Genomic DNA, 57,671 nt, shown 5'->3' on the forward strand with positions numbered 1-57,671 from the left:
GCTCCCGCACTTGCCGCAGCTCATCGTGGTCTGAATCATACCGCTTGTACGTAAAAACCACGCATTAGACCACCGCCCGGGAGTTTTGAGCCCGCAGAAGGCGCAGAGGGCGCTGAGTTGTTCTGACATTGCATTACCAGAACGTCCTCTGCGCCTTCCGCGAAAACTTCTGCGCCTTCCGCGGGCCAAAAGACGCCTGCTTTTAAATCAGGAGCGGACAACTACTTTCGGCTCGCTATGCCGAAACCCCTGCTGCTCCTCTGCCTGCTGCTGGCCACCCTGGCCGCCCCCGCCCAAACCCTGCCCGAGCCCGTCGACCTGGTCAGCCCGCTGATGGGCACTGACTCCAAGCCGGAGTTGTCGAACGGCAATACCTACCCGGCCATTGCCCTGCCCTGGGGCATGAACTGCTGGATGCCGCAGACCGGTAAGATGGGCAGCGGCTGGGCCTACCAGTACGCGGCCGACAAAATCCGGGGCTTCAAGCAGACCCACCAACCCTCGCCGTGGATGAACGACTACGGGCAGTTTGCCCTCATGCCCATCACCGGGCAGCGGCGCTTCGGGGAGGACGAGCGGGCCAGCTGGTTTTCGCACAAGTCGGAGGAAGCCCGCCCGTATTACTACCGCGTGTACCTGGCCGACCACGACATCACCACCGAAATAGCCCCCACCGAGCGGGCGGCCCGGTTCCGCTTCACCTTCCCCCGCACCGACAGCGCCTACGTGGTGCTCGACGCGCTGGACCGCGGCTCCAGCGTGCAGGTGCTGCCGGGGCAGCGGCGCATCACGGGCTACACCACCCGCAACAGCAAGGGCGTGCCGGCCAACTTCAAGAACTACTTCGTCATCGAGTTCGACCACGATTTCACCAGCACGGCCATCTTCCAGGATAAAGTACTGGATGCCGTCAGGCTGGCGGCCGAAGCCAATCATACCGGCGCGGTGGTGGGCTTCAAGACGCGCAAGGGCGAGCAGGTGCAGGCCCGGGTGGCCTCGTCGTTTATCAGCCCGGAGCAGGCCCTGCGCAACCTGGAGGAGGTCGGGCCGGATGACTTCGAGACGGTGAAGCGCAAGGCGCGGGCGGCCTGGGCGACGCAGCTCGGGCGCATTCAGATTGAGGGCGGGACCGAGGCCCAGCAGCGCACGTTTTACTCCTGCCTGTACCGCTCGTTGCTCTTCCCGCGCAAGTTCTACGAGCTGGACGCCCAGGGCCAGCCCGTGCATTACTCGCCCTACAACGGGCAGGTGCTGCCCGGCTACCTCTACACCGATACCGGCTTCTGGGACACCTTCCGCTGCCTGTTTCCATTCCTGAATTTGATGTACCCGAGCGTGAACAGCCAGATTCAGGCGGGCCTCGCCAATGCCTATAAGGAAGGCGGCTGGCTGCCGGAGTGGGGCAGCCCCGGCTACCGCAACATCATGATCGGCAACAACTCGGCCTCCGTGGTGGCCGATGCCTACCTGAAGGGCGGGCGCGGCTACGACATCAACACGCTCTACGAAGCCCTGCTGCACGGGGCCAACAACGCCAGCCCCATGACGGCAGTGGGCCGCGCTGGCGTGGAGTACTACAACAAGCTCGGCTACGTGCCCTACGACGTGAAAATCAACGAAAGCGCGGCCCGGACGCTGGAATACGCCTACGACGACTTCGCCATCAGCCAGCTCGGCAAGGCCCTGGGCCGGCCCAAAAAGGAGTGGAGCCTCTACGCCCGGCGCAGCCAGAACTACCGCCATCTGTTCGACAAGCAAACCGGCCTGATGCGCGGCAAAAACCAGAACGGCACCTGGCAGGCTCCCTTCAACCCATTCAAGTGGGGCGACGCCTTCACCGAGGGCAACAGCTGGCACTACACCTGGTCGGTCTTCCACGACATCCACGGGCTGATGACGCTCATGGGCGGCCCCAAGCCCTTCGTGGCCACCTTGGACACGGTCTTTACCCTGGCGCCGGTGTTCGATGCCTCGTACTACGGCGAGGTTATCCACGAAATCCGCGAGATGCAGATTGCCGGCATGGGCAACTACGCCCACGGCAACCAGCCCATCCAGCACATGACCTACCTCTACAACTACGCCGGCCAGCCCTGGAAAACGCAGTATTGGGTGCGCGAGACGATGAACCGCCTCTACCTGCCCACCCCCGACGGTTACTGCGGCGACGAGGACAACGGCCAGACCTCGGCCTGGTACGTCTTCTCCGCCCTGGGCTTCTACCCCGTCTGCCCCGCCACCGACGAGTACGTGCTCGGTGCCCCGCTCTTCCCCCGGGCCACCCTGCGCCTGGAAAACGGCAAAACCATCGTGCTCAACGCCCCCGGCAACCGCGAAGCCGCCAACCGCTACATCGGCGGCCTGCGGCTGAATGGGCAGGACTACCCGCGCAACTTCCTGCGCCACGCCGAGCTGCTGCAGGGCGCCACGCTGGACTTCGACATGACCAGCCAGCCCAACCGGCAGCGCGGCACCCAGCCCCAGGACGCGCCGTACTCGTTCAGCCGGCAGTAGGAGGGGGGGAGGTGCGGCCCTACAGCCGCGGAGCGGCGCCATATTAGTAGCATTACCAACCCAGTAGAACGACCGAGCTGCAGCGCAGCGGCATGGCATTGAACGGGACGTGTAAACGTCAGCAATGCTGTGCCGCTGCGCTGCAGCTCGGTTTTCGGCCATCCGTTAGACTACTAATATGGCGCCGCTCCGCGGCTGTAGGCCCGCACCCATCCAGAATCGTTGAACGCACCCCCTCTCCACTTTCGGAGAGGGGGCCGGGGGGGGAGGCGCCCCGCCCGCGCGGCCTCACTGTCCCTTCGGAATCATCCTTCACCGGTGAAAAACGGTTCCGAAGGGCTCAGCAGTCATCCTTCACCGGTGAAGAGGGCCTCCAAAGCCCTCATGAAGCAATCTTCACCGGTGAAGGACGTATCCGAAGGGCTCATGGGTCATCCTTCACCGGTGCAGGGTGCCTCCGAAGGCCTCATGAGTCATCCTGCACCGGTGAAGGGTGCTTCCGAAGGCCTCATGAGTCATCCTGCACCGATGCAGATGGCATCCGAAGGCCTCATGGGGCGTCCTGCACCGGTGCAGGCATTATCCGACGGGCGGTCTGCCTTGGCTTCAGGCCATAACCCCGGCCCCGCGCCGCCCGTTAGCCTATTCTGTTGCCCGCTACGCCATCTATTTCACAACCAACCCCCATTCCATGAAAGCCTTAGTCTTCCACGGCATCAAGGACGTGCGCGTCGACACGGTCGATGACCCGGAAATCGTCGATTCGCGCGACGCCATTATCCGCGTGACGAGCACGGCCATCTGCGGCTCCGATCTGCACATCTACAACGGCGGCATTCCCCAGCCCCGGCCCATGGTGCTCGGCCACGAGTTCATGGGCATCGTGGAAGAAGTGGGCAAGGGCGTGGGCGGCAAGCTCAAGGTGGGCGACCGGGTGGTGGTGCCCTTCCCGGTGGCCTGCGGCTGCTGCTTTTTCTGCAACCACGACCTGCCCGGCCACTGCGAGCATTCCAACCCCGACCACTACGGCCCCGAGGGCGGCGTGCTCACCCAGAAAGGCGGCGCCCTCTTCGGCTACACCGACCTCTACGGCGGCTACAACGGCGGCCAGGCCGAGTATGTGCGCGTGCCCTACGCCGACTACGGCCCCCGCGTCATTCCCGACTCGCTCACCGACGAACAGGCCCTGTTCCTGACCGATATCTTCCCCACCGGCTACAGCGGCATCGACTGGGGCGAGGTGAAGGGCGGCGAGTTCGTGGCCATTTTCGGGGCCGGGCCGGTGGGCATCATGGCTGCCAAGTCGGCCTGGCTGCGCGGCGCCGCCCGCGTGGTCATCGTCGACGTGCTGCAGTATCGCCTCGACAAAGCCAAAACCGCCGCCAACTGCGACACCATCCTGTGGGAGGACCGCCAGCAGGTCATCGAGGAAATCCGCAGCATGAGCCAGGGCCGCGGCGCCGACGTGTGCGTGGAGGCCGTGGGCTTTGAGCCGGAGCGCGACCTGCTGGACCGCGCCAAGGCCGTCATCAACTTCGAAAAAGGCTCGCCCAAGGTCCTCGAGGCCTGCATGAGCGCGGTGCGCCGCGGCGGCATCGTGTCGGTGCTGGGCGTGTACGGGGCCTACTTCGACAACTTCCCCCTGGGCCAGTTCTTCGACAAGGGCATCACCCTGCGCGGCGGGCAGGCCCCAGCCCACAAGCACATCGACCAGCTGCTGCAGTACGTGGTGGAGGGCAAGGTGAAGCTCGACGACGTCATCTCGCACCTCCTGCCGCTGAGCGAAGCCGCCCACGGCTACGACATCTTCCGCAACAAGAAGGACAACTGCACCAAAGTGGTGCTCAAGCCCTAGCCCCCACCGGGCAGCCGGCCCATGCCGGCCGCCCGATCCGGTACCACGCCGCCCGACCTGATACCGCGCTGCCCGGTCCGGTTCCGCGCCGGGCGCACGTGCCGGCATATTCCGACCCACGACCGCGCCAATGCTAAAGGACCTGCCAGCCGGCAGGTTCTTTTTTTGCATTTGTCGCCCCGAAGGCACCCGGAAACCAAGCCGCAACTGCAGCCGCTTTAGTATCTTTCATCGACTGCCCCCGACCCGCCCGGCTGCCCCGGCAAGGCCGCGCAGACTTGCCGCTATCCGCCTCCTCCCAACCAGAACACCGTCCTGAAAACTACTTTTCTACGTGCCGTCCCCGCGCTGCTGCTGGCGGTGCTGCTGCCCCTGTCGGCCGCCCAGGCGCAGGCACCCGCCGACCGCGCGGCCCCGCTCAGCAAGCTGGCCCCGCCGCTACAACTAGCTTCGCCGGCCACGGCCCGCTCCTCCGCCGCTTACCGCGTGCAGGTGACCGACGCCGCCGCCTTCCGCCGCTGGGCCCGGCAGTACCTGCCCGCCGCCCGGCTGCAAGCCGTGCCCGGCCAGCCCCAGCTGCTCACCGTCAACGGCCCGGCTACGCCCGCCGCGCTGGCCGCCTGCCCCTACGTGCGCTTCGTGGAGGCCGCCGACCGGCAGGCCCGCCCGGAGCGTCAGCTCAACGGCGCCGACCTCACCGCCAACACCATCACCGCCGTGCACGCCCGCTACCCCCAGCTGACGGGCCAGGGCCTGACGGTGTCGGTGAAGGAAGACCCAATTGACATCACCGATATCGACTTCAAGGGCCGCCTCGTCAACCCCGACCCGCAGGCGCAGCTTCTCAACGCGCACTCCACGATAATGACCACGCTCATTGCCGGGGGCGGCAACTCCTCGCCCAACGGCAAAGGCGCGGCCTGGCAGGCGCGCATCGCGCAGTCCAGCTCCGGCAACCTGCTGCCCGACGACGGACCGGGGCTGGCGGCGCAGGGCGTGTCGGTGCAGAACCACTCGTACGGGGTGAGTGTGGGCGTGGAGAACTTCTACGGGCTCGAAGCCCGCGCCTACGACGCGCAGGCCCGGCAATACCCGGCCCTGGTGCACGTATTTTCGGCCGGCAACGTCGGCAGCCAGCCCGGGCCTGCCGCTACCGCCTATGCCGGGCTGGCCAGCACCGCCAACCTGACCGGGGAGTTCAAAAACGCCAAGAACAGCCTGAGCGTGGGCAACACCGATGCCCTGGGGCAGGTGGTGGCGCTCAGCTCCCGCGGCCCCGCCGCCGACGGCCGCGTCAAGCCCGAGCTGGTGGCCTACGGCAGCGGCGGCTCCTCCGACGCGGCGGCGCTGGTGTCGGGCATCAGCCTGCTCGCCCAGCACGCCTACCGGGAGCGGCGCGGCACCCTGCCCCCGGCGGCGCTGGTGCGGGCCGCCCTGCTGAACACCGCCGACGACGCCGGGCGGCCCAACGTGGATTTCGTGGCGGGCTACGGCCAGGCCGACGCGCTGGGGGCGGTGCAAACCATGCTCGACGGCCGCTTCGTGGAGGGCAGCGTGGCGCAGGGCCAGGAGCAGGTATTCCCGATTACGGTGCCGGCCGGCACTCACCGCCTCAAGATTACCCTGGCCTGGACCGACCCCGAAGCCGCCGCCAACGCCGCCAGCACCCTCGTCAACGACCTGGACCTGGCCCTCGTGCGGCCCGCCGATGGACAGCGCTGGCTGCCCTGGACGCTCAGCGCCTACCCCCACCTCGATTCGCTGGCCCGCCCGGCCCGCCGCCGCCCCAACCACCGCGACAACGCCGAACAGGTGACGCTGGATCTGCCCGCCGCCGGCACCTACGAGCTGCGCGTGCGGGGCTACCAGCTGGGCCAGGGGCCACAGACCTTCAGCGTGGCCTACGAGCTGGAAAACGGCCTGACCTGGATTCATCCTTCGAAAGCGCGCAACCTGCGGGCCGGGGAAGAGGCGCTGCTGCGCTGGCAGTGGGCCGGCCCGGCTACGACTGCCCGGCTGGAATACCAGCCCTTGGGCCAAACCGCCTGGACCACCGTCAGCTCTTCCCTGGATTTAACCCAGCAAACCTGCCGTTGGATGGCCCCGGCTACCCCGGCCGCCGCCCGCCTGCGCCTGTTCACCGGCACCGGGGCCGTCGTATCCGACACGTTTTTCGTGGCCCGGCCGCTGACGCTGGACGTGGCCTATACCTGCACCGATGAAACCCTGCTGACCTGGCCCCGGGTGCCCGGCGCCACCCAGTACCAGGTGTACCGCCTGGGCGCCTCTCAATTGGAGCCCTACCGCCTGCTGCCCGATACGGCCCTGCGCCTCACCGCCGCCGAAGCCGCCGCCCGCTACTACGCCGTGGCCCCGGTTCTGCAGGGCCGGGCAGCAGAGCGGGGCAGCTCCATCGACGTGACGGATAGCCGGTACGGCTGCTACGTGCGCTCCTTCCTGCCCCGGCAGCTGGTGATGGATACCATCCAGTTCAACCTCACGCTGGGCACCACTTACCGCCTCCAGGCCATTGCCCTGGAACGCCGGAATGCCGACGGTAGCTTTTTCGCCGTGCAAACCCTGACTTCCAACTTGCAGCTGGCCACCCGGCTCACCGATCCGCAGCCACGGCTGGGCCGGGCCGAGTACCGGGCCCGCCTGCAGCTCAGCACCGGCCAAACCTTGTACAGCCAGGTAGAGGCCGTGAATTATGTGCCCGCCGTGGCCGATGTGCTGGTGTACCCGGTGCCGGTAGCTGCCGGGGAGCCCCTAAGCGTAGTAGGCCCCCCCGACCAAATACTACGCGTGCGGCTGTTCGACGTAGTCGGCCGTGTGCAGCGCGACGAAACGACCGACACCAGCGTCATCAAAGAGCTGGATACGCATGGTCTGCAGCCCGGTACTTACCTGCTGCGCGTAAGCATACCCGGCGGCCGCGAAGTCACCCGGCGCATCCTGGTGCTGTAAAAACGCGTGACTGCCGAAGCCGCCATTCCCAAGCCGTGCCAGCTCGATAAGTAGGAGTGCTGGTTGAGCTGGCGCGGCCTGGGAATAGGGGAAACGTGTAGAGGCCGAGGCATACCTGGCTTCCAGGCCAGCCGAGGAAGCGCCCTTGGCAGGGGGTGAATATGCGGCTACCCGCTTTGTAGCCCAAGGGGCAGGCAGAGTCGAGCGGTGCGCGGGGCAGCGCTTGGGTAAAGGAGGTCAATTACGGTGCAAAGCCAGCTGAGCAAGATTCATTGGTCGTAACCGGTACGCGCCCTTCACTACCGCAGGCCGGCTGGGCAAGCAGCACGGTAACCGGACAATAAAAACGTCCCCTGGCTCAGCTGAGCCAGGGGACGTTTGCGGTTCTGCTAAGCGGTGAGGCTTAGTAGAGGTAGTTGAGGGCAATTTTGTCGTTGGCGTTGAAGTAGCGGTTAACGCCGTTGCCAACGCAGGCCAGCATCCACGAGTTGGGGTCGGCGCCCGAGGGCGTGCCGGGGATGAGGATAGCGCCTACCGAGCTGGCACCTTCGTTCGAGGCCGAGCCCCCGCAGCTATACGCGCGGTTGAAGTAGTCGGTGTGGCGCAGGCCGATGCAGTGGCCCATTTCGTGCGCCATGATGGTGGCAATGTAGTTGACGTTGGTGCTGTTGATTACGGTCGGCGAGAGTTTGAAGCCGGGAGCCGGGTTGCCGTTGGAGGGGAAACCACCCGATTGGCCCAGGATACCAGCGCCCAGGTACGCCGACGTGATGGGCAGGTCGGCCGTAGCAGTGCTGGTGATGCGCGTAAAGTGCAGTTGCAGATTTTCCGCGTTGTAGCGGCGAATGGCCTCATCGACGGCCGATACGTAGGCCGAGGGGAAGCTGCCGATCAGCTTAACCGTCAGCGTGCGGGGCAGGCGCTGCACCAGGTTGGTGGTGCGGTACTGCTCGTCCTGGCCAACGCGCAGCAGGCTCTGATCCGGAGCACTGGCCAGCATTTCGTTGGTCAGCAGGATGTCGCCTTCCACAACAACGCCGCCGTCCACTTTCTGGGCGCCAGTAGTAGTAAAGCCTAGCGCCTTAATTTGGTTGATAGTGGCGTCGGCAATGGGGCCCTTGGCTTGGACATTTTCCTTTTTGGAGCAGCTGGTCATAGACAGCGCCGCGAAGGCGCAAACAGCAGCGGTCGACAGTACTTTGTTAAACTTCATTGGTGGTTTGGTTGGGGAGTTGGTTGAACAATGCGCAAAAGGTAGAAGGATTTTTTAAAAACATCAAATAAAATTCATCTAAACCTCATTATTTATTCATCGTATCGCGCGTTCATGCAGGCGCCTGTTCCTTATAGTAGCCGGGAAGACCAGGCAGAAGATTGAGTGTGGGCTATCTTTTAACGGATTTTAGGGTAGCCATCAGACCGGGCGCGAGAATAAGTTGCGTTGTTTATTTTGGTAATATTCTAATAAACGCGTTTGGCTAAAGAATGGCCGAGCGGACGATTATTAGGCGCGCCTAATGAATCGGGCTGATATTGCTAAAGTCCAGTATTGGGAATAGTCCGGCGTGCCGTGGTAAACCAAGGATAAGAAGGGGGAATTGGCCGCCCAAAGTGGGAATAAGAAAGGTCGGTCGGCGTGCTTCTCAGGCCACTTGCCGAATTACGTATCTTTGTTTGAAACCGAATTGTTCTTCGCGGGCCCCACTCCGGTGGCCTGCTTGTTAATAGATCTTCATTGTGGCTTGCACTTCATGTTCCAGTGGGGGCGGATGCTCTACCGGTGGTTGTGGCTCGAAAGGGGGCTGCTCGTCAGGTGGCTGCACGCGCCTGAATGTATTCGACTGGTTGCAGGACATTGACCTGCCCGCTGGTTTTCAAGAATTTGACCTCGTCGAAATCCGCTTCAAGGGCGGCCGCAAAGAGTTTTACCGCAACGATAAGCGCATCCATCTCACCACCGGCGACGCCGTGGTGGTGGAGGCCGGCGGCAACGGCTGGCACCTGGGCTACGTCTCGCTCAAGGGCGAGCTGGTGCGCCTGCAGATGAAAAAGAAGAAGGTGCCGCAGGACTCCAAGGACATCCGCGGCATCCTGCGCGTGGCTACGGAGCAGGACGTGGAGCGCTACGAAGCCGCCCGCGAGCTGGAGCTGAACACCATGTTCCGGGCCCGCTCGGTGGTGGATGAGCTGCGGCTCAAAATGAAGCTCTCCGACGTGGAGTACCAGGCCGACCGCACCCGCGCCACGTTCTTCTACTCGGCCGAGGACCGCGTCGACTTCCGGGACCTGATCAAGCGCCTGGCCGAGGAATTCCGGGTGCGCGTGGAGATGCGGCAGATTTCGCTGCGCCACGAGGCCGGCCGCCTCGGCGGCATCGGGGCCTGCGGGCGCGAGCTGTGCTGCTCCACCTGGCTGACGGAATTCAAGAGCGTGAGCACCACCGCCGCGCGCTACCAGAACCTGAGCCTGAACCCGGCCAAGCTCTCGGGCCAGTGCGGCCGCCTGAAGTGCTGCCTGAACTACGAGCTGGAAACCTACCTCGACGCGCTGAAGGACATTCCGCAGGTGTCGCGGCCGTTGCAAACGCAGCTGGGTGAAGCTTTTCTGCAGAAGACCGACATCTTCAAGAAGCGCATGTGGTTTGCCCTCCGCGGCGACAACAACTGGGTGATGCTGCCCACCGAGCGGGTAAAGGAAATCCTGGCCCTGAACAAAGCCGGCGAGAAGCCCGACACCCTGCTGGCCCCCGTGACGGAACCGGTGGTGGAAGTGAGCGTGCAGGAGCACGTGGAAGGCTCGCTCGACCGCCTCGACGACAAGATCAAGGCCGGTAAACGCACCAAGCGCAAAAAGAAAAAGGAGAAGGAAAAAGGCCCGCTGACGCCGGCAGCCGGTGTGCAGCCCAAGCCCACGGCGGCCGTGCCCAAAGACGCCCCGCGCCCGCGCCCCGAGCCCAAGCCCAAACCGCCCGTGGAAGCGGCCCCGGCGGCAGCCGAAGGCGGCGAGGCCCGCGGTGGCAAAGCCGGCAGCCGCAGCGGCAGCAACCGCCGCGGCCGCGCCAACGTGAGCACCGACGCTCCGCGCACCGACCGCCCGGCCCCGCGCTTCGACCCGCGCTTCCGCAACAACGCCGGCGGCGACAACAGCGGCCCGGACGCGGGAGCCGCCCGCCCGCCACGCGAAGAAGGCCGGGGCGAGCGAAGCGGCCGCTCGCGCCGTGGTGGACGACGCGGTGGGGGGGAAAGCGGCCCCGGCGCGCCCGGCAATTCAGCTCCCTCCGCTTCCTGATTTTTACCTGCGATGATGCACCGAATGCTGAACAACTGGCGCCGGGCCGCGCTGCTGCTGCTGCTGGCCCCGGCCCTGGCGGCCTGCGACCCGAACAGGGTGTACGAGGACAACGCCGACCTGAAAGCCAACGGCCAGCCCTACCTGTGGTCGGTACAGGACAAGCCCGCGTTTGAGTTCGAGATTACCGATCCGGCGCAGCTCTACAACGTGTACTTCAACGTGCGCAATGCCATGGGCTACGGCTACTACAACCTCTACATGAAAGCCACGCTGACGGGGCCCGACGGCAAGCCGGTGGGCGCCCCCAGGCTGCACCAGATGATTCTGATGGACCCGAAGACCGGGGAGCCGCGCGGCAACGGCACCGGCGACATCTACGACCACCAGTTTCTGGCCATGCCACGGCAGCGTTTTGCGCAGGCCGGCAAGTACCGCGTGGTGCTGGAGCAGTACATGCGCCAGGACGTGCTGCCCGGCATCATGTCGGTGGGTGTGCGGGTGGAGAAAGTAGCGGCTGAGGGCGCTGCAAAGTAGAAGCCAATCAGCTATTTGAACAGGTGAAAGCCGCTCCGAAACCGGGGCGGCTTTTGCGTTTCGGGCTACGCCGATATCGGTGCGAAACCGGGGCCAAGCAGGACGGGAAATGTATTCGTTTGGACAACTCCGTCGGAAAAGGCGGCGTATAGTTTTGACTGCTTTCCTACTTCTCACCCTAATCAACCAACACCTTTCACAATGGCTGACAACACCAAAAATCCGAACAGCGCCCAGAACCCGAACTTGGGTTCGACCCAGGGCACCACGGGCTCGACGGGCATGAACGCCAATGCCGGCGGTATGCAGGGCAACACCAGCAACCAAGCCGGTTCTTCTACTTCCACTCCCTCGGGCCTGACCAGCGGCAACAGCAACCGCCCGTCAGGCTCAACTACTTCCAGCCAGTCGCTGGCCAACTCGGAAACGAGCATGGGCCAGGGCGGCCTCACCGGCTCGACCTCGGGCAGCAAAACGGGCAGCACCGCCAGCAAGTCGGGCAGCGCCAGCAGCAGCAAGAGCAGCGGCGCCAAATCGGCCACCGGGGCCGCTTCGGCTTCGTCGTCGGCCAGGAAAACGGGCAGCAGCGCCACGAAAGCCTCGTCGGGCAAGAGCGGCTCGTCGGCCGGCAAAAGCCAGGATCAGGACAGCCAGCAGGGCAACTACGGCGGCAACTTCGGCAACTCCATGGAAGCCAGCCACCGCGACCATGACCGCGACGAAAACATGTATAGCGGCGCCGGGCGCGGCGAATTTGGCTCGCAAGGACGCGGCAGCACCCAGGGTGGCTACGGCAACCAGGACCGCGACTACGACACCCGCTCGCGCGGCGGTGAGTACGGCGACGACGGCTATAACCGCGGCCGCCAGGGCAACTCCTACGGCCAGTATGGCGGCCAGGACGACTACCGCGGCAACCAGGGCGGCTACAGCGGCAGCTACGGCCAGCAGGACCGCATGAGCAACAGCAACCGCGGCGGCATGCAGGGCAACTACGGCCAGCAGGGCGGCCACAACTACGGTGAGCAGCGCCAAGGCCACATGGACAGCCACTACGGCCAGCGCGACTCGTACGGCTACCAGGAGCGCGGCTACGGCCAGCAGGGCGGTACCAGCATGGGCGGCGGCTACCAAGACCGCGCCGGCTCGCAGGGCGGCGACTACAGCGGCCGCAACTACGGCGGCCAGCCGAGCAACCAGGGCAACATGGGTGGCCGTGGCTACGGCAACTACGAGCGCGAAGACTACCGCAGCTCCAACGACAACGGCTCACGCTACGGCCAGGGCCAGGGCTACAGCCAGGACTACGGCCGCTCGTCGATGGGTGACCAGGGCCGCAACATGCAGGGCGGCCGCGGTGGCCGCGAGCAGGACGACTACGGCCAGTACAGCACCCGCAACCAGCGCGAAGACCAGGACCGCTCGTCCTCGCGCGGGGGCTACGACAACCAGGGCTCGGGCCGGCGCGACTGGGACAACCAGAACAACCGCAGCCAGGGCAACTACGGCCGCAGCAACATGGGCGGCGGCCAGATGGGCAGCGGCTACGGCGGCGGCTACAACGATGACCGCTACAGCTCCGGCCGCTCCGGCTCGTCTTACGGCTCGCAGAACAGCAACTACGACTCGCGCAGCGGCTACAACGAAGGGCGCGGCGGCTACATGGGCAACTCCGACCAGGGCTTCGGCTCGCGCGGCGGCTCCTACAACGACGAGTACGATTCGTCGAACCGCAACTCGCGCCAGGGCTCGGCCTCGCGCGGCGACATGCGCAACGAAGACCGCAGCCAGAACTACGGCCAGCAGAACCGCGGCAACTACCGCAACCAGGACGACGACTCGGACTACGGTTCCGGCTCGGCCGGCCGCCGCAACCGCGGCCGCGACGATGACGACCGGTACTAGGTTCGGATAACCCGTAAAAAAAGCCCCTCAGCAATTGCTGAGGGGCTTTTTTGTTGGAATAACGAAGTAGGGGCTGGGCCAGCTGCTGGTGAACCTAACCGCGTACCAGGGTGCTACGCCGGCAGAAATTCGGCCCGGTGCACCCGCACAAACTCCTGCATGGTGCGGGGCGGGCGGCCGGTGAGCTGCTGCACGTCGGTCGTTATGGTGGCAGTGTAGCCGGCGCGGATGAGGGCGTTCAACTCCATGATTGCGTCGATCATCCACTGCGGGGCACCCTGCATCCCTTGGCGGGCGGCTTCCTCCGGCACGTCGATGTACTGCACCGGGTGGTTGGTAGTCTGGCTGATAATGGTAGCCACCTCGTTGTTGCTCAGCGCTTCAGGGCCGGTAAGCGGATAGGCGCGGCCGTGGTGCCGGGCCACGTCGGCGGTGAGAATGGCGGCGGCTACTTCGGCAATGTCGAACGCATCGATGTAGCTGGCGCGCCCCTCGCCCTGGGGCTGGTAGATGCGGCCCTGCCCGCGGATGCTGGCGCCCTGGTAGGTAAGAAAGTTCTGCATGAAGCTGTTCGGCCGCAGAATGACGTAAGGCAGCCCGCTCTGCGCCAGGTACTGCTCGGCCTCGCGGTGCCAGCGCCCCAGCTGAATGCCCGGCTCCGCCTCGGCGCCCATCACCGACAGCTTCACCACCTGCTTCACCCCGGCGGCTTTAGCCGCGTCGATAAACCGTTTGCTGTCCTCCACCTGCGTTTCGGCCAAGGGCACGAGCAGAAAGACGCGGTCGACGCCGGTGAGGGCCACACCCAGCGTTTCGGGGCGCTGAAAATCCAGCTCCACCAGCTGCACCTCCGGGTTGAACTGGCGCAGCCGGTCGCCTTTGATGACAGAATGCACGCCGGCGCGCACGTGCACGCCGCGGTTGCTGAGGGCGCGCACCAGCTCGGCGCCGACGGTGCCGGTAGCGCCGGTAACCAGGATTGTGTCAGGCATGGAGGTAGTGGTTCGGTTGGGGGATGATTGTGAGTCCAGTACCACCGAGCTGCCCGCTTTGTTCGTGCGGCGCCCGTATGGCCGAAGATGCCGTCGGGGCCGGCTCTCCGGTAGCGCCCGGCACCCGTGTAGTGCGTACCGAGAGGCGTCAGCGGGTGGCGGTGCTGCCGCGGAAGCTGGCCCGAAACAGCTTGCCCTTCTCATTGCTGAGCACGAAGTCGTGGTCGTTGATGAAGGTCAGCGCCTCGGCCTGCCCGCTGCCGGGCAGAGGCAGGCAGCTCTTGGCCCCTTCGAACAGGGGCCGGCCGGGCTGCACGTCGAGCAGGTACACGTGGCCGTAGCCGAGCAGGGCCACGCGGCGGCCGTCGGGGCTGATGTCGGCGGCGGTAATCCAGGTATTGATGCGGATGCTGTCGGCGAGGTGGGCCACGTAGTTGCCGGGTCGGGCGGGCAGGTGGTATTCCTTCACCCAGTTGCCTTCGCCGCGGTTCTTGGTGAAGAGGTAGAGGCTGTCGTTGTGGTAGAAAAACGCTTCGCAGTCGAAGTTGCGGGCCTTTTTCTTGGGCGGAAACAGCTTCTGGTCGGGGTAGTGGAAGCGGATGGTATCGACCTGCTTCAGGTCGGGGCCGGAGAGGCGGTAGACGCGCAGGTCGCGGCGCTTGTTGGCGTTGTTGCCGAAGTCGCCGATGAACAGCTGCCCGCGCTGCCGGTCCTGGGCCAGGTCTTCCCAGTCCACGTTGCTGGCGCCGCGCACCGGGTGCGTCCGAATCAGGTCGCCCTGCGGGTTGACGAGGTACAGCCAGGTGGTGTTGCCGCCGTCGCCGTGGGTCCAGAGGTTGCCGTCGGCGTCGGCCAGGGCCAGGCCCGAGCTTTCCACCACCTCCTGCTTGTGCAGGCGGCCCACCGTCTGCACGCGGTAGTCCTTGCTCACGCGGGCAAAGTCGCCGCGGTCATCCTTCTTGGTGCAGCCGCAGAGCACGGAATGCGCAAAAATCAGCAGGGGAATCAGCTTATCGCGGAGTACAAACAGCATGGCAGAGGCAGAAAAACGCAGCTTCGGGTGCCGAAACCGGGAGGGATTCTGCGCTGCCTTACGCAAAGCGCGGTGGATTGGCTGCAATTCGGCCGCGCCGGCCGCGGCTTACCCCGGCATCAGAAGCGCAGGTAGGGGAGCAGCTTCTGGTAAGTGGCGTCGTCGAGCACGCGAATCTGGCGCAGGTCGGTGGGCTGGCGGAAGCGGCCGTGCTGCTGGCGGTAGGCCACTACCACGCGGGCCAGGCGCTTGCCCAGGTAGGGGTGCTGGCAGATTTCCTCGAACTCACCCTCGTTCACGTTGAGCGGCTGGGGCTGGTAGCCGGCCGGCACGAAGGTGTACTTGCGCAGGCTGTCGACCAGGTCGGGCGCGTCGCGCAGGCTGTAGATTTCGGCGGCCTGATCCACGCTGATGAAGCCGCCCAGCCGTTCGCGGTACTCCACCACCCGCGCCGACAGCCGCCGCCCGATACCGCGGATCTGCATGAGCTGGGTGGTGTCGGCCGCGTTCAGGTCGAAGGGCTGCAGGTTGCGCGGCTTGCGCGGAAACTTGCCCGGCGTACCGGCCGCGTCGCCGGCCTGGGCGAAGGGCTGCTGCTGGCGGTTGGGGTAGCGGCTGGCGTAGGCTTTTTGCTCGCGGGGCGGCAGCTGCTCGGGCAGCAGCAGGTAGGGCGCCAGGCGCTGGTAGGTGGTATCGTCGAGGCCGTAGGCTTTGCGCAGCTGCTCCTTGGCTTTGAAGCCGCCGATGACGTCGCGGTACTTCACCAGCCGCTTGGCCAGAAAGCGCGGCAGCCCGCGGGCCTGCCAGCCAGTTTCGTCCACCGCGTTGGGGTCGAAGGGCCGGAGCGGAATGCGGGCCACGCGCACGTAAGCGGGGCGCCGGGCCGGGTAGCGGCGGCGGGTGGCTTCGGCGGGGCGGGCGGCGGTCAGCTCGGTGGCTACCTGCTCCAGCTGCCGGCGGTCGGCGGCGGGGTTGTAACGAGGCAAGGCCGGGCGCAGCAGGGCCGGAGTGGCCAGCAAGGCCAGCAGCAGAATCAGCAGGAAAGCAAAACCATTGGTTTCGGTTCGGGAGAAGCCGAAATGCCGCCGCACAAAACGGCGCAGGGAATCAGCCACGGACATAATCAAGAATGCAACAGAACACTAGAATCGGCGGAAAATCTACTGATTAATAGTGTTTGTTGGATGCTTGCGGAGTAGAAAATATTGACTGACTTTTCAGCGCGGCAGCTGGTAGACGCTGAAGCCTGTCGGCGTGAGAATGTAGAGGTAATGCTCGCCCACCAGCACCTGCGTGGCGTCGGGTGCGGGCAGCAGTACGGTGCGCTCCTGAAAGCTGTAGAGGTGGTAGAAGTGCAGCAGGCCGTCCCGCAGGTAGTACAGCTCGTCGCCGCGGAAGCCGGCCCAGCTCAGGCCGCTGATGGGCAGGCGCTTGCGGAAGTTGCCCAGGTTGTCGAACACCCACACGCCGCTGGTGCGGTCGACGAGGTAGAGGTTGTTCTGGTACTCGCGCAGAAAGCGGAAGTCGGGCTTGGTGCGGCCCAGCAGCACATCCAGGGGCGTGGCTACCGTCACGCGCTGCTGGGCCGAGCTGTACTGCAGCAGCGTCAGGTTGCTTTCGTTGAGCAGCCAGAGGTTGTCGTCGGGCGCGATGGTGGCCAGGCGAATCAGCCCGTTGTCGATGATTTCGGAAAAGCGCGTGCCGCCGATGGGCGCCAGAAACCGGTCGAGCACCAGCAGCTCCTGCCGGTCGTCGTAGTACACCAGGATTTTGGCCGCGTTCCAGGCTTCCACCGAGCCGGTGTGGCCCACCAGCGGCGGCGAGTAAGTGGCCAGCGGCTGCCCGTCGGGCCCGAACTGCCGCAGGCTGTTCCGGGCGTCGGTTACGTAGAGGTTGCCGCGCCGATCCAGCGAAGCCGGGCCGGGCTGGACCAGCGGCACGGTGCGCACCAGCGTCAGGTTGGCGGCCGGCGCGGCGGTGGTAGCCGGCAGCTGGGCCGCGGGGCGGGCTTCGGCCGGGGCGGTGGGCTGGGGCGTGGTCGTCTGGGCCAGGGCGGGCGCCCCGCCGAGCAGTGTCAGGCCAAGCGCGGCGGCAGCCGACTTGCCGAGCCGGGCATTCAGCCAGCGGGGCCTAGCCTTCAAAACGCTCCAGGGACAGGTTGTTGCCATCGTAGACGCCGTAGGTGCAATAATTGACCCACTCGCCGAGGTTGACGTAGCGGCTATGCGCGCCCACGGGCACGTCGAGGGGAAGGTGACGGTGGCCGAACACGTAGTAGTCGTGGTGGAAACGCTTTTCCAGCTCCCGGCAGTACACCAGCAGCCACTCGTCGTCGCCGAGGTAGATGTCGTCCTTGGCCGTGTTGCTCAGGCGGCTGCGCTGGCTCCAGGCGTTGGCAATGCCGATGCCCACGTTGGGGTGAATGCGCGCAAACAGCCACTGGGCCACCGGCGAGGCAAAAATGCGCTTCAGCACCTTGTAGGTGTAGTCTTTGGGCCCCAGCCCGTCGCCGTGGCCGAGGTGGAAGCGCTGCTCCCCGATAGTGAGGCTGACCGGGTGGCGCAGCACCGGAATGCCCAGCTCCTGGGTGAAATAGCCGAACATCCACATGTCGTGGTTGCCGGTGAAGAAGGTCACGGGTATCCCGCCGTCGACCAGCTCGGCCAGCTTGCCCTGCAGGCGGATAAAGCCCCGGGGAATGGCGTGGCGGTACTCAAACCAGAAGTCGAAAATGTCGCCGACGAGGTATATGGCGGCCGCATCCTGGGCCGCCATGTCCAGCCAGCGCACGATGCGCCGCTCCCGCTCCCGCGAGCTGGCCGGGTTGGGCGCGCCGAGGTGAAAATCAGAAGCGAAGTACACCTTGCGGCCCGGCGCCAGCACGATGGGGGGCAGCTCAGGCAGTGGCGAGGTCATCCAGCAGGAACAAGGTGATGCTGCGCGGCCCGTGGGCGCCGAGCACGAGGGTTTTCTCGATGTCGGCGGTGCGGCTGGGGCCGGTGGCCAGGGAAAGCATGGACGGCAGCTTGTCCAGCCCGCCGAACTTGTCCTGGGCCAGCAGCAGGGCGTCGCTGATGTCGGCCACCACCTGCGAGGCGCGGGCAAAGACCAGCTGCTGATCGGGGTAGATGCTCAGGCGCCGGCCGCTGGCCGTGGTCGAGCTGAGCAGCACCGAGCCGGTGCGGGCTACCAGGGCTTCGCAGGTGGTCAGGCCCGCGTCGGCGTGGGCAATAAAGTCGGTTTCGTCGCCGGTGTGCACGATGCCGGCCGCGTGCAGCAGCTTCTTCAGCTCCGGCTCCCACACGAACAGGTGCTCGATGTTGCGCTCCTTTTTGTGGTTGTAGAGCAGGTCGTAGAAGTGCTCCACGGTGGCGCAGTAGTAGAACGTGCCGCCGGCCCGCACGAAGCTCTCGGCGAAGCTGATGGTCAGGTCGTCGGCCGGGGCCGGAAAGAGCGGCGCGGTGAAGTTGGGCACGGCCGGCTGCTGCGGACTGGGCTGCTGCAGGGCCGTGCGGATGCGCTTCAGGATGATGTCACGGGACGTTTCGGCCATGTACAAAGCTAATCACGGATTCTTGCGGATTCTCCGGATTTCGCGGATTTTGTGGACGATTCGTGGCCAGGAACATCCTGGCTGGCTGATCAATCAACCGCTTGAAGTATGCAGCCTGCCAATATTTTGCGAATCGATACGCTTGATGAAAGCTGGTCGGATAAGGACAACGTAATGCTGCACGCCTGCTTTCAGCTGCTCACCGACTGCATCGAAAAGGAGGGCCTGCTTACGCATTGGGATTGGACGGCCGACCAGCGGGGGGACGTTAAAATAGAGCTGGAAACGCTCTATAGCTGGTGGAAACAGCGGGTGCAACGCGACCAGGCCGATGGTATCGACTGGATATGGACGCCGGGGCAACACGAAGAAGACAACATGATGCTGACTCGCTTAGTGAAGCTACGAGGCTATCTGTGGACGTAATTGCCGCCATATGGGTCACCACATCTTCGCCCTTGTCACCGCCGGCCCCGTCGACCAAGCGCAAGCCGCCGCCTACGAGCTGCCCTGTTTCCTGGAAAACGGCTACACCATCATCGGCCTGAACGCCTACCACAGCGACTATTGGGCCGACAAGCTAGACATCCCGCACCGCAACTATTCCGATATCATCCTCGACAACGACGTCACCCGTTTCCTGGCCCGGGCGCTGGGCCTCGGCCGCTACGCCCTCATCAGCACCGATTACTTCGGCGGCAGCGGCGAGCAGCACGCGGCGGTGTACGATGCCGGCCAAGTGCTGATGCCCGCCACCGCCGGCGGCATCAACGCGGCGCTGCGGCTGCTGGGCGTGAGGCGTGGCCCGCTGACGGATGAGTTTGACGCCATCAGCCTGGGCAAGTACCGGAGCTTCGAGGACCATTTCGAGCGGTACTACGACCTCGACTAAAGGCCACGGCCCGGCTCAACCAATGAGGTCGAACCGGGCCGTAGTCTTGGGTGCGTGTCAGTTTTACTTACCAATCACCTTGAACTCGGTGCGTCGGTTCAGCTGCCGGCCTTCCTTGGTGGTGTTGGGCGCCACCGGCTGCGTGTCGCCGTAGCCGGCGGAGCTGAGGCGGGCGGCGGCCACGCCATGGGCGGTCAGGTAGTCCACCACGGCCTTGGCGCGGCGCAACGAGAGGTCCTTGTTGTACTCGGCCTTGCCCACGTTATCCGTGTGGCCCGACATTTCAATGCGCAAAGCCGGGTATTCCACCGTCATCAGCTGCACCAGGCGCTCCAACTCGGCGGTGCTTTCCTTGCGCAGGGTGGCTTTGTCGAAGTCAAAGAAGATGTTGTTCAGCACCACCTTGGCGCCCACGTCCAGCTTCTTGAGCGGAATGTCCTTCACCACTTCCGAGTAGGCCGCGCCCTGGGGCAGGTCGAAGTTTTCGGAGTGGAACAGGTAGCCTTCCTTGCGCACCACGATGCCGTAGTTCACGCCCGAGGGCAGCGACACCAGGTAGCGCCCCGACTGCGAGTTCGAGCGGAACGAGGCAATAACCTGGTTGAGCGTGTTGTCGACCAGGTCGATGGTGGCCTCGATGGGCTGCTTGCTGTCGGCATCCGTCACGGTGCCTTTCAGGATGGTTACCTGGGCGGTGGCAATGGGCACGGCCGGGGCCAGCAGCGTCTGCCGCACCGGGGCGGCGCGGGAGGCCAGCAGCGGCTCCTCGGAGGAAATAACCGGCGGCTTCTCCGGGCCCAGGAAGGTAATCATGTAGATGTCGCGGCTGCCCTGCGTGTCGTCGCGGGAGGAGGCGAAGTAGCCGTGGCGCCCCGAGGCCGACAGCACGAAGAACACGTCGTCGTCGGGGGTGTTGATGGGCCAGCCCAGGTTTTCGGGCTTGGTCCACTGCCCGTTTTTCCACTCCGAGCGGAAGATGTCGTAGCCGCCCATCGAGTTGTGGCCCTGCGAGGAGAAGTAGATGGTCTTCCCGTCGGGGTGCACGAAGATGCCGTCCTCGTCGTAGGGCGTGTTGATGACCGAGCCCAGGTTTTCGGCCTTGCCCTTGCCCTCGATGTCGAGCCGCCAGATGTCGTGGCCGCCGCGCGAGCTTTCCTCCGAGCCGTTGCTGACGAAGTACAGCATCCGCCCGTTCGGGGCGTAGGCCGCCGAGGACTCGTGCGACTGGCCACCGTTGACGCGCCGGCCCAACGAGCCGGGCTTGCTCCAGGCCGAGCCTTTCAGGTTGGCCTCGTGCAGGTCGCCGGCGCCATCTTCCACGTAGGTCACCAGCTTCTGCCCGTCGGGCGAAATGGCTACCACCGCGTCGTGGCCCTTGGTATTCACCGTCGGCCCCAGGTTCTTGGCCTGCTGCCACTGCCCGTCTTTCCCCTTCACCGACTGCCAGATGTCCTCGAAATAGCCGCCGATAAACGGGTCTTTCTCGTCGCCCACGCCCCCGTCGCGGCGGGAGGTAAACAGCATCACCGACTCGTCGGCCGTGATGACCGGGCCGTACTCCGGGTAGGGCGTGTTGATGGCCGGCCCCACGTTGTCGATGAAGGCGCGGGTGGGCGTTTTCATCAAGGCCAGCCCCGCTTCACACTCCTGAATCTTCTTGCGAATGTCGTTCTGCTGGGCGGTGGCGTTCTTGCCGCCGGGGGCCGGCTGGGCGGCTTTGTATTCGGCAATGGCCTCTTCCCAGCGGGCATTCAGGTGCAGGCCGCGGCCCAGCATGTAGCGGATACGCGCGTCCACCTGCGGGTCGAGCTGGTAGGCCTTCTGCAGGTAGGGCAGGGCCTTGGATTTGTAGGTCGAGTTCAGGTAGCAGTGCCCGATGCGGAAGTTGAGCTGGGCGTTGTTGGGGTTCACCTGCTGGGCGGCCAGAAAGTGCGGCAACGCCTGCTCGTAGCGCGGCGGGTCGGTTTCGTACCAGCCGTTGGCCTCCTTCAGCTCCTTTTGGGCGTTCTTGAGGCTTTCCTTGTCGCCCTTGAACTCGTCTTTGGTGAAGTCCACGTTCTGCGCCTGCGCCGTCAGCGTCAGCAACAAAAAGGAAGCGGCGTATAAATATCTAAGCATGTTTTCTGAAAGATGATGGATGACTGGATGAGTAAATGAGTAGATGGAGGTTACAAAGCAGGCATCTGCTCAGCCACTCATCTAGTCATCTGCTCATCCCACCTATTCGCAGCCCGAGTTGGCGGCGTAGGCGGTGCCGGCCGTTATGCCCAGCTCGGCGGCTTTGCGCCAGTCGGCGCAGGCGCCGGGCACGTTGCGCAGCATCTCGCGGGCGTGGCCGCGGTTCAGGTAGGCCTCGGCGTACTGCGGGTTCTGACCGATGGCAGCCGTGGCGTCGGCTTCGGCGGCCTTGTAGTTCTTGAGCTGCTGGTAGGCGGCGGCGCGGTTGTTCAAAGCCAGCGCGTAGTCGGGCTTGAGCTTCAGGGCCTGCGTCAGGTCGTCGACGGCGGCCTGGTACTCGCCGGCTTCGTAGCGGGCCCCGGCGCGGCCGAGGTAGCCCACCGGGTCGTCCTGGCGGCGGCGCAGGTAGTCGGAGTAGTCTTCCTGGGCGCCCTTGTAGTCCTTCTGCCGGCGCTTGGCGGCGGCGCGGTTCAGCAGGGCCACGTGCAGGTCGGGGTTGAGGCGCAGGGCCTCGGTGTAGTCGCGCACGGCGGCCTCGGGCTGGCCCAGCTGCCGCTCGGCGCTGGCCCGGTCGTGCCAAGCATAGGCGTACTTCGGATCGACTTTGGTGGCCTGGGTGAAGTCCTGCAGGGCGGCCTGGTAGTCGCCCTTCTCGAAGCGCAGGGCGCCGCGGTCGTACCAGGCGGCGGCGTAGTCGGGCTTCAGCTCGGTGACTTTGCTGTAGTCCTGCTCGGCTTCGGCGGGCAGGTTCTGGGCCTGCTTGGCCTGGGCGCGGCCGTACCAGGCGGTGAAGGTGCTCGGATCCAGGCGGATGGCCTCGTTGTAGTCCTGCACGGCCGGGGCGTATTGCTTCAGCTCGTAGCGGGTGGCGGCGCGGTTGTAGTAGGCCTTGGCAAAATCAGGCTTGGCCGCCAGCGCCCGGTCAAAGTCCTGAATGGCGGCGTTGTAGCTTTTTTCGTTGAACTTCGCGACGCCGCTATTGTAATATTTCTCGGCAAGCTGCGCGGGCGGTAGGGTGGAAGCTCGCACTGTGTCGGTCTGCGCCTGGGCCGCAAAGGCCGTTAGGGTGCATCCAAAAAGGAATAAGTATTGTTTCATAGAAGCGCCGCGGCGTGGAAGAGGGGTCGGTGACTTGTCGAAATATATTGCATTTTTCCGGACATCTGGAAGATGATGGATGAAAGATGAGCGGAAAGGAACGTCATGTCGAGCGCAGCCGAGACATCTCGCGTGCTGATGCCAGATAGTAGAATCACGTTCAACGAGGGAGTTACTATCAAGCGAGATGTCTCGGCTGCGCTCGACATGACGTTCTTATTGACTCATCCGCCCTCAAGCACCGCCAGTACCAGCGCCTGCCATTCCTCGACCTCCGAGCCGGCGAAGCGTGCCCTACCAGCGCGGCGGTACCAGTAGCCGGCGTTGGCCAGGTCGCCTTCGCGGCGGTGCAGGTAGGCGTGCAGCCAGCAGGCCAGCGGGTTGGTTTCGTCCTGCTGGGCCAGGTCGTGGGCGGCGTCCCAGCGGCCGTGGTGCTCCAGCCACAGGGCGCGCAGTAGGGGTGAGAGCGTAGCGGGTGGAGCCGGCGCGGTGAGGGTGGCGGTGAATTCGGCGTAGGTCATCAGGCGAAAAATATATAGCACCGGCAAACTTCTGCCCCCCGACTGGTGGTTATACACGCGGTCCGCCCAAGCGGAGTTTGCGTAGTTTTGCAAGCCGCGGCTTCGGCCGTGCGTTCCTTCGACATTTTCCTACCCCAAGCGTTTGTCAATCATGGCAATGTACCCCGAATACATGGTGGCCCCCATCCGCCAGGACCTCACCGAAGCCGGCTTCGAGCAGCTCTACTCGCCCGAAGAAGTGGAATCGGCCCTCAACCTCCAGGAAGGCACCGTGCTGGTGGCCGTCAACTCGGTGTGCGGCTGCGCCGCCGCCAAGGCCCGCCCGGCCCTGAAAATGGCTTTGTCCTCGTCGGACAAGAAGCCCGCCAAGCTGGTGACGGTGTTTGCCGGCATGGAAACCGAAGCCGTGGCCAAAGCCCGCGAGTTCATGCTGCCCTACCCGCCCTCTTCGCCGAGCATTGCCCTCTTCAAAGACGGCGAGCTGGTGCACATGATCGAGCGCTACCACATCGAAGGCAACGATTTAATGCGCATTGTGGACAACCTTCAGGGCGCTTTTGCCGAATACTGCGACTAGTAAAAGTTTTTCATGCACCGAAAAAGGCCCGCGGCACTTGCCGAGGGCCTTTTTGCTTTGTTGTCAGTGCCAAAACGGAACGGCCTTCCGCCCGTAACCGGGGAGGCGCGCTCAGGAATTACCGTTTCAGCGCGTATTCCAGCATCAGCACCCCATCCGGGTAGCGCGTGAGGTCTTCCAGCACGAGTTGTTGCGGCGGCGGCTGGTTGAGCAGCTTGATGCCGCGACCCAGAAATACGGGCATCACCGCCAGCATCAGCCGATCGACGAGGCCGAGGGCGTTGAACGAGTCGATGAGCTGCGCGCCGCCCATCAGCCAGGTGCGGCCGTCGGGCAGCTGCCGCACCAGCTCCTCCACCGGATCAGGCCAGAGCCAGACGTCCGGATCGACCGTGGTGGGCAGCTCCCGCCGGGTGCATACGTACACCGGCAGGCCTTTGTAGGGCCACTCGGGCCAGCCAAACCCGAGAATTTGTTCGTAGGTCTTCGCGCCCATGACCACGGCGCTGAGTGACTTCTGAAACGCCTGGTAGCCGTAATCGATACCGGCTTCTTCGAAAGGCTGCAGGAACTTCACGCCGCCATCCTCCTCGGCGATGTAGCCGTCCAGCGAGGCGGCGATGTAGAGCACAATTTCAGGCATGGCGGAAGGTACGCATTCGGCTTGTCGAGCGTAATGGGGAAGAGCAACGAAAACGCCCGTGGTCATATTGACCACGGGCGTCCGCAAAATCCGTAGGATTTCGTGATTTAGTTGGCCACTTCGCTCAGGAACTTGATGCGCATCAGGCGCAGGTCTTCCTCGGTGAAGTCATCGGTGCCCAGCTCCTTCAGCGCCACCGCAATGTTATCGGTGTGGGCCGACATGAAGTAGTCGTAGATTTCGTCCTGCCGGTCCTCGTCGAGCACCGAGTTGATGTAGTAGTCCAGGTTGAGCTTGGTGCCGGAGTAGCAGATGTGCTCGATTTCCTCCATCAGCTCCCGCATGTCGATGCCCTTGGAGGAAGCAATTTCCTCCAGGTCCATCTTCTTGTCGATCTGCTGGATGATGTAAATCTTGATTTTGGACTTGTTGACGGCCGATTTCACCACCACGTCGGCGGCGGTTTCGATGTCGTTTTCCTGCACGTACTTCTTGATCAGCTCCAGGAAGGGCCCGCCGAACTTCTGCGCCTTGCCCTGCCCCACGCCCGACACGTGCGCCAGGTCCTCCATCTTCACCGGGAAGGTGGTGGCCATTTCCTTCAGCGAGGGGTCCTGAAACAGCACGTAGGGCGGCAGGTTCTTCTGCTGGGCCAGCTTCTTGCGCAGCGCCTTCAGCATGTCGAACAGGGCCGCGTCGTGACCGGCCGACTGCTGGACTTCTTCTTTTTGCTCTTCCTGCTGCACTTCTTCCTCGTAGTTATGGTCCTTGGAGAACTTGAGGCTGAAGGGCTCGACCAGAAAGGCTTCGCCCTTGTCGCAGATTTTGATGACGCCGAAATTCTCGATGTCCTTGCCCAGAAAGCCGCTGATCATGCACTGGCGAATGACCGAGTGCCAGAAGGCAATGTCGCGGTCCTTGCCCGCGCCGTACACCGGCAGCTGGTCGTGGCCGTAGCTTTCCACGTGCGGGTTGGTCATGCCCGTGAGCACGGCCGTCAGGTGCTCGATGCCGAAGCGTTGCTCGGTCTGCACCACCGCCTGCAAGGCCAGCAGCACGTACTGCTTGGCCTCGAACTTCTCGCGCGGGTGGCGGCAGTTGTCGCAGAAGCCGCAGTCCTTTTCGTACACCTCGCCGAAGTAGTGCAGCAGCTGCTTGCGCCGACACACCGCCGAGTCGGCGTAGTTGGCCATTTCCTGCAGCAGCAGCTTGGAGTTGTCGCGCTCCGTCACCGGCTTGTCCTTGTTGAACTTCTCCAGCTTCACGATGTCGTCGTAGCTGTAGAACATCAGGCAGTGGCCGTCGAGCCCGTCGCGGCCGGCGCGGCCGGTTTCCTGGTAGTAGCCCTCGATGCTCTTGGGCGTGTCGTAGTGAATCACGAAGCGCACGTCCGGCTTGTCGATGCCCATGCCGAAGGCGATGGTGGCCACGATAACGTCGCAGTCTTCGTTCAGAAACGCGTCCTGATTATTCATGCGCGTCTGTGGGTCAAGGCCGGCGTGGTAGGGCAGGGCGCGCACGTCGTTGACGCGCAGCAGCTCCGCAATTTCCTCTACCTTCTTCCGGCTCAGGCAGTACACGATGCCCGCCTGCCCCTTCATGCCCTTCACGAACTGGATCAGGGCCTTTTTGGTCTGGTGCTTGGGCCGCACCTCGTAGTAGAGGTTGGTGCGGTTAAACGACGACTTGAACACCGACGCGTCGTCCATCTGCAGGTTCTTCTGGATGTCCAGCTGCACCTTGGGCGTGGCCGTGGCCGTGAGGGCAATAATCGGCACGTTGGCGCCGATATCGTCGATGATGCCGCGGATGCGGCGGTACTCCGGCCGGAAATCGTGGCCCCACTCCGAGATGCAGTGCGCCTCGTCGATGGCCACGAACGAGATGGTGGCTTTCTGCAGAAAGTCCAGCGTTTCCTCTTTCGTCAGCGACTCGGGCGCCACGTAGAGCAGCTTCACGTCGCCGTTGATGACGTCGCGCTTGACCTTGTTGGCCTCGGTCTTGGTGAGCGTGGAGTTCATCACCTGCGCATTCACCCCGAAGGCGTTGAGCTGGTCGACCTGATTTTTCATCAGGGCAATCAGCGGCGAGATGACGATGGCCGTGCCCGGCAAGACCAGCGCCGGCAGCTGGTAGCACAGCGACTTACCCGCGCCCGTGGGCATTATCACGAAGGTGTTGTGCCCGTCGATGACGTTCTGGATGATGGCTTCCTGCGTGCCGCGGAACTGACCGTAGCCAAAAACTTCCTTTAACTTGGCCTTCAGATCAGCCGCCACGGGTTTGGCGGCCTTTTTCACGGGCGCCGCAAGTTCTGCTGTATTTGCTGCTTCTGACATCGTACTTCCTCGCTGAGCAAAAGGGTAAACCAGACGAAATTCACGCTCGGGGTTTACTGCTCAATCTAGACAAATTTAGATTGAAACCGTTGACGGACGTCAATTCCATTGGAAAAAATGTGCTTCTGCAAGAAGCAGAGGCCATTCGGGGGGTAGCCGAAGCTATAAGCCAAACCGGAGATTTTCAAGAGTGCGTGCGTGCCATTTTGGGACTACGCGGGCGCGTGGTCGTCACCGGCATCGGCAAGAGCGCCCACATTGCCGGCAAGATGGTGGCCACCTTCAACTCTACCGGCACGCCCGCCCTCTTTATGCACGCCGCCGACGCCATTCACGGCGACCTGGGCATGATTCAGGAGGGCGACTTCGTCATCTGCATCAGCAAGTCGGGCGACACGCCCGAAATCAAGGTGCTGGTGCCGCTGCTGCGCCGCAAGCAGGTGCCCATGGCCGCGCTGGTTTCGAATCGGGATTCGTACCTAGCCAAGCAGGCCGACTACGTGCTGCACGCCCCGGTAGAGCGCGAGGCCTGCCCCCACAACCTGGCGCCCACCACCAGCACCACCGCCGCCCTGGCCCTGGGCGACGCCCTGGCCGTGGCTTTGCTGGAGTCGCGCGGCTTCACGTCCCGCGACTTTGCCACCCTGCACCCGGGCGGCACGCTGGGCAAGAAGCTCTATTTAAAGGTGGGCGACCTGAGCCGGCAAAACCAGGTCCCGCAAGTGCTTGATAACGCCGGGCTGCGCGAAATAATTCTGGAAATCAGCGGCAAGCGCCTCGGCGCCACCGCCGTGCTCGATCCGGAAGGCCAGCTGCAGGGCATCATCACCGACGGCGACCTGCGCCGCATGCTCACCAACTTCGAGCCCGAGCGCCTCGGCGAAGTGCGGGCCCGGGCTATTATGACGCCCAGCCCGGTCACCATCGAGGTGGAAGAGTTTGCGGCCGAGGCGCTGGCGCGGATGCAGGCGCGCAACATCACCCAGCTGGTGGTGACGGAAGCGGGCCGTTTTCAGGGCTTTATCCACCTGCACGATTTGCTGCGCGAAGGGCTGGTCTGAGCGAATCCCTTACCTTTGCCGGTCCCCAACGGCGCGGACTTTTCCCTCACTGCAGTGCCGCGCCGGGCTTTTGTTACTCCCTTCCTGATGAATCAGAATACGTACCTCGTGGTCATGGCCGGCGGCATCGGTAGCCGTTTCTGGCCTTTTAGCCGCACCAACAACCCCAAGCAGTTCCACGACGTGCTGGGCGTTGGCAAGTCCATGCTGCGGCTCACGGTGGACCGTTTCGCCGGCATCTGCCCGCCCGAAAACGTGTTCGTAGTAACCAACCGCGACTACACCGAACTGGTGCAGCAGCACCTGCCCGAGCTACAGCCCGACCAGATCCTGGGGGAACCCATCGGCCGCAACACGGCCCCGTGCATCGCCTACGCCAGCTACCGCATCGCGCAGCGCGACCCGCAGGCCACCATCATCGTCACGCCCGCCGACCACGCGGTGCTCAAGGAGGACGTGTTTCAGGACATCATCCGCCAGGCCGTCAGTGCCGCGCAGCAGAACGACGTGCTCATCACGCTCGGCATTCAGCCCTCGCGCCCCGACACCGGCTACGGCTACATTCAGTTTATCGACGAGCAGAAGCTCGGCGACACCAACCTGCGCAAGGTGAAGACCTTCACCGAGAAGCCCAATCTGGAGCTGGCGCAGATGTTTATCGATAGCGGCGACTTCCTCTGGAACTCCGGCCTGTTCGTGTGGCGCGCCGACGTCATCGTGCGGGCTTTCCACCACTACCTCAGCGACATTGCGGAGGTATTCGACGAAGGCGCCGGGCAGCTGGGCACCCCGCAGGAAGCCGCGTTCATCGACGAAGCCTACTCGCGCAGCCGCAACATCAGCATCGACTACGGCATCATGGAGAAGGCCGACAACGTGTACGTGCTGCCCGCCGACTTCGGCTGGAGCGACCTGGGCACCTGGGACTCGCTGCACCGCATGGGCCGCCGCGACGAGCACAACAACGTCATCGACGGCGACGCCATGCTCTACGACACCAAGGAGTGCGTCATCAAAACGCCTTCGGAGCGCCTCGTGGTAGTGCAGGGCCTGGAAGGCTACATCGTGGCCGAATACGACAACGTGCTGCTGATCTGCAAGCGCACCGAGGAGCAGCGCGTGAAGGAGTTCGTGGCCGACGTGAAGTCGAAAAAGGGCGCGGGGTATAATTGAATTGGGTGACAAGTAACAGGTGACACGTGACAGGTTTATGTCCTGTGTCAGCTCTGCACCAGGATAAAAAAGGCCGGCCGCTCATCAGAGCGGCCGGCCTTTCGTTTTGGACAGTGGATTACTGTGACTTGTTACGTGTCACCTGTTACTTGTCACCCGTCACCAGGCGCTGGCGCAGCACCTCGTAGAGCAGGATACCGCTGGCCACCGACACGTTCAGGGAGCCGATCTGGCCAATCATCGGGATGCGCAGGCGGGCGTCGGACAGGTCGAGTAGCTCGGGGCTGATGCCGTCTTCCTCGCTGCCCATCACCACCACCAGCGGGCCGGTCATGTCGATGCCGGCTTTTTCCAGGCTTTCATCGCCCTTCTCGGTGCAGGCTACAATCTGCAGGCCCGAGTCTTTGAGGCGGCGCAGGGTGGCGTGCAGGTTCGACTCGCGGCAGACGGGCACCCGGGTGAGGGCGCCGGCGGAAGTTTTCAGCGCGTCGCCGTTCATCTGGGCCGCGCCGTGGGTGGGCACCACGATGGCATCGACGCCGAGGCACTCCGCCGAGCGGGCAATGGCGCCGAAGTTGCGCACGTCGGTAATGCGGTCGAGCACCAGGATGAGCGGCGTCTTACCCTGCTCGAACAGCGTCGGCAGCAGGTTGTCGAGCGGGGCGTAGTCGATGGGGGAGAGGAAGGCAACGGCACCCTGGTGGTTTTTGCGGGTGAGGTTGTCGAGCTTCTCGTTGGGCACCAGCGAAATGGGCGTTCCGGCGGCGCGGGCCAGGGCGCTAATGTCGCTGACGATGGTGTTCTTGGCACCCTTCAGTAGGTAGATCTTCTCCAGCGTCTTGCCGGCCTGCAGCGCCTCCATGATGGGGCGCAGGCCGAACACCATTTCGATGCTGCGGTCCTGGGCCTGGCGCGGCGGGTATTTCTTGTAGTCGGGGCGGCGCTCATTCAGCGGCCGGCCCGCGGGGCGGGGGCGTTCTTGCCAGTTCTCCATTGTTGCACGGCGCGCATCCAAAGCCATTCGTACTCAGGCCGACGCACCAGTTCGTAGTAGTCAGGGGCAAAGGTACTCGGTTTGGGCCGGAACGTGTAAGTGCCGGCGCGCTCGGTGCCCAGGTACTCCCAGCGCTCCGCCAGGGCCGTGCGCTCCACGCGGTCGGGCGGGCCCAGCACCACGTAGAGCAGGCCGCGGTCGGTCATCCAGCCGGGCTTGTGGGCGGTGAAGAGGCGGTTGGCTTCGGCCACGCGGCCGTAAAAGTCGCGGATGAGCACCCGGGCCACGCTCTGCTCATTGCCGCCCGCCCGCAGCCAGAACTCGTCGACGGCGCGCTTGGGCGCTTCGGACCGCTCCAGCTGCTCGCGCTCCACGGAGGTGGTCAGGTAGCGCAGCGGGTCGATCAGCTCGGGCGCGGTGGCGACTTCGGGGAAGCGGCCGGGCTGCACCAGCACGCCCAGCGGCGGCGTGTCGCCGAGCTGCAGGGTGTAAAGGCCGGGCTCGGCGAAGCGGATGGGCTGATCGGCCACTAGCGTTTGGACCGACAGGGCCGTGAGGGTGCGCGAGGTGGTCTGCTGCCGGGCCGGGTCGGTGTGCGGGGGCAGGGCGGGGCTGAAGTCGTGCGGGTAGCGGCGCAGCGTGAGCACGGCGCTGGCGCCGGCGTCCAGGTCGAGACGTACGGTTTCGCCGGTGCGCAGGTAGCGGCGCAGCAGCGGGCGGCCGGCCGAATCGGTCAGCACGAAGGGGCGGCGGCGCAGCTCGGCGGTGAGCGGCAGCCAGGCCGTGACTTCGGGGGCGTCGGCAATGGCTTCGACGGAGCCCACAGCCAGCACCGAGGCGGCGGCCAGCGGGGCCAGCGGCACACAGAAGCTCACCGTCACGTCGTTGCCGCGGCTGGTCTGGCCGAAGGCGCCGAGGTCGTCCTGCCAGCCCGGGCGCCGCGCCTCGTAGCTGCTCCAGGTCATCACGCGCAGGTGCTGGTCGGCCCGGGGGGCGGTGCCGGCCGGAAACCGCACGAACAGGCGCAGGCTGTCCACGCCCTCGCGCCGGGCGTCGATGCTAGGGCGGCCCGGCTGGTAGAGGCCGGCAAAGTCGATGCGCCAGGGCACAGGCTGCTTCTGGGCCGATACTGAGCCGGCAATTCCGAGGTAGCACAGAAGGAGCAGCAACGGACGCATCATATCCCAATAACGGCGGTGGGGCAGAAAAAGCTATACCGATGGCAAATCAGAGCAGACAGGGCGGCTGTAACCTAGTATATGCAGGTGTTATATATTTTCGTCGGCGGGGCAAAAATTATAACGAGTCATGTTATAGTTTTTGCCCCGCCGACGAAAATATATAACGCGCACTAGAAGAGCTTTGGCCTTTGATATCAGATAAAACGCCCCGCCGATGCAGTATCGGCGGGGCGTTTCAGCGTTAATCCAGCAGGCGGGCTTAGCCGCCCTGCTGCGGGTAATACTGCTGCAGCAGGTTCAGCGCCTTGGTAGCGCGGCCCCGGTCGCCCACTTGCTCGGCGGCGCGGTACACGCTCTGCAGGGTGAGCAGGTTCAGCTGCACTTCCAGGTCGAACAGGCCGCCGTCGGGTGCCGTGTTGTAGTAGGCCAGGGCCTGCTGAGCGCGGTTGGTCATGGTGTCCATGATTTCGTTGGCGCGCTGCGTTTCGCCCACTTTCACCAGCGGCACCACGAACTGCGGCACGTAGTAATCGTAGGGAATGGCCTTGTCGGGCATCACCTTGAAGCAGTAGTTCATCACCTCCTTGGCCTTGGCGTTGTCGCCGGCGTCCACGTAGCTCTGGGCCAGGCGGTAGAACTTGTCGCGGTAGTTGGCGGGGAAGCGCAGGTTGTTCTCGTCGTAGAAGATGTCGGCGCGGTCGAGGTTGCGGTAGGCAAAGCGCTTCATCATGATGTCGTACATCAGGTCCTTCGCCACGTAGCCTTCCTGGTTGCTCTGCGGGTTGAAGTTCGGGTCCTTCACCGGCAGCACGCGGTAGGCCATGCCTTCGAGCTGGAAGTAGGGCTGCAGGTTCATGAAGTCCTGCGTGTTCACCGTCGAGGAGAAGTAAATCGGGCGCTGCCAGTTGTTGGTGGCCAGCATGTCCAGAATCACCAGGTTTTTCTTCTCAATAGCGCCGCGGCCCATGTCCCACTCCATGCGCGACACCACCTGGTTGCGCCGCTCGGGCAGCACCAGGCCCATTTTCTCCACCGCCACGGTATCGATGGGCAGATAGAACTTACGCGTCGGGAACGAGAGCAGCGGACGGCCGCTCTGCGTCTGCACCTGCAGCAGCGGCGAGTTTTGCTCCACCAGCTGCATAAACTGCTTCAGGTCGACCTCCTTCACGGCCGGGTTTTCGGCGTAGGGCAGGTAGTCGTTGGTGCCCTGCTGGTACACCGAGTGGTCCATCGAAATCGGCAGCGGCTGCGACTTGTAGCTGCGGCGCTTCATCTGGTCGATGTACCAGTCGGTATTCAGGTAGCTGAGCACGGCCACGCGCACGTCGGTACGTATGCCCTCCACTTCCTGGGCGTACCAGAGCGGGAAGGTGTCGTTGTCGCCGTTGGTAAACAGAATGGCGTTGGGCTGCAGCGAGTTGAGCAGGTTCTTGGCCGAGTCCACCGAGTTGTAGCGGTCCGACCGGTCGTGGTCGTTCCAGCCCTGGGAAGCCATCAGCGCGGGGGCTACCAGGCCGATAGCCACGGCAATACCGCCGCGGGCCGAATCAGACTTGAGCACCGAGCGCAGCAGCGCCGCAAGGCCCAGCACCCCAAGCCCAATCCAGATGGCAAAGGCGTAGGTGGCGCCGGCGAAGGTGTAGTCCCGCTCGCGCGGCTCGATGGGCGGCTGGTTCAGGTAAATGACGATGGCCAGGCCCGTGAAAAGGAACAGGAAGCCCACCATCAGGGCGTTGTTGCCGTCGCGGCGGGCGTGGAAGAACAAACCCACGATGCCCAGCAGCAGCGGAATGGCGAAGAAGTTGTTGCGGGCCTTGCTGTCGGCAATGCGCTCGGGCAGGCCGCTCTTGCTGCCCTCGTTGGGCCACATCACGCCGGCCTGCTGCACGTCGGAGTCGCGGCCCACGAAGTTCCACATGAAGTAGCGCCAGAACATATGGCCCATCTGGTAGCGGAACAGAAAGCCCAGGTTTTCGCCCATGGTGGGCTTGGCGTAGGCCGTCTGGCCCGTCTCTGGGTCTTGGGTCTGGCGCACGTTCACGCCCCACTTCTGGTACTGCTGAATGTGGCCGGGGTCGGGCGAGTAGAGGCGCGGCAGCAGCACTTTGTCTTCGTCGCGGTACAGCGTTTCGAGGCGGTGCTCGGCAATTTCGTACTTATCCTTGCCGCGCACGTAGCGGGGGGCGCCCTCCTTCTGGTCGTAGGGCTGGGCGCTGAACTGCGGCCCGTAGAGCAGGGGCCGGTCACCGTACTGCTCGCGCTTCAGGTAGCTCACGAACGACAGCACGTCGTTGGGCGTGTTCTCGTTGATGGTCGGCAGGAACGACGAGCGGATCGGGATAATCAGATACGAGGAGTAGCCGATCAGGATGAACACTAGGCTGAGCAGGGCCGTGTTGAGCAGGCGGCTGCTGCGCTGCTTGGAGTAGCGGAAGCCAAACCAGAGCAGCCCGAAGAAGATAATCAGGAAGAAAATCAGGCCCGAGCTGAACGGCAACCCGAACGAGTTGACGAACAGCACCTCAAACCAGCCGGCAATCGACGGGAGGCCGGGAATGATGCCCGCCAGAATCACCCCCACGATAATGCTGCTGACCACCAGGGTGATGAAGCCGCCGGTCCAGGTCGGCGTGGCAGTGCGCCGGAAGTAGTAGATCAGGCCCAGGGCCGGAATGGCGAGCAGGTTCAGCAAGTGCACCCCGATGCTCAGGCCCATCACGTAGGCAATCAGAATCAGCCACTTATCCGAGTCGTACTCGTCGGCGCGGTTTTCCCACTTCAGCATCAGCCACACCACCGCGGCGGTGCAGAGCGAGGACATGGCGTACACCTCGGCCTCCACGGCGTTGAACCAGAAGGAGTCGGAGAAGGCCAGCGCCAAGGCGCCAACGGCCCCGCTGCCCAGGATGAGCAGGGTTTGCCCGCTGGTCGGTTCCAGCGGCCGGTCGTCGTGCATGCCGGGGCGGCCCAGCACCAGCTTCTTGGCCAGCATGGTGATGGTCCAGAACAGGAACAGCACCGTGAACGAGGAGCTCAGCCCCGACAGGGCATTCACCAGCACCGACACCTTCGTCACGTCGCCGAAGGAGAGCAGGGAAAACAGGCGGCCCAGCAGCAGGAAGGTGGGCGCGCCGGGCGGGTGGGGCACCAGCAGCTTGTAGGAGCAGGCAATGAACTCGCCGCAGTCCCAGAAACTAGCCGTGGGTTCCAGCGTGAGCAGATAGGTAATGGTGGCCACGGCAAATACCAGCCAGCCCACCAGGTTATTCAGTCGCGAGTAACGCTGCATACAGGGATTTTCAGGAATCCCAAAAGTAGGGATAAATGCGGCAAGGGCCGCGCCTTGGCGGCCGGGGCATATTTTGGGCGGAAAAGGCACAAAAAAACATCCACCCCCGAAGGAGCGGATGCTACGAAGTCAGCGGCTAAAAGGCAGACGATTAGTTCTGCACCGTCACGCGCTTGGTGGCCAGTACCTTATCATTGCTGAGCACCGAGCAGATGTAGAGCCCGGCCGGCAGCGCCGAGAAATTGATGAGCTGGCCGTTAGTCACGGTTTCGGGCCGCAACACCACGCTCTGCACCTCGCGGCCGATGATGTTGGTAATGCGCAAGCGGTAAGCTTGGCCGACCTTTAGCTCGCTCATGGTCAGCGTAGCCTCGCCGCCGCGCACGGGGTTAGGGTACACGTTGAGCAGGGCGGCGGCTTGCTTGGCGGCTTCCTGCACCGGCGTGGCGCTGTTCACCCTTATGCTGCCCCACATGCCGATGCGGCCGGCCGCACCGTGGGCTGTGCAGTGGTAATCGTAGGTGCCCAGCGCGCTGATTCGCACGTCGGTGGTGGGCACCGATGCGCTGGGGGTGAAGGCACCAAAAGCGGCCGGAGAACTGTCCGAAACAGTCGGATGGGTGCCTTCAATCCACTGAAAGCGCACCACGTCGCCCGGAGCGACGTCGACTACTTGCGGGGAATAGTCGTTGTTGCGAACCTGAACGACAAACGTGGCAGCCCACGCCGATGCCTGCTGAAGCAATAGTAGGCCGGTGGCAGCAAAAAGGCGAGTAAAAATCTTCATGGGAAATGGGCGTTGAGAGCAGGCCCCGATGAGGTTTAATCAAGGCCTAAGATAGGAAATTTCCGAGGAAAACCGGAAGAGTCAGTTGGTTAGGTGCAAGCCCCGTGCCGGAACTCTTATGGGCAGCAAGCAGCTGTTAGAGTCCTGCCCGGCAGGCGGGTTTAACTAGCTAGGGTTCGGGCATGGTAGCAGGAGCGAAGAAGGTGCATTCCTACACTCGCATGCTACGCCTCGAATGGTTGCCCGCCAAACCGGAAATGCTGGCTTTCAGTCGTTCAGCACGTGCCGGATTTCCTGCAGCCCGAAGCTGCGACGCTGCCCGCTGGCCTGCTCCAGCACCAGCTGCCCGGCGTCCGTCACGTCCACGATGCGTCCCGGCACGCGCTTGCCCTCTACTTCAAAGGTGTGCCACTCGTCGTAGCGGTAGAGCACCTGCCGGTATGCCTGCTGCAGCGCCGCCACGTGCCCGGCGCGCAGCTGCAGGTAGCGGCGCTCCAAGCTTTCGAGCAGGCGGGCGGCCAGCGGCGGCAGGGCATAGGCGCGGCCCGTCAGGCGGCTGAGCGAGGTGGCCGTGGGCACGTCGAACCGCGCCTGGTTGACATTTATTCCAATGCCCACCACGCTGTAGTGAATTTGTGCGCCGCTAAGTGTGTTTTCAATCAGGATGCCGCCCAGCTTCTGGTCCTGGTAAAACAGGTCGTTCGGCCACTTCAGGCGCAGGGCGGGGTCGGGGCCGAGCAGGGCGCTGGCCCAGTCGTGCACCCCGAGGGCCACGGCCAGGTTTAGGTGAAACGAGGCGGCCGCCGGCACAAACGCCGGGCGCCACACCACCGACAGGGTCAGGTTTTCGCCCGGAGCGGCTTCCCACTGGTTGCCGCGTTGCCCACGTCCGGCGGTCTGCTTGTCCGTTATGACGGTGCAGCCATCGGTGGCGCGGTTTTGGCCTATCAGCTCCCGGGCTTCCGTGTTCGTGGAGCCACATTCTGGCAACCAGATGAGCTGTTGGCCCGTGAAGAGCGTTTGGGGACTGATTGGCTCCACTTGTTTTTCGCTACTTTGTATTGACAAACCTACTTTCTTCACATGAAAATTACCCCGGTTCGGCAGGATTCGGACAACTTGGCAGACCTCGTCGTACGTGGGATGCAGGACAAAAAGGCTTCTGACATCGTCGTACTCAATCTTAAACACCTCAAAAACGCCGTTGCCGATTACTTCGTCATCTGCTCGGCTTCCTCCGATACCCAGCTCGACGCCATTGCCCGCTCGGTAGAGGATGAAGTGGAGAAATCCACCGGCCAGAGCCCGTGGCAGAGCGAAGGCCGCCAAAACCGCGAGTGGGTGCTGCTCGATTACGTCGACGTGGTCGTCCACGTATTCCTGCGCGACCGTCGCTCATTCTACGCGCTCGAAGAGCTGTGGGGCGACGCCGAAATTTCCTTTATCGAGGAAGAAACGGCGGTGAAGTAACCGGCTGTTCTTTCTGCTTGCTGCTGATTTTAGGCGGCCGGTAAAGTAATTGCCGGGCCGCTGCGTCAGCCCTGGCAACCAGGCCGCGCCGACGGTAAAGTCGCCGGCGCGGCCGAACAAACCGCTTTGGCGGCGTGTTCAGGTCTGCAGTGTCTCTCGTTGTTGAAGACCAATCTTATTCATGCCAGATAACACCCCTTCTCCGAAAAAGAAAAAACCCATGCTGCCATCGTCCGGGGCTCCCAAGCCCGGCGTGCAGCTGTGGGTGCTGCTCGGGTTGACGATTCTCGTGTTTGGGTTCTACTACCTGAACCGCGGCAACTCGGCCATCGAGATTACCCAGCAGGAGTTTGAGCAGATGTACCAGGCCGGCGACGTGCGCGACGTCACGCTCATCAACGACCGGCTGGTGGAAGTCACGCTCAAGAAAGACGCCCTGCAGACCAACAAGTACGGTCCGCAACTGCGCAACCGTGGCCCGTTGATGACCGACCAGACGGCGCAGTTCAACTTCCGCGTCATCGACGGCAAGACGTTTAAAGAAGATTTCGACAAGCTCCAGGCCAACATTCCGCCACCCCAGCGCGTGGGCCTGAAAGTGGACAGCCGTCAGGGCGTCACCGATCTGTTTGCCAGCTGGGGCTTTATGCTGCTGCTGCTCGTAGGCTTCTGGTTCCTGATGCGCCGCATGAGCGGCGCCGGCGGCCCCGGCGGCCAGATCTTCAACATCGGCAAGTCGCGCGCTGCTCTCTTTGAGGGCGGCGACAAGGTGAAAATCACCTTCAAGGACGTAGCCGGCCTGGAAGAAGCCAAGGAAGAGGTGCAGGAAATCGTGGAGTTCCTCAAGAACCCCTCGAAGTTCACCATCCTCGGCGGCAAGATTCCGAAAGGCGCCCTGCTCGTGGGTCCTCCCGGCACGGGCAAAACCCTGCTGGCCAAGGCCGTAGCTGGCGAAGCCGATGTTCCCTTCTTCTCGCTGTCGGGCTCCGACTTCGTGGAAATGTTCGTCGGCGTGGGCGCGGCCCGCGTGCGCGACCTGTTCAAGCAGGCCAAGGCGAAGGCGCCCTGCATCATCTTCATTGACGAAATCGACGCCATCGGCCGCAGCCGCAGCCGGGGCAACGTGCCCGGCGGCAACGACGAGCGGGAAAATACCCTGAACTCGCTGCTGGTGGAAATGGACGGCTTCGGCACCGACTCCGGCGTTATCATCCTAGCCGCCACCAACCGCCCCGACACCCTCGACTCGGCCCTGCTCCGCCCCGGCCGCTTCGACCGGCAAATCAGCGTCGATCCGCCGGATCTGAATGGCCGTACCGCCATCTTCCAGGTGCACCTGAAGCCGCTCACGCTGGCTCCCGACGTGGACGCCAAGCGCCTGTCGGCCCAGACGCCGGGCTTTGCCGGGGCTGAAATTGCCAACGTCTGCAACGAAGCCGCCCTTATTGCCGCCCGCCGCGACAAGAAGATGGTGACCATGCAGGACTTTCACGACGCCATCGACCGTGTCATCGGCGGCCTGGAGAAGAAGAACAAAATCATCAGCCCCGAGGAAAAGAAAATCGTAGCCTACCACGAGGCTGGGCACGCCGTGGCCGGCTGGTTCCTGGAGCACGCCGAGCCGCTGGTGAAGGTGAGCATCGTGCCCCGCGGCTACGCGGCCCTGGGCTACGCGCAGTACCTGCCGCGCGAGCAGTTCCTCTATACCACCGACCAGCTGCTCGACCAGATGTGCGTGACGCTGGGCGGCCGGGCCGCCGAGGACCTGGTGTTCAGCAAGATTTCGACCGGCGCCCTGTCCGACCTCGAAAGCATCACCAAGCGCGCCTACGGCATGGTGTCGGTGTACGGCATGAACGACAAGATTGGCAACGTGTCGTTCTACGACTCGCAGGGCCGCAACGAGTACGGCTTCTCCAAGCCCTATTCGGAAGCCACTGCCCAGACCATCGACGAGGAAGTGCGCAAGATGATTGACGAGCAGTACCAGCGCACCAAGCAACTGTTGATTGAGCGCCGCACCGAGCTGGAAGCCGTGGCGCAGGAGCTGCTGCGCAAGGAAGTGCTGCTGCAGGACGACCTGGAGCGCCTTGTGGGCAAGCGTCCGTTCTCGGTGCCCACGGCCTACCAGGCTCACATGGAAGGTACTGACCGCAGCGAAACGCTGTCGGAGTGGCGCGAAGGGCACCCCAGTGGGGCCTCGCCCACGCACCACGACGCGCCCGAGCCGCCGCTGCCCGGTATCGATACGCCGCCGTTGGCCCCGCCAGCGCCGGAGCCCAGCATACCGAGCGGTACCACCGTTTCGTAAGGGTTTAAGATGAAAAAACCGCTGCTTCGTGAGAGGCAGCGGTTTTTTTGTGCCTGTTGTGATACGGGGTAAACGCAAAAAAACCGCCGGCACAGCCTGCGGTTTTTCGACACACCTATTGCAACAACCTACTAGAGAAGGGCCTAAATGACCAGTCTCCGGATAGATAGTATCTAAGCGGGCCCGTCCAAGGTGGGGAACAGGCCAACTATTATATCTCCAATGCGCACGGCGGCTCCGCGGCGCAGGGCTTCTTCCACTTTCGACACGTCGGCGACCAGTAGGCCGTCCGTTGTGCTGACGGCATCCGCACCTAATTCCAGGCTGGACGGCGTCGGTAGGCTGATGGCTTGCATTGTGATGGTGGCGTGAATGCAACAACCTAGTCCGAAAAAGCCAGCGTCAACATGACTGATTCGCCTTGATTTGGCGGCTTTTTTCGAACTCTACACTACAAAAGAAGCGTACAGCCTGTTCCTAATAAAGGAAGATTATGGTGCCAATGTGACGCTTATACATTGGTCAAAAAATGGATATTAGTAACTGAAATATCTCATTTTAACAGAGGTGTTTTATGTTATTAGTTTGACTTTCATGTTCTTAATCGATTGTAGTAATTGGTGGTTAATGTAATAACATATTAGTATTTGTGACGTAAGGTAGGCGGCGAAGTTAGCCTCGACGATACAGTTAATTTGGTTAGTGAGGGGGGCAACAGTAGATACAAGGCCACTACTGTAAGCGTAAGCGCTAATAGTGCGCTTACCACCAGCCACCACGCGCTGGGTTCTAGCCGAGCATTGGCCAAAGTGGCTCCCCAGTCTGCCTGATCCGGCGCCAATCCTATTCCCAGAAACGCTAATGTGGTTTGCAGGGCAAGGCAGGTATTTAGGTTAAGGGGCAGCGAAGTGCGTAGGCTCGGCCACGCATTCGGTAGAATGTGATGCCATAGTAGCCGGGCCGAGGACAAGCCCGCTGTTCTCCCCGCTTCTACATAAGGCCGATGACATAGTTGCTGCACTAATGTTCGGGTGAGCCGAGCCGTGTTAGTCCAGCAGAGCAGCGCCAGCATACCCGTCAACCACCAATCAGTGGGGGCGTGCAACGCCGTCAGGGCCAACACCAACACGAGGCGGGGTACGGCGCCCAGCCAGGCCATGGTGCTTTGCACCAGCCAGTCCAGAGGTACTGCGACGGTGGCCGCGAAGCAATTCAGGGAATAAATAACCACCGTAGCAAGGGCTGCAGTCAGCAGCCACCAGCCAACCGCCGTGGGCTCGGAAACCAGCAATCCGGTAAAGCAGGTGAGCAAGGCAATGACGGCAGCCTGTCGTAGCCGCAAGCCGGTGTCGCCCCAATAGCCCGCGGCGGTACCAAGCAGCACACCTACAATTGAAGCTAGCAGCGCCGCGGGGACACTGACCAGCAACAACCGGCGGGCGCCCATGGCCAAATCGGCCAGAACGTCGCGGCCATAGGCGTCGGTACCTAGTAGGTGCCGGGCAGAAGGGACTTGGCTGAATCGTTCTGCGTCCAGGGGAAGAGGGTGACCCGCTGCCGAACCAAATTGGGCCCAGGCAGCGGCTGCCAGCAGCAGCAACAACCAGAGCCAGGCCCACCAGCGGCCGGCCACGCGTAGACGCGAACGGAGCGAATTCACAGCAAACGAGGGTCGACCAAGGCACTGGTGAAATCAGCCAGCAGCCAAGCCAGCAAGCGTACGCAGGCTACCAGCAGTACGCCACCTACGAGGATGGGGACGTCGCGGGCGGCAACGGCTTCCGCCAGCAACCGGCCCATGCCTGGCAGCGCAAAAACGACCTCAACGACCAATGCCCCGGCCACTACCCCCGGTACCAAATCGGCGAGACGGGTGAGGAACACGGGCATGACGTTGGGCAACAAGTGGTGCCAACTTATCCGATGACGCGAGGCTCCTTTGGCCCGAGCTGCGGTTACATAAAGCTGGGGCGCCTGCTCACGCAATGCCGCCGCTAAGGGGAGGAACAAAGCGGGCACACTGGTGAGAGTGAGAGCTGCAACCGGGAGAACCAAATAAGGCACCATCTCCCAGGATAAGGTACCCGCAGGCGAGGCAGCGGCTGGTAAGCCGTAGGCCGGGAATAGCGGCCAGAAGTCAGGATTGGCCAGCACCAGCAGCAAGGTCATACCTACCACAAACAAGGGCAAGCTGTCTAAGAAATAGCCTGCCACCAGCAGCCAATGGTACCAGCGAGGGCGGTGTACTGCCCATTGGGCCAATAACAGCGCTGCTCCTGCACTCAATAGCAAGGCGCTGACGGTGAGCGGCAGCGTCAGGCGTAATGCTTGGCGTAGGTGCGTCGTCACGGCCATGTCATCCCGAAACGACGTACCCAAATTGCCCTGAGCCAGCTCAGTAAGCCAGGAGTGGTATTGGTTGGGCGTGCCGTGCCAGCGCCACGGCAGCAGGCGGAAGTAAAACGGGGGTGTTTGCAGGCCCAGACGTTGCTGATAACGCGCTTCGGTTGTGGCCTGCTGGCCGAATGGACTAGCCTGCTCATCGGTAAGCAACCGCGGGCCGCTGCCCGGCAGACTGCGGCTTAGCAGGAAGATAGCAGAGGCAATCAACCATGCCGTGCTCAATGCCCGCGCTGTGCGCACCAGTAATGCTCGGACCATTGGGTCAGGGCTGCGCCGGAGCTAGGCTGAACGCCGGCAAATCGTAACCGGGCTCCAGACCACTGGGCCGCACCTGATCGAAGCGTCGCGACACGGCCAAGCGGTTGGGCTCGAAAAACAACGGGGTAAATGGCACCTGCTGGTACAGTAGGGTTTGCAGCCGCTGCAGCAGCCTTTTTTTGGTCACGGAGTCCTCGGTGGTGTAGAGCGTTTCGAGCAGGTGGTCCGAAGCCGCGTTGCCGAATCGGCTGCGGTTGGCCCCGCCGCGGCCAATGCTGCTGGTGTGTAGCAGCGGCCGCAGGTCGTAGGCAAAAGGGTTGCCGTAGAGCGTGCGCAGGTTCAGGTCAAATTCCCCATTGCGGCGTATCTCCGATAACTGGCCCGATTCGGTAGGGTGCAGCGTGACGGATAGCCCTACTGCGCGGGCGCTTTGCTGGAAAAGCAGGGCTATGGTTTCGAAGGTTCGGTCGCCGGCGCTGTAAAACAGCCGTAAGGACAGCGGCGTAGCCTGCTCGGGCCGGCGCCAGCCGGCCGGCGTCTGTTGCCAACCTGCTTGCCGCAGCAAGGCCGTTGCGCGCGGCGGAGAATACGCCCGCAGCGGCAAGCTGTCGTGGTAGGCCCACTTCTCGCGCGGGCTGATCAAACCGGTACTGCGCTGGCCCTGGCCGTACTGGGTGGCGCGTAGCAGCTGCTTATAATCAACCAGCAGGGCCACCGCTTGGCGGGTGCGAACATCGCGCAGCGCAGGGTGCTGCACGTTCATTTCCAGCACCGTCACGCGGTAAGACGCGGGCGAGTAAAAACGAAACTTGGTGCTGTCGTTGGCCCGAAGACGCGCAAAGTCCGGTCCCGGCATGTGCGGGTACACATCCAGTTCACCCCGGCGCAGCGCGAGCAATGCCGTGGCAGGATTGGGCACTACGTGAAATTCAATGCGCGCTGGATTTGCTGCCAACGCAGGCTTCCGCGGCAGAACGCTGTCGGCCCACCAGCGGGGCTTGCGCTCCAGCGTAAGTTGCTGGCCGGATTGCCAGCTGGCGAGTTGATATGGCCCGCTACCGCGCAGCGTACGCGGGTCGCGCCAACGCGAGGCTTGGTTGAATTCCTCTTGAAAAGCTCGGATGGGCGCCAGCCGCGACACCAAGCTGTCATCCTGCCGCAGCAATTGCAGCGGCACCGGGCGCAGCCGCGCCTGCGGATCGATGAGGTACTCGGGCAGGATGGGAAATTCGCCGCTGTTGTCGCGGTATTCGGGGGCGTAGCCGCGGCAAACCAGCGTAAACCGGCGCGGATCAGCGGGGTCTACTTGCACCGCCCGGATGAAACTCACCAAGCTGCGCAATCCTTCGTTAGGCAAGCCCGGACAATTCAGGACTTTAAGCGTAAACACCACGTCCTGTGCCTGAATGGGCTGGCCGTTGTCCCAGGCAGCCTGCGGATGCAAGCGGTAATGCAGGTACGTAAGCGAATCGCGCCGCTCGACAACGGGCAGTACGGCGGCTAGCCAAGGCACGTGGCGCCGGGTTGGGCCATCCACCGTCAGCAGGCTCTGGTAGAGCAGGTTGTTCGCCTGCACGGCGTACGCATTGGGCAGTGTTACCGGGTTCAGCGACTCCGGGTCGCGGGGCCAGCATACCCGCACGGTGGGGCCGCTGGCCGATTGAGGGGGAGCAGACGGTGAGCAGGCGGTGAAGCCGAGAATACCGCCGAGCAGGCCCCCGATAACGGCAGATCGGAACATGGACGGGTGCATTACCGCTGAGGTAAGGCTGCCCAAGATACCTAAGTGCCGCCGAATGCGGGCTTATTGACCCTCGCCCCAGCCGGTGCCACCGGTCTCTATCGAAGGAGTGGTCGTCGTGGTCGTAGCCTGACCCTCTCCCCAGCCAGTGCCGCCGGTATCTGCCGAGTTGGTCGTGGTGGTAGTGGCTTGGCCTTCGCCCCAGCCGGTGCCACCGGTTTCAGTTGCAGCAGCATCAACACCTACGAAAATGGAGCTGAATTGGAAAAGGGCGGCGAGTAGGAGTTCCATCATGACCGTTGGTTTTTTGAGTGTCAAATGTTTGATTGACACAAATTTGGGTCATTGCCCTACCGCAGGTAAAGGAAGAAGCTTCTGCCGTTGTGACTATAACTCTTGCTTCATGCCGTGTGATGAACGCGGAAGAATACGACAAGGAAGTTCTGCTTAGCGTTACAGCCCCCGTAGATTTGCCGCTGAACGGGCACCGTCTGTGACAATCAGGTACCCAAAAGGGCGGATTTTCTACGATGCAAAGCTGCCACCAAGGAGTTGTTGCGTTCAAGGAAGGATAGAAGAGCGTTGTGACTTGTCCTTTTAGGGCAAAAAGGCAGTACAGAAAGCCCATTTAAGCGAAACCACATAGCTAAGCCATGAACGAGCTGGTGAATTTGGCCAAGGTTGTGACGAATCGGCGGTTGACAACGGTCCCGTTGGTTGAATTCGCCGGCCGGGGCGATGCACGCACCCGCGAGGAGGAGTTGCTGAATATTCTGCTGGCCGATGCCAATGTCAGCAACTTGCAAGTAGCCAAGCGCATGTACAACAGCGGCTCGGCCAAAAGCCAGGCCGCTGTGCGCAAGCTCAAGCAGCGCCTGCAGCATAAGCTGCTCAATCATTTGTTCTTCCTGGACCACACCGACCCGCTGCATCCGGCTTTCCGGCGCTACGAACAGCAATGCTTGGAAATGATTTACCAAGCGACGATGCTACTGCGGGAAGGCGAGCGAGTATTACTGCCGCAACTACTACGCAAGGCCGCACGGCTGGCGGCCGAGGGAGAATTCACGCCGCAGGCCATCAGCGCTTGGGACATGATGCGCGCCATCAGCATCGAAACCAACGACTATTCGCAGTACCGCAAAAGCGTCAAACAGCTCGAGAAACTCGATAAAACCCTGTTGGTGGAACAACAGGCCCAGCACCTGTTTCGAGAAGCAAAGATGAACTTGGCCCGTTCGGTGTCGTCGCGGCGGCGGTTGCTGCAGCAGCTACCAATTATCATCGGCAAGCTGGAGGCGCTGTATAAGCAAGTGCCAACCTATAACGTGTACGACCCGCTGCTGAAGCTGCAGCTGATTCTGCAGGAGCTGGTCGGCAACTTTGAGGAAATCATCCGCATCACCCAGGAGGCCGAAGACTTATTCGCACGGGGCAAGCTGAACCCGCGACGCTTCGATGGGCGCTTCACTAAGTTTTATAACGTATACGGGCACCTGCGGGCCCGGCGCCTGAAAGAAGGGCTGGCGGTGGCCGAGGGCTACCTGTCGGCGTTTCACCGCTCCAGCAACAACTGGTTTGTGTTTCTGGAAAACTACTACCTGCTGGCCATGCACGACGGGGACTACGCGCTGGCCGGCGACCTGCTGCGGCGGATGCAGAACAACCCGTTTGTGACCAAAATCTCGCAGCCGGCCCGGCAGCGCTGGGACTTGTTCCGGGCCTACTTGTACTTTGTGCGGCCCGAGGAAGCGGGGCTGCGGCCGCTGCACTTTGCGCAGCTGGTGCAGCGCATTCCCGACCACAGCCGCGACAAGCAGGGCTATAACGTGGCCATTCTGATTCTGCAGTTTCTGCACTACCTGCGCGAGGGCAACATCGAGGCGCTGCTGGCGCGCCTGGAAAGCCTGCGCAAGTACGAAAGCGCCCACTTGCGCGATGCCGCCACCTTGCGCAGCCGGCTGATGTTCCGCTTGCTGCAACTGACGGTAAAAGAGAATTTCGACCCCAAGGCCTGCGAGAAAAAGGGGCAGGCATTGTTGGGCCGGCTCATTGAAACCCCGCCGCCGGGCGAGGCTTTCGCGGAAATCGAAATCATTCCCTACGAAAGCCTCTGGCAACAGACGCTGCTGATGCTGCAGCACATGGCTGAAAAGCAGCAACAGCAGGAGCGGCTGAGGCGCGCCGGTTAGGGTTTCGCGGCGGTAGCGTTGGCCGGAGCCGTAGCGGCCCACTGCTCGAAGCGCTGGTACTGCGCGGCCGTGAGCAGGGTTTTCAGGTTCGTGCGGTATTCCTCGGCCACGGCTTGCAGCTTGGGCTGGCGCACGGCTTCGTCGCCCACGTACATGCGGTCAATTTCCTGTTCCTTCTCCATGCGGCTGATGGTCAGGCGCTTTACCTGCAGCTGGCGGGCGTCATCCAGGCCTAGGCGGGGGGCCAGCGTGCGGGTGTAGTCGGCAGCGCGCTGCGAGATGGAAGGCGTGCCCTGGGCGAATGCGCCAACCAGCAGCAGCGAAAGGCAGGTGGTGGTCAGAAGCTTTTTCATGGCGGAGTATGGTTGGATTACGTTGAGAAGATGTTGGATCGGCAGGACAAAGAAACGGAATGAACAGGAATTATTGTGAACTTTTGAAATATTTTTTTGCACAGTATTTCGAAGAGTAGTTAAGTGCCTCATGTAACAGTGCAAGCGGCTGGCGCGAGTACAACACAAAAAAGCCCGACCATATTGATCGGGCTTAGAGGAATGCATTTTGCCGGCAGGCTTGGAATGGACTAAGGCAGCACGATTACCGGGCGGCTCACGCAGTGGCTATCGGGGCAGGAATCGGGGCCGTTGGCCCGCAGGCTCATGCGCACCTCGAAGCGGCCGGGCTTGCGGAAGGTATGCGTCAGGCGGCGGCCGTTGCTGATGGTCCCGTCGCGAAAATCCCAGAGCACGACGGTATTCGTGCAGGGCGGAATCTGGGCCTGGAAGGCATCGAAGGTGACAACTTGGCCCACGCGCACGGTGTCGGTGGAGAGGGTGAAGTCGACGAGGGGCTCCAGGGTAAAATCGACCGGGTAGGTTTGCTCGGCGGTGCGCAGGCGGCCGGTGCGCTCGTCCAGCACATCGAGCTGAATGAGGTAGCGGCGGCGCTCGGCGTAGCAATGCGAAATGACCGCGCCGGTGAGCGTGGTGCCGTCGCCCATCTGCCAGCGGTAGGTGAGGGGGCCGGCGGCGGGGTCGACGGAGCGGCGGGCGTCGAGGTCGACGCAGGGCGGCGGGACGCTGGGCCGAGGGCAGCTGACACTGAGCGTGTCGCCGGCCTGCTGCGCCAGCGCCGCCGGGCCGGTAAGCAGGAAACCGAGCATAAGCGGCCACCCCAAACGCGGGGCGGAGCCGATAACGCGGGAGCGGGAAAGAGCAGACAGCGGCATGGGAGCGAAAATAACGCCCTAGAACTTGTTGAGGCGCTGCAGTACGTCGCGCATATAGGTTTGCCCGATGGGCAGGTGCTTGCCGTCGATGACCACGGCATTGTCGTCAATGGCCTGCACGTAGCGCAGATTGACGATGGTGGAGCGGTGAATGCGCACGAACTGCTGCGCGGGAAACTTCTCTTCCACGGCCCGCATGGTGCTGTACACGATGAGCTTCTGCTGCCCGAGCACGATGTGCACGTAGTCACCCAGGGCCTCCACGTAGTGCACGTCGTCGAACCCCACGCGCACCAGCTTGCTGTCGACTTTGACGAAGGTGTGGTCGGTGGAAGCCGGCGCGGCGGCCGCGGGCGTCGGGGCGGCCTGCGCGGTTTCGAGGGCTTTCTGGGCGGCTTTGAGGAAGCGCGCGTAGGCCACGGGCTTCACCAGGTAATCGACCACGCGGTGCTCGAAGGCGGCCACGGCGTAGTCGCGGCTGCTGGTGACGAGCACGACCATGGGCGGCTCGGTGAGGGTGTCGAGCAGGTCGAGGCCGGTCATTTCGGGCATGTCCACGTCGAGGAACAGCAGGTCGACGGGGGTGGTACGCAGGGTGGCCGCCGCCTCGATGGCACTACTACAGGACCCGGCCGATTCGAGAAAATCGGTGTGGATAATGCAACTCTGAATAACCTGGATAGCTAGCGGGTCATCGTCGACGACGAGACAGCGCAACGTGGTGGGAACGGCGGAGTTGGGCATAACGCCAAAGGTAGCCGCCGGCTTGGAAAAAGCCAGTTACCCGGCGGCCGCGTCGCGGCGGCGCTGCAGCAGCGGGTACAGCTGCTGCAACTGCGCATCGGCAGTGGTAGCCTGGGCCGCCGCTTTGGGTGGCAACTGGCCCTGTTTGGCCTGTTGCTCAAGCGCATCAAGCAGCTCGTGCAGCCGGGGCAGGCCGAAATAGGCCAGCTGGCCTTTGATGCGGTGCGCGAGGCTGGCGGCCAGCGCGGCGTCGGCTGCGGCCACGGCCGCCTGCAGCTGCTCGGCCAACGGGGGCACGTCGCGCAGGAAGGTGTCGATGATCTGGGCAATGAAGGCTTCGCTGCCGAAGGCTAGTTCTTCGAGCAGGGACCAGTCCGGTGCTTCGACGTTGGCGGCTGGCGGCACCGGCACTGCTGGCGTAGCATCGGTGGCCGGCACTGACGGTAGGTTCTCGGAGGGCGGGGCGGCGGCACGCGGCGTGGTGGCGCGGCCGGTGAAGCGGGCCAGCGTGGCGTAGAGCACGGCCGGGTCGAAGGGCTTGGGCAGGGTGTCGTTCATGCCGGCGGCCAGGGCCAGGGCGCGGTCTTCGGGCAGGGCCGAGGCGGTGAGGCCGATAATGGGCAGCGCGGCGGTATCGGGGAAGTGCAGGCGCAGCTGGCGGCTGGCCTCGTAGCCGTCCATTTCGGGCATCTGCACGTCCATCAGCACGGCGTCGAAGGCGGTGGCGGCGGCGGTTTCCACGGCCAGGCGGCCGTTGGCGGCCATGACGACCTGCACGTTCCAGGCTTCCAGGGTTTTGCGGGCCACCAGCTGATTCAGCTCGTTGTCTTCGGCCACCAGCACGCGCAAGGGCGGCGCGAAGGGCGTCAGCTCGACGGGCGCGTCGGAGGGCAGCTCGGCCGCGTCGGCCTCGGGGTAGGGCAGCTCGAAGAGGAAAGTGGAGCCCACGCCGACCTCGCTTTCCACCCAGAGGCGGCCGCCGTGCAGCTCCACCAGGTTGCGGGCAATGCTCAGACCCAGGCCGGTGCCGCCAAACTGCCGGGTGGTGCTGGTGTTGGCCTGCGAGAAGTCCTCGAAAATGGCGTCGAGCTTATCGGCCGGGATGCCGATGCCGGTGTCCTGCACCGCAAAGCGCACCCGCCATTGGTCCGCCTCCGGCCGGGCCGTCACGCGCACCGTCACGCTGCCCTGGGTGGTGAACTTGATGGCGTTGCCGATCAGGTTGACGAGCACCTGATTCAGGCGCACCGGGTCGCCCAGCACGGCCAGGGGCACCTCGGGCGCCAGCTCCAGGCGCAGCTGCAGGCCCTTGCTGGCGGTGGCAAACTCGAACATGCGCGCCACCCGCTGCAGCAGCCCGCGCAGGCCGAACGGGGTGCTTTCCAGTGTCAGCTTGCCGGCCTCGATTTTGGAGGAGTCGAGGATGTCGTTGATGATGGTGAGCAGGTTCTGCGAGGAGCCCTGAATGGCCGCCAGGTACTCCGTCTGCTCTGTATTGGTGGGCGTGCGCTGCAGCAGGTGCGTCAGGCCGATGACGGCATTCATCGGCGTGCGGATTTCGTGGCTCATGTTGGCCAAAAACTGCGCCTTGGCCCGGCGCGAGGCCTCGGCCGCGTCGCGGGCCACCACCAGGTCGGTGTTGATCTGCTCGATGTGGGCCTTCTGCTGACGCAGTTCCTGGGTCCGCTCGCGCACCGTCAGCTCCAGCTGCAGCTTCTGGCGGCGCAGCGTGGCCTCGCGGGTGCGGATGAAGGCCCATACGGCGGCGGCGGCAGCCAGCAGCAGCAGTGCGGCAAACCACCAGGTGCGCCAGAACGGGGTGGCAATGCCGAACGACAGCCGCGTCACGGCGCTCCAAGGCGCGGCGGGGTGCAGCCGGGCCCGCACTTCCAGCACGTAGCGGCCCGCGTCGAGGCGGGGAAACTGCGCTTCGGCCAGGCGGCTGGGGCGGCTCCAGGCGTCGTGGTAGCCGCGCAAGCGGTACTGGTACTGAACTTCCGTGGCACTGGTCAGGCTGATGCCACGGAAGTCGAAGGCCACGCGGTGTAGGCCAGCCGCCAGCGTACCAATGGCTTCGGGGCGGCGGGCTTCGCCGTCGACCTCGGCCCGCGCCACGGTGAGGCCGGCCAGCGTCGGGCGCGGGAAAAGGGCCGAATCGGCGGTGCTGAGGCAGAGCAGGCCGGCGCGGGTGGCCGTCCACACGGCCAGATTATGAGCATCTAAAGCAGCCAGGGGGAGCAGGTCGCGCACCAACAGGTTGGCGGGCGAAGTCACCGGCACGAAGCGCTTGGTCGCCGGATGAAAGGCGCTCAGACCATTACGATGCACGACCAGTAGCTGGTCGGGGTAGAAACGATTAGGAGCGTAGCGCGGGTCGTAGGTGCCGTGCGGGGCCTGGCCGTACCGGAAACGCGCCAGGGCGTAACAGTACATTGATGGCAAACCCTGGGCGCCGGTGTACTGGCGTAATTTGCCCCGTTCATAGCAAAACAGGCCCGCGCCCTCGGTCCCAATCCAGACGCGGCCGGCGCTGTCCTGGTCCAGGGCGCTGACGTCGAGGGCGCCGCTGGGGAAGCGGTGGTAGGCAAACCGCCCGCGCTGCCATACCGCCAACCCGGTGTCGTGGGTGCCGAACCACACGCGGCCTTCCCGGTCGCAGAGCAGGCTGTAAATGGTGTTGTGCAGCAGGCCGTTGGCGGTGGTATAATGCTGGGCGGGCTGGCGGGCGTCGGCGGGCAGGTAATAAGCGCCGTCGAGAGCGGTACCCACCCACAGGCTGCCGTCGGGCATGGCGGCCAAGGCAGTGGCGCGCAGGTTAGCGGGCAGACGCGGGAGGCGTTGCCAGTCGCCGCCGGGGCGCGTCAGCTCCCACACGCCCGCGCCGTCGGTGGCTACGCGGTAGCGCCCGGCCGGCCGCAGCGCGTCTTCGATGGCGGTAACCGGCGCCTGGGCAGGCAGCGGCGCCTCGGCAACCGATGGGCCGGACAATGGGTGAGCTACCGCGTCGGGCCGCAGCAAGCGCAACTGGCCGGCGGCCGTACCCGCGTAGGCGCTCCAGCCCGCGGTGCCGAGCACGGTGGGGGCGGAAAAGCTGGGCGGCTGGTAGGGATAGAGCGTAATGTGCCGGTCGGAGTGCCGCCACAGACCCTGCCCGGCCGTGCCCAGCCAGGCGTTGCCTTCCCGGTCTTCGAGCATGCACGTAATGTCCGGGACTTCCGTCAGGCGAAAACGGCGCTGATAATGATTGATGGCAGCCGTGTCAGCCGCCGGCAGGCCCGTGCGCGTCCGGAACCCGGCCGGTAACCCCGCGCCCTTGCGGACCGTCATAAACCGCTGCCCGTCCCAGCGCGACACGCCGCCCTGGTAGTGATTCACCCACAGCGTGTGCGTGGTTGAATCTTCAAAGAGCCGCGTGGCAAAGTCCTCGGCCAGGCCCTGCCGGGTGGTGAAGGTGACGAATTCGGTGCCGTCGTAGCGCACCAGGCCCTCGGCGGTGGCCACCCAGAGGGAGCCCTGCCGGTCCTGGTGCAGGGCGTAGACGAAGCTGGGCGCGAAGCCCTCGGCCGGGCCGAACTGCTTTAGCCAGTGCCGCTGCTGGGCGCGGGCCGGCATTAGCACGGCCCAAAGCAGCCCAATCAACAGCCCAAACCGCGCGCAGAAACGAATCATCGGGGCAAGATACGGCCGGGGCCGGGCGGCAGGCTGCGTTGGCGTTGAACCAGCGGCTGGGCTCGGTCAACGCCGCTGCCGCCTCGCCGACGCTGCCGGCTTAGCGGCGGATTTTCACGTCCACGTCGTAGCGGTACTTGGGCGGGCCGCCCAGCGGAATGGCGAAGAAGGGCAGGGCCGTGTCGTACTGGTCAGTCACGTAGAACACCAGGTCGTTGGCGGCGCGCGAGCGGCTGGTCAGCTGCATATCGATGGAGAGGCCGTGCTCCTTGGCGCTGACGGGGTGGGTGCTGCTGGCCCACTTGGTGTCGCCCGACACGGTGGCGTCGTGCCCGTTCTTGGCCACCGAGTACAGCTTGATGCCCAAATCGTCGTCGGCGTCAAAGTTGCTTTGCTTGATGCTGACCACGTGCTCGTTGATGAACGGGTAGAGGTGGGTCACGGCGTTGCGCTCGGGCGTGAGGCGAATGGCGTACTCGTAGGTGAAGGCGTTGCCGCCCTCCACGGCCACGTTCTGGCTGGGGCTGCTGCTCAGGAAAAAGCGGTAGAGGTTGCCGTCGTCGCCCTTTTTGCCCTGCACCACCACCTTGAACACGTAGCCCTGAAACTCGGGCACTAGCTCGCCCTCCAGCGGGTTGAGCGGGCCGAAGGTGTACCACTGGTTGTCCAGCTTGGCATCCTGGCCGAAGGTTACCGACTTCAGCGGCGTGCCGCTGCGCAGGCCAGCTTTGGGCTCGGGCGAGCGGGCGTCGGCGTTGGAGTGGGCGCCGGGGCCGCCGTAGAGGCTGAACTCGGTCTGGGTGTTCCAGCCGAACTTGGCCTCGTCGTGCTTGCCGCCGCAGTCGGGGTCGAACACGCGGATGTAGACGGGCTGGCGGCGCTCCTTGGGCACCAGGAAAAAGTACGTCGAGGTGAAATCGTCGTCGCCCCAGCTTTTATCGGCCTGCGCCCCGAAGGTGACGAGGTAGGCAATGTTTTCGCCGGGATTGGGCACGGCCTGGGCCCGGGCGGCCACCGGGCCGAGCAGCAGAAGAGCCAGCAGCAGCCGGCGCAGCGGGGGATTCAGCAACATAAGCGGCAAGATATGCCGGGGCGGGCATTTGCCCTATCCGGTGGGTAGCGCGCAGCTGCTGAACCCGTAGCGACCGGACCGGTACCGCCCGCCGCCGCGCCGGCCAACCCGGCGGGCCGTTTTCGCGTTGGCAAAGCCGCCGGCCCGCCGTACCTTGGGCGGGCCGAGTTGTTATCCTACCTGTCCGCTGCATTCGTTTCCGCCCGCCGATGGCTGCGTCCGCCCCGCTTCGTACCACTGAGTTTCTCGATCAGCTAACCCAGGCCGTAGCCGATGTGCGGCGGGTGACGCAGGAACGGTTCCGGCCGCTCAGCGAAGACCAGCTGAACCGCGGGCCGGCGCCCGGCAAGTGGAGCGTGGGCCAGTGCCTGGAGCACCTCAACATCATCGGCGGCCTGTATTTGCCGGTGATGAACCAGCGCCTGCGCCGGGCCCAGGAGCGCGGCACCCAGCCCGCCGAATTCGTCAAGAATGGCTACTTCGGCAAGAAGCTGACCGTGGCCATGCAGACGCCGGCTCGCGAAAAGCCGCTCCGCACGCCCCAGCAGTACGCGCCCAGCGGCTCGCGCCTGCCGCGCACCGTGGTGGAGGTATTCCTGCGCCAGCTCGACGACCTGAGCCACCAGCTGCAGGTGGCGCGCACCGTCAACGCCAACGCCGTGCGCATTCCGAATGCCATTGTGCCCCTGCTGCGCCTGCGCCTCACCGATCAGTTTGCCTTCCTCATTGCCCATTTGCAGCGCCACATCGCGCAGGCTGAGCGCGTGCTCGACAGCCGCTCGGTGAGCCGCTAGGGTTTGGCGGGGGCCAGCAGCCAGTAAGTGAGCGTGACGCTGGCGGCGCGGTGATATTGACGCAATTCGTCGGTTTTGGTGGCGGCGTAGAGGTTGCTGAGGCCCCAGCTGTACTGGGCCTGCGCCAGCCAGCGGCCGCGCTCATAGCCCAGGCCCGCGTTTAGGCCGTAGTCGAAGGTGCGGGGGCCGGAGGTCTGGAAGATGATGCCCGCGTAGCTCACCGGCGAGTCGTTGACCTGGGTGCCGAGGTAGTTGCCCTGCTCGTCGAACTGCTGGAACTCGGCGTGCTGGCGCCCGCCGACGCCGACGGAGCCGTAGGGCCCGGCAAATACCTGCAAGCCCCGGGCCGCGGCCGGGCTGTAGGCTAGGTGCAGCGGCACCTCCAGGTAGGTATAGCGCACCCGGGAGCTGCTGCTGGCCTCGACGGTGCGCTGGCCGGCCGTAAACGAGTACTTGCTGGAAGCCTGGCTGCCCCGGGTCGAGTACAGCAGCCCCGACTGCACGGCCACGCTGTGGTAGCGCAGCTGCGTCATCACGCCCAGCTGATACGCCGGCAGCGGCCTGACGCGGGCGCCGGCGGGCAGCGGCGCGGCCAGCTTCAGGGTGCTCAGCCCGGCGCCCACGCGCGGTCCGAAGGTGAATTGGGCCTGGGCCTGCGCCGCGGCGGGAAACAGCGCGGCGCTCAGCAGCACGGCGGCAATGGGGGAGAAGTGGGGCATTGGGAGCTTATGCATGGCGACAAGTGGAATACGCTGCCAAATAAGTGCGACGGTAGCAGAAGGCAAGCCCCGTTATCGGTAGCTGCATGACTTTTGAAAAGGGCTGGGTATAGTGGTTTTTGTTATTGTAGTTGGGGCTAACAATTTGATTGATAATTGATAATTGGTTGGGCGACAACAGCCGGGCGCTTATCGATCTGACGTCAGGATGAAGTAGAAAGGAGTTGTTTCAGGGAAAGGCGGGGTCGGCTGGCGGTTGGGCGAGTCTCCATTGGGCAAGCAAGCCGCCGGCGAAGAAGTCAGGCCCAACCGCCCAACGTCCCATTGCGCGCGGGCGTGAACGAGCAGGCCGGGGCGGTTATTTTATGGCCCGGTGCTTGAGTCAGGCCGTAATAAAAGCCGACGGGCCGCGTATGGAAACCGTGCCTCGTTCGCACCTATTGGTTGTAAATACCTTGCTTTGCCCATGCGTTTTTCCCTCCTGCTGATACCCTTCTGGCTTTTGCTGATGGTGCTGCCCTCCAACGCTTCCGCCCCGCCCGCCGGTGGCCCCTACGATGCCCAGTGGAAAAAAATCGATGCGCTGCTGGCCAAGGACCAGACCGAAGCGGCGCAGAAGCTGGTGCTCGACATTTACCAGAAAGCCCGAGCTGCCCGGCACACCGCCGACTACGTGCGCGCCCTGACCTACCGGCTGCACATCCTGGAGGAGCGCGAAGAAGACGCCGACGAGAAAGGCATCCAACTGCTCGAAGCCGACCTGCCCGCGGCCACGTTCCCGGCTCGCCCGCTGCTGCACTCCCTGCTGGCCGAGCACTACCACCAGTACCTTCGCCAGAACCGCTACCGCCTCTACGACCGCACCGCCGTGGCCCAACCCGCGCCGGAGCCAGCTTCAGACCCGAGTAACGACCCCAACCGCGCCGATATAGCCACCTGGGATGCCGCCCGCCTGGCCGCCCAGGTGGTGCGCCACTACCGCGCCTCGGTGGAAACCGACGCCGCCCGCCAGCAGCAGACCACGCTGCGCGAGCTGGGCCGCCTCGCCACCCCTGCCGATGCCGCCGGCGCCGCGCTGCGCCCCACGCTCTATGATTTGCTGACCCACCGCGCCATCGAGGGGCTGAACGACGACGAGCTGTACCTGACCAAGCCCGCCCAGCAGTTCCGCTTCACCGACCCCAAGCTGCTCGGCCCCGACGCGGAGTTTCTGGCCCTGCCGCTCACCGCCCCGGCCGCCGACTCGCTCAACGGCCCCTGGCACGCCCTGCGCCTCTGGCAGCAGCTCACGCGCTTTCATCAGGGCGGCACCCCGGCCGCCCGCGCCGACGTGGAACGGCGGCGCCTCGCCTTCGTGTATCAGCACGCCGCTTTCCCCAACAAGCACACTGCCTACGACGCGGCCCTGCGCCGCGCCCAGGGGGCCTACGAAGCCCTGCCCGCCTGGGCTGATTTTCAGGCCGACCGGGCCGAGCTGGCCCAGCGCCGCAACCAGTTGACGCAAGCCGCCGAGCTGGCCAAGGCCGCCGGGCAGCGCTTCCCCAAATCGGTGGGGGCGGGGCGGGCCCAGCAGCTGCTGAACCAACTGGAGCGGCCCGAACTGAGCGTGCAGACCCAGGAAGTGCAGCTGCCCGGGCAGGCCATGCTGCTCAGCGTGCAGTACCGCAACCTCACCCGCGCCCACGGCTTTGCCTGGCGCATTCCGGCCGCGGCGGTGCTGCGCGAAGCCACCGGCCAGCGCGGCACCGAGCTGCCCAAAGCCTACGCCCGCCAGCTGGCCGCCAAGCCCGCCGCCGAGTGGGCCCTGGCCCTGCCCGGCCCCGCCGACTACAAAAGCCACCGCGCCGAGCTGGCCGGCCCCGTACTACCTGCCGGGCACTACCTGGTCGTCATCAGCACCGCCGACAGCCAGCCGACCAAAACCCGCGCGGGCGTGACGACCACCTACGCCTTCGTGTCGGTGAGCGAGCTGGCGGCGGTACACCGCGCCGCGCCGGCCGGCGGCACCGACCTCTGGACCCTGAACCGCCGCACGGGCCAGCCCAACGGCGGCGTACAGGTGCAGCCCTGGTACCAACTCTACGACAACGGCAAGTGGCAGTACGCCGCCGGTCCGGCCCAGCCCACGGCCGCCGACGGCCACCTCACCGTGCCCGCCGACCAGGGCCAGCGCCGCTACATGCGCGCCGTGCTGCTCAGCCAGGGCCGCGACTCGCTGGTGCTGGCCGAGGGCTTCAACGGCTACCGCCCGCCCCTGGAAGCGGAGCCGCGCGTGCCGCGCCGGGCGTTCATTTATACCGACCGCGCCATCTACCGCCCCGGCCAGACCTTGTACTTCAAGGGCATTGTGGTGCAGCCGCAGAACGGGCGCAGCGCCGTGGTGAAAAGCCTGCCGGTGCGCCTGCGCCTGCTCGACGTGAACAGCCAGCAGGTGCTGGAGCTGCCCTTTACCACCTCCGATTACGGCTCCTTCCACGGCGAGCTGACCTTGCCCGGCGGCCTGCTCAACGGCGAAATGCGGCTGGTGGCGGTAACCCAAGACGGCGGCAACGACGAGCAGCTCGGCGACCAGGGCTTCGCGGTGGAAGACTACAAACGCCCGACCTTCTTCGTGACCCTCGACCCGGTGCTGGGCACGCCCAAGCTCGGCGACACGCTGTCGGTGCGCGGCACGGCCACGGCCTACGCCGGTCCGGCCGTGGATGGGGCCACGGTGCAGTACCGGGTGGTGCGCCGCACGGTGTGGCCGATGTTTGGCTGGCTGGCGCTGGACTTCGGCTTCGGAGGGGAGCGGGGCGGCGGTGGCCGGCCCTACCTGCCTGGCCGCGGCGGCGAGCAGCAGATTGCCAGCGGCACGACCGAAACCGACGCGCAGGGCCATTTCCGCATCAGCTTCACCGCTACTGCGCCCGACGAAACGCTGAACGACGACCCCAACCCCGACGACGAGGGTTACTGGCCGCGCCCGGGCCGGCCGACCTACGTGTTCGACGTGACGGCCGACGTGACCGACCCCAACGGCGAAACCCGCTCGGCCCAGCGCGGCGTGAGTTTGGGCGGCGCCCCGCTCAACCTCACGCTGAGCGGCCCCCGCGAAGTCAATCAGCAAGAGCCCGAGGGCTTCACCCTGCGCAGCCAGAACGCCACCGGTGAAACCGTGCCCGCCGCCGGCACCGTGCGCCTCTACCAGCTCACGCCGCCCGCCCGGGTGCTGCACCCGCGCTTCGGCCCGCGCCCCGACCAGCCCGGCCTGTCCCGCGAGGAGCACGCCCAACTGTTTCCGCACGAGCCCTGGCTGCGCGAAGCCGACGCCGATACCTGGCCCAAGCGCCTGGTGGGCGAGTGGCCCTTCGACACCAAGCAAACCGGCGCCCTGCCCGAGGTGGCCAAGGCCCTGGCCGCCCAGGCGCCCGGAGCCTACCTGCTCGAAGCCGAAAGCCGCACCGGCGCCGACACCGCCCGGGCCCGCCTCGGCTTCACGCTCTATAACCCCACAGCCGCCCAGTTGCCGCTGCCCTTGCCCGCCTGGCTTACCGCCGTGCACGATTCGGTGGCGCCCGGGCAGGCCGCCCAGGTGCTGCTCGGCACCGGCTTCGACGAGGCCACGCCGGCCCGGCTGGAAGTGGAAAGCCGCGGCCAGCTGCTGCGCGCCGAATGGCTGACCCTGCGCCGGGAGCAGCGACTCTTCAG

General features: G+C 64.3%; 43 protein-coding genes (1 of these 43 running past the window's edge). 16 read left to right on the forward strand and 27 right to left on the reverse strand.

All coding sequences use genetic code 11. The features are described 5' to 3' along the window. The first annotated feature begins 237 nt into the window (after nucleotides 1-237). From FDY95_RS12220 to FDY95_RS12230, 3 genes are all read left to right on the forward strand, one after another. On the forward strand, nucleotides 238-2,514 hold the full coding sequence (locus FDY95_RS12220) for a GH92 family glycosyl hydrolase (protein WP_138078061.1): 2,277 nt from the start codon (nucleotides 238-240) through the stop codon (nucleotides 2,512-2,514). Between the two features lie 691 nt (nucleotides 2,515-3,205). Further along, nucleotides 3,206-4,369, forward strand: a complete 1,164-nt coding sequence (locus FDY95_RS12225) for a zinc-dependent alcohol dehydrogenase (protein ID WP_138078062.1) — start codon at nucleotides 3,206-3,208, stop codon at nucleotides 4,367-4,369. 360 nt (nucleotides 4,370-4,729) lie between these two features. Beyond that, nucleotides 4,730-7,336, forward strand: coding sequence for a S8 family serine peptidase (locus FDY95_RS12230; RefSeq protein ID WP_138078063.1), 2,607 nt, complete (start codon nucleotides 4,730-4,732; stop codon nucleotides 7,334-7,336). Nucleotides 7,337-7,739: 403 nt separating this feature from the next. Here the strand turns inward: FDY95_RS12230 and FDY95_RS12235 are convergent, their stop codons facing one another. Continuing rightward, nucleotides 7,740-8,549, reverse strand: a complete 810-nt coding sequence (locus tag FDY95_RS12235; protein ID WP_138078064.1) for a M57 family metalloprotease — start codon at nucleotides 8,547-8,549, stop codon at nucleotides 7,740-7,742. A gap of 632 nt (nucleotides 8,550-9,181) precedes the next feature. Between FDY95_RS12235 and FDY95_RS12240 the strand changes: the two genes are divergently transcribed. The 3 genes from FDY95_RS12240 to FDY95_RS12250 all read left to right on the forward strand — a co-directional run bounded on the left by FDY95_RS12240 (nucleotide 9,182) and on the right by FDY95_RS12250 (nucleotide 13,066). After that, the gene (locus FDY95_RS12240) at nucleotides 9,182-10,624 is read left to right on the forward strand and encodes a PSP1 domain-containing protein (RefSeq protein ID WP_246074012.1); all 1,443 of its coding nucleotides are present in this window, start codon (nucleotides 9,182-9,184) and stop codon (nucleotides 10,622-10,624) included. A 12-nt stretch (nucleotides 10,625-10,636) separates the two neighbouring features. Then, on the forward strand, nucleotides 10,637-11,161 hold the full coding sequence (locus FDY95_RS12245; RefSeq protein WP_246074013.1) for a gliding motility lipoprotein GldH: 525 nt from the start codon (nucleotides 10,637-10,639) through the stop codon (nucleotides 11,159-11,161). 201 nt (nucleotides 11,162-11,362) lie between these two features. Beyond that, a complete protein-coding gene (locus FDY95_RS12250) occupies nucleotides 11,363-13,066 on the forward strand; it encodes a hypothetical protein (protein ID WP_138078066.1) in 1,704 nt (567 codons plus the stop codon). A 113-nt stretch (nucleotides 13,067-13,179) separates the two neighbouring features. Here FDY95_RS12250 and FDY95_RS12255 read toward each other — a convergent pair whose 3' ends face one another. The 6 genes from FDY95_RS12255 to FDY95_RS12280 all read right to left on the reverse strand — a co-directional run bounded on the left by FDY95_RS12255 (nucleotide 13,180) and on the right by FDY95_RS12280 (nucleotide 18,644). Then, nucleotides 13,180-14,058 (reverse strand): SDR family oxidoreductase, encoded by an 879-nt coding sequence (locus FDY95_RS12255; RefSeq protein WP_246074014.1) that lies wholly within the window; start codon nucleotides 14,056-14,058, stop codon nucleotides 13,180-13,182. 148 nt (nucleotides 14,059-14,206) lie between these two features. Continuing rightward, nucleotides 14,207-15,091: a hypothetical protein gene (locus tag FDY95_RS12260; RefSeq protein ID WP_138078067.1), complete on the reverse strand. Its 885-nt coding sequence runs from the start codon at nucleotides 15,089-15,091 to the stop codon at nucleotides 14,207-14,209. Nucleotides 15,092-15,210: 119 nt separating this feature from the next. After that, on the reverse strand, nucleotides 15,211-16,212 hold the full coding sequence (locus FDY95_RS12265) for a ComEA family DNA-binding protein (protein WP_138078068.1): 1,002 nt from the start codon (nucleotides 16,210-16,212) through the stop codon (nucleotides 15,211-15,213). Between the two features lie 96 nt (nucleotides 16,213-16,308). Next, nucleotides 16,309-17,232: a hypothetical protein gene (locus tag FDY95_RS12270; RefSeq protein ID WP_138078069.1), complete on the reverse strand. Its 924-nt coding sequence runs from the start codon at nucleotides 17,230-17,232 to the stop codon at nucleotides 16,309-16,311. Continuing rightward, complete coding sequence (locus tag FDY95_RS12275) at nucleotides 17,222-18,007, reverse strand: UDP-2,3-diacylglucosamine diphosphatase (RefSeq protein WP_138078070.1); 786 nt, start codon at nucleotides 18,005-18,007, stop codon at nucleotides 17,222-17,224. The genes FDY95_RS12270 and FDY95_RS12275 overlap by 11 nt, the downstream gene beginning before the upstream one ends. Next, on the reverse strand, nucleotides 17,988-18,644 hold the full coding sequence (locus FDY95_RS12280; RefSeq protein ID WP_171025658.1) for a LutC/YkgG family protein: 657 nt from the start codon (nucleotides 18,642-18,644) through the stop codon (nucleotides 17,988-17,990). Before FDY95_RS12280 ends, FDY95_RS12275 begins: the two co-directional genes overlap by 20 nt. A gap of 108 nt (nucleotides 18,645-18,752) precedes the next feature. Here FDY95_RS12280 and FDY95_RS12285 point away from each other — a divergent pair, with 108 nt between their 5' ends. Beyond that, a complete protein-coding gene (locus tag FDY95_RS12285) occupies nucleotides 18,753-19,070 on the forward strand; it encodes a hypothetical protein (protein ID WP_138078072.1) in 318 nt (105 codons plus the stop codon). Nucleotides 19,071-19,080: 10 nt separating this feature from the next. Continuing rightward, nucleotides 19,081-19,536 carry a hypothetical protein gene (locus tag FDY95_RS12290; protein WP_138078073.1) on the forward strand — a complete coding sequence of 152 codons (456 nt, stop codon included), beginning with the start codon at nucleotides 19,081-19,083 and terminating at the stop codon, nucleotides 19,534-19,536. A 63-nt stretch (nucleotides 19,537-19,599) separates the two neighbouring features. Here FDY95_RS12290 and FDY95_RS12295 read toward each other — a convergent pair whose 3' ends face one another. The 3 genes from FDY95_RS12295 to FDY95_RS12305 form a co-directional block, all read right to left on the reverse strand. Continuing rightward, nucleotides 19,600-21,654, reverse strand: coding sequence for an OmpA family protein (locus FDY95_RS12295; RefSeq protein ID WP_138078074.1), 2,055 nt, complete (start codon nucleotides 21,652-21,654; stop codon nucleotides 19,600-19,602). 102 nt (nucleotides 21,655-21,756) lie between these two features. After that, a complete protein-coding gene (locus FDY95_RS12300) occupies nucleotides 21,757-22,812 on the reverse strand; it encodes a tetratricopeptide repeat protein (protein WP_138078075.1) in 1,056 nt (351 codons plus the stop codon). Between the two features lie 224 nt (nucleotides 22,813-23,036). After that, a complete protein-coding gene (locus FDY95_RS12305; protein WP_138078389.1) occupies nucleotides 23,037-23,333 on the reverse strand; it encodes a hypothetical protein in 297 nt (98 codons plus the stop codon). Nucleotides 23,334-23,490: 157 nt separating this feature from the next. Here FDY95_RS12305 and FDY95_RS12310 point away from each other — a divergent pair, with 157 nt between their 5' ends. Continuing rightward, complete coding sequence (locus FDY95_RS12310; protein WP_111478379.1) at nucleotides 23,491-23,910, forward strand: BrxA/BrxB family bacilliredoxin; 420 nt, start codon at nucleotides 23,491-23,493, stop codon at nucleotides 23,908-23,910. Between the two features lie 118 nt (nucleotides 23,911-24,028). On the opposite strand, the gene FDY95_RS12315 is transcribed toward FDY95_RS12310, so the two are convergent. After that, the gene (locus FDY95_RS12315) at nucleotides 24,029-24,553 is read right to left on the reverse strand and encodes a dihydrofolate reductase family protein (protein WP_171025659.1); all 525 of its coding nucleotides are present in this window, start codon (nucleotides 24,551-24,553) and stop codon (nucleotides 24,029-24,031) included. Between the two features lie 107 nt (nucleotides 24,554-24,660). Further along, the gene (gene recQ / locus FDY95_RS12320) at nucleotides 24,661-26,853 is read right to left on the reverse strand and encodes a DNA helicase RecQ (protein WP_246074015.1); all 2,193 of its coding nucleotides are present in this window, start codon (nucleotides 26,851-26,853) and stop codon (nucleotides 24,661-24,663) included. A gap of 119 nt (nucleotides 26,854-26,972) precedes the next feature. On the opposite strand from recQ, the gene FDY95_RS12325 reads away from it, so the two are divergent. Together FDY95_RS12325 and FDY95_RS12330 are read left to right on the forward strand one after the other, a co-directional pair. Beyond that, the gene (locus FDY95_RS12325; protein WP_138078078.1) at nucleotides 26,973-27,953 is read left to right on the forward strand and encodes a KpsF/GutQ family sugar-phosphate isomerase; all 981 of its coding nucleotides are present in this window, start codon (nucleotides 26,973-26,975) and stop codon (nucleotides 27,951-27,953) included. Nucleotides 27,954-28,040: 87 nt separating this feature from the next. Continuing rightward, on the forward strand, nucleotides 28,041-29,126 hold the full coding sequence (locus FDY95_RS12330; RefSeq protein ID WP_138078079.1) for a mannose-1-phosphate guanylyltransferase: 1,086 nt from the start codon (nucleotides 28,041-28,043) through the stop codon (nucleotides 29,124-29,126). Nucleotides 29,127-29,271: 145 nt separating this feature from the next. Here FDY95_RS12330 and rlmB read toward each other — a convergent pair whose 3' ends face one another. The 5 genes from rlmB to FDY95_RS12355 form a co-directional block, all read right to left on the reverse strand. Beyond that, complete coding sequence (gene rlmB / locus FDY95_RS12335) at nucleotides 29,272-30,120, reverse strand: 23S rRNA (guanosine(2251)-2'-O)-methyltransferase RlmB (protein WP_171025660.1); 849 nt, start codon at nucleotides 30,118-30,120, stop codon at nucleotides 29,272-29,274. Further along, complete coding sequence (locus FDY95_RS12340; protein ID WP_138078080.1) at nucleotides 30,075-31,301, reverse strand: GWxTD domain-containing protein; 1,227 nt, start codon at nucleotides 31,299-31,301, stop codon at nucleotides 30,075-30,077. Before FDY95_RS12340 ends, rlmB begins: the two co-directional genes overlap by 46 nt. 259 nt (nucleotides 31,302-31,560) lie before the next feature. After that, nucleotides 31,561-34,593, reverse strand: a complete 3,033-nt coding sequence (locus FDY95_RS12345) for a protein O-mannosyl-transferase family (protein WP_138078081.1) — start codon at nucleotides 34,591-34,593, stop codon at nucleotides 31,561-31,563. A gap of 151 nt (nucleotides 34,594-34,744) precedes the next feature. Then, entirely contained in the window at nucleotides 34,745-35,380 is a 636-nt protein-coding gene (locus FDY95_RS12350) for a T9SS type A sorting domain-containing protein (protein WP_138078082.1), read from the reverse strand. Nucleotides 35,381-35,647: 267 nt separating this feature from the next. After that, on the reverse strand, nucleotides 35,648-36,421 hold the full coding sequence (locus FDY95_RS12355) for a biotin--[acetyl-CoA-carboxylase] ligase (protein WP_138078083.1): 774 nt from the start codon (nucleotides 36,419-36,421) through the stop codon (nucleotides 35,648-35,650). A 42-nt stretch (nucleotides 36,422-36,463) separates the two neighbouring features. Between FDY95_RS12355 and rsfS the strand changes: the two genes are divergently transcribed. Beyond that, a complete protein-coding gene (gene rsfS, locus FDY95_RS12360; RefSeq protein ID WP_138078084.1) occupies nucleotides 36,464-36,850 on the forward strand; it encodes a ribosome silencing factor in 387 nt (128 codons plus the stop codon). Nucleotides 36,851-37,070: 220 nt separating this feature from the next. After that, nucleotides 37,071-39,161, forward strand: coding sequence for an ATP-dependent zinc metalloprotease FtsH (gene ftsH / locus FDY95_RS12365; protein WP_246074016.1), 2,091 nt, complete (start codon nucleotides 37,071-37,073; stop codon nucleotides 39,159-39,161). 640 nt (nucleotides 39,162-39,801) lie between these two features. Here the strand turns inward: ftsH and FDY95_RS27130 are convergent. The 4 genes from FDY95_RS27130 to FDY95_RS12385 form a co-directional block, all read right to left on the reverse strand. Beyond that, nucleotides 39,802-40,608 carry an ABC transporter permease subunit gene (locus FDY95_RS27130; RefSeq protein WP_394348393.1) on the reverse strand — a complete coding sequence of 269 codons (807 nt, stop codon included), beginning with the start codon at nucleotides 40,606-40,608 and terminating at the stop codon, nucleotides 39,802-39,804. Nucleotides 40,609-40,817: 209 nt separating this feature from the next. Then, nucleotides 40,818-41,822, reverse strand: coding sequence for an ABC transporter permease (locus FDY95_RS12375; protein ID WP_138078087.1), 1,005 nt, complete (start codon nucleotides 41,820-41,822; stop codon nucleotides 40,818-40,820). Between the two features lie 4 nt (nucleotides 41,823-41,826). Then, complete coding sequence (locus FDY95_RS12380; protein ID WP_171025661.1) at nucleotides 41,827-43,563, reverse strand: ABC transporter substrate-binding protein; 1,737 nt, start codon at nucleotides 43,561-43,563, stop codon at nucleotides 41,827-41,829. Nucleotides 43,564-43,626: 63 nt separating this feature from the next. Next, nucleotides 43,627-43,857 (reverse strand): hypothetical protein, encoded by a 231-nt coding sequence (locus tag FDY95_RS12385; protein WP_138078089.1) that lies wholly within the window; start codon nucleotides 43,855-43,857, stop codon nucleotides 43,627-43,629. A 419-nt stretch (nucleotides 43,858-44,276) separates the two neighbouring features. Here FDY95_RS12385 and FDY95_RS12390 point away from each other — a divergent pair, with 419 nt between their 5' ends. Next, on the forward strand, nucleotides 44,277-45,755 hold the full coding sequence (locus tag FDY95_RS12390; protein ID WP_138078090.1) for a hypothetical protein: 1,479 nt from the start codon (nucleotides 44,277-44,279) through the stop codon (nucleotides 45,753-45,755). Here FDY95_RS12390 and FDY95_RS12395 read toward each other — a convergent pair. The 5 genes from FDY95_RS12395 to FDY95_RS12415 form a co-directional block, all read right to left on the reverse strand. Beyond that, a complete protein-coding gene (locus FDY95_RS12395) occupies nucleotides 45,752-46,108 on the reverse strand; it encodes a hypothetical protein (protein WP_138078091.1) in 357 nt (118 codons plus the stop codon). The genes FDY95_RS12390 and FDY95_RS12395 overlap by 4 nt on opposite strands. 230 nt (nucleotides 46,109-46,338) lie before the next feature. Beyond that, nucleotides 46,339-46,983, reverse strand: coding sequence for a PKD domain-containing protein (locus tag FDY95_RS12400; RefSeq protein WP_138078092.1), 645 nt, complete (start codon nucleotides 46,981-46,983; stop codon nucleotides 46,339-46,341). Between the two features lie 18 nt (nucleotides 46,984-47,001). Then, nucleotides 47,002-47,700: a LytR/AlgR family response regulator transcription factor gene (locus FDY95_RS12405; protein ID WP_171025662.1), complete on the reverse strand. Its 699-nt coding sequence runs from the start codon at nucleotides 47,698-47,700 to the stop codon at nucleotides 47,002-47,004. Nucleotides 47,701-47,763: 63 nt separating this feature from the next. Then, nucleotides 47,764-51,396 (reverse strand): hybrid sensor histidine kinase/response regulator, encoded by a 3,633-nt coding sequence (locus FDY95_RS12410; RefSeq protein ID WP_138078094.1) that lies wholly within the window; start codon nucleotides 51,394-51,396, stop codon nucleotides 47,764-47,766. A 100-nt stretch (nucleotides 51,397-51,496) separates the two neighbouring features. Next, complete coding sequence (locus FDY95_RS12415; protein ID WP_138078095.1) at nucleotides 51,497-52,468, reverse strand: hypothetical protein; 972 nt, start codon at nucleotides 52,466-52,468, stop codon at nucleotides 51,497-51,499. Between the two features lie 209 nt (nucleotides 52,469-52,677). On the opposite strand from FDY95_RS12415, the gene FDY95_RS12420 reads away from it, so the two are divergent. Continuing rightward, complete coding sequence (locus FDY95_RS12420; RefSeq protein ID WP_138078096.1) at nucleotides 52,678-53,262, forward strand: DinB family protein; 585 nt, start codon at nucleotides 52,678-52,680, stop codon at nucleotides 53,260-53,262. On the opposite strand, the gene FDY95_RS12425 is transcribed toward FDY95_RS12420, so the two are convergent. Then, complete coding sequence (locus FDY95_RS12425) at nucleotides 53,259-53,996, reverse strand: porin family protein (RefSeq protein WP_138078097.1); 738 nt, start codon at nucleotides 53,994-53,996, stop codon at nucleotides 53,259-53,261. The two genes, FDY95_RS12420 and FDY95_RS12425, sit on opposite strands and share 4 nt — an antisense overlap. 451 nt (nucleotides 53,997-54,447) lie before the next feature. Here FDY95_RS12425 and FDY95_RS12430 point away from each other — a divergent pair, with 451 nt between their 5' ends. Next, on the forward strand, nucleotides 54,448-57,671 hold the 5' portion of the coding sequence (locus FDY95_RS12430; RefSeq protein ID WP_138078098.1) for an alpha-2-macroglobulin family protein. The gene runs 3,181 nt beyond the window's last position; only the first 3,224 of its 6,405 coding nucleotides appear in the window; it begins with the start codon at nucleotides 54,448-54,450; its stop codon lies off the right edge, out of view.

It is taken from the genome of Hymenobacter jeollabukensis, assembly GCF_005771675.1.
Classification (GTDB): Bacteria; Bacteroidota; Bacteroidia; order Cytophagales; family Hymenobacteraceae; genus Solirubrum; species Solirubrum jeollabukense.

Bases quoted from the DNA above. Each gene is read 5' to 3' on its own strand.
- FDY95_RS12220 (WP_138078061.1), top strand. From the start codon at position 238: ATGCCGAAACCCCTGCTGCTCCTCTGCCTGCTGCTGGCCACCCTGGCC.
- FDY95_RS12225 (WP_138078062.1), top strand. From the start codon at position 3,206: ATGAAAGCCTTAGTCTTCCACGGCATCAAGGACGTGCGCGTCGACACG.
- FDY95_RS12235 (WP_138078064.1), bottom strand. From the start codon at position 8,549: ATGAAGTTTAACAAAGTACTGTCGACCGCTGCTGTTTGCGCCTTCGCG.
- FDY95_RS12245 (WP_246074013.1), top strand. From the start codon at position 10,637: ATGATGCACCGAATGCTGAACAACTGGCGCCGGGCCGCGCTGCTGCTG.
- FDY95_RS12250 (WP_138078066.1), top strand. From the start codon at position 11,363: ATGGCTGACAACACCAAAAATCCGAACAGCGCCCAGAACCCGAACTTG.
- FDY95_RS12255 (WP_246074014.1), bottom strand. From the start codon at position 14,058: ATGCCTGACACAATCCTGGTTACCGGCGCTACCGGCACCGTCGGCGCC.
- FDY95_RS12260 (WP_138078067.1), bottom strand. From the start codon at position 15,091: ATGCTGTTTGTACTCCGCGATAAGCTGATTCCCCTGCTGATTTTTGCG.
- FDY95_RS12265 (WP_138078068.1), bottom strand. From the start codon at position 16,212: ATGTCCGTGGCTGATTCCCTGCGCCGTTTTGTGCGGCGGCATTTCGGC.
- FDY95_RS12275 (WP_138078070.1), bottom strand. From the start codon at position 18,007: ATGACCTCGCCACTGCCTGAGCTGCCCCCCATCGTGCTGGCGCCGGGC.
- FDY95_RS12280 (WP_171025658.1), bottom strand. From the start codon at position 18,644: ATGGCCGAAACGTCCCGTGACATCATCCTGAAGCGCATCCGCACGGCC.
- FDY95_RS12285 (WP_138078072.1), top strand. From the start codon at position 18,753: ATGCAGCCTGCCAATATTTTGCGAATCGATACGCTTGATGAAAGCTGG.
- FDY95_RS12290 (WP_138078073.1), top strand. From the start codon at position 19,081: ATGGGTCACCACATCTTCGCCCTTGTCACCGCCGGCCCCGTCGACCAA.
- FDY95_RS12295 (WP_138078074.1), bottom strand. From the start codon at position 21,654: ATGCTTAGATATTTATACGCCGCTTCCTTTTTGTTGCTGACGCTGACG.
- FDY95_RS12300 (WP_138078075.1), bottom strand. From the start codon at position 22,812: ATGAAACAATACTTATTCCTTTTTGGATGCACCCTAACGGCCTTTGCG.
- FDY95_RS12305 (WP_138078389.1), bottom strand. From the start codon at position 23,333: ATGACCTACGCCGAATTCACCGCCACCCTCACCGCGCCGGCTCCACCC.
- FDY95_RS12310 (WP_111478379.1), top strand. From the start codon at position 23,491: ATGTACCCCGAATACATGGTGGCCCCCATCCGCCAGGACCTCACCGAA.
- FDY95_RS12315 (WP_171025659.1), bottom strand. From the start codon at position 24,553: ATGCCTGAAATTGTGCTCTACATCGCCGCCTCGCTGGACGGCTACATC.
- FDY95_RS12330 (WP_138078079.1), top strand. From the start codon at position 28,041: ATGAATCAGAATACGTACCTCGTGGTCATGGCCGGCGGCATCGGTAGC.
- rlmB (WP_171025660.1), bottom strand. From the start codon at position 30,120: ATGGAGAACTGGCAAGAACGCCCCCGCCCCGCGGGCCGGCCGCTGAAT.
- FDY95_RS12340 (WP_138078080.1), bottom strand. From the start codon at position 31,301: ATGATGCGTCCGTTGCTGCTCCTTCTGTGCTACCTCGGAATTGCCGGC.
- FDY95_RS12345 (WP_138078081.1), bottom strand. From the start codon at position 34,593: ATGCAGCGTTACTCGCGACTGAATAACCTGGTGGGCTGGCTGGTATTT.
- FDY95_RS12350 (WP_138078082.1), bottom strand. From the start codon at position 35,380: ATGAAGATTTTTACTCGCCTTTTTGCTGCCACCGGCCTACTATTGCTT.
- rsfS (WP_138078084.1), top strand. From the start codon at position 36,464: ATGAAAATTACCCCGGTTCGGCAGGATTCGGACAACTTGGCAGACCTC.
- ftsH (WP_246074016.1), top strand. From the start codon at position 37,071: ATGCTGCCATCGTCCGGGGCTCCCAAGCCCGGCGTGCAGCTGTGGGTG.
- FDY95_RS27130 (WP_394348393.1), bottom strand. From the start codon at position 40,608: ATGGGCGCCCGCCGGTTGTTGCTGGTCAGTGTCCCCGCGGCGCTGCTA.
- FDY95_RS12375 (WP_138078087.1), bottom strand. From the start codon at position 41,822: ATGGTCCGAGCATTACTGGTGCGCACAGCGCGGGCATTGAGCACGGCA.
- FDY95_RS12380 (WP_171025661.1), bottom strand. From the start codon at position 43,563: ATGTTCCGATCTGCCGTTATCGGGGGCCTGCTCGGCGGTATTCTCGGC.
- FDY95_RS12385 (WP_138078089.1), bottom strand. From the start codon at position 43,857: ATGATGGAACTCCTACTCGCCGCCCTTTTCCAATTCAGCTCCATTTTC.
- FDY95_RS12395 (WP_138078091.1), bottom strand. From the start codon at position 46,108: ATGAAAAAGCTTCTGACCACCACCTGCCTTTCGCTGCTGCTGGTTGGC.
- FDY95_RS12400 (WP_138078092.1), bottom strand. From the start codon at position 46,983: ATGCCGCTGTCTGCTCTTTCCCGCTCCCGCGTTATCGGCTCCGCCCCG.
- FDY95_RS12410 (WP_138078094.1), bottom strand. From the start codon at position 51,396: ATGATTCGTTTCTGCGCGCGGTTTGGGCTGTTGATTGGGCTGCTTTGG.
- FDY95_RS12415 (WP_138078095.1), bottom strand. From the start codon at position 52,468: ATGTTGCTGAATCCCCCGCTGCGCCGGCTGCTGCTGGCTCTTCTGCTG.
- FDY95_RS12420 (WP_138078096.1), top strand. From the start codon at position 52,678: ATGGCTGCGTCCGCCCCGCTTCGTACCACTGAGTTTCTCGATCAGCTA.
- FDY95_RS12425 (WP_138078097.1), bottom strand. From the start codon at position 53,996: ATGCATAAGCTCCCAATGCCCCACTTCTCCCCCATTGCCGCCGTGCTG.